The organism is Microcoleus sp. A003_D6, from assembly GCF_036702825.1.
Taxonomy (GTDB): domain Bacteria; phylum Cyanobacteriota; class Cyanobacteriia; order Cyanobacteriales; family Microcoleaceae; genus Microcoleus.
The window spans coordinates 1-57,246 of the sequence record NZ_JAUBWA010000022.1; the positions used below are offsets into that span (position 1 = coordinate 1).

Sequence of the window (57,246 nt, forward strand, 5' to 3'; positions counted from 1 at the left end):
TTTAGCCCTTTAACTCTTAATTTAAGCCACATCCCATCTCGGAAGTTGGCATCATTAAATTTCACCGTAGAGCGAGGATTGCGAATGCTTCGATATTTGGCATCACGACTAGCAGAATACGCTCGATGGGCATCAAAGATAGCGTTTTGCCTGATATGGCATGGTGTATCTTTTACCCATTTCGGTAAATCTGATTGCATAATTTTGTTACGCAATTTGACTTTACTTAGGCGGTCTTGCTTTTGTTGGGAGATTGCCTGATTGTAACAATATCGCGCCGCTGCCATCCACGTCTTCCAAATCTTTGCTAGTGCTGGCTCTGGATAAATCTGGATCTTCCTTGATTTTAGTTTTATACTTTCTAAGTCCGTAGAGTCTACAGGAAAAGACGTGAATAATGGCAAGTATGTCTTCGACCATTTCTCGCTCTGGAGAAAAGTTGTTTTGGTTGAGAACCACGATTTTTGTTCCATCGAGTTGACAAAGCCATTCAATAAGTTCAAAACCAAATCTGGCAAGTCGGTCTTTGTGGGCAACCACAACAGATGCGACATTGCCTGTACGGACGGTTTCCAGAATGGTTCTAAGTCCTTGCCTTTTGAAATTGAGCCCGGAGGCAATGTCGGTAATGAGTTCGGCTGATGGATAGAGTTCCAGTAGTTTTGCAACTTGTCTGTCAAGGTCAGATTTTTGACTTCGACTAGAGACTCTGGCATACAGAATAGTTCTAGTGTTAGTTGTATTGCGTCCGGCATAAGAGTTGATTAAGTATCGTCGTTGACCTGCGGGTGTGCGGATGGCTTTGATCGTGCCATCCTTCTCCCACCGCCTAAGCGTGTGTAGACAAACTCCAAAATGTTCGGCTGCTTGTCTTGGGGTTGAGTAGGTATCCAATGGTGAATAATGCTTACTACTTTTACAGCTTACAGCATAATTCAGGTATTTCAAGTAAAGTTCAATAAATTAGCCTACAGGACTATGCTCTCTGTTGTCTGTTTCTAGCTTATTGCTTTCGATCTCCATTGAATCTTTAACGCCTTCTAACCCAGTGACGGATTCGATCCAGTTCGTCTGGAGTGAAATTGCGATCGACGAAGAACTAAGAGAGCGATCGCCGATCGATTGACAAAACGTCCGCCATCTCTGATTTTAACCAAGGGGATGGTGGATTGCGATCGTAATCGATGAAATAATCGTATCCCAATTGCTCGTACAGTTCGTCAACCAGCGATTGCAAGTCCAATATCGGTTCTGAATCTTCCGATCGCAAAGGCAACAAAAATGCCGGAATGCGATCGCCTAAGTTAAAGGGATACAAATCGGAGATCGGACGAATTTGCGATCGACTAATCAAGATGCGATAGTGACTCTGAACGTTTCCAGTTTCTACAGGCAAGGGAATACCTTCGCGCAACAAATCTATTTCCACCAAATTAGTGAGGCTATCTAAAATTTTCTGTCGCTTTGCTATATATTTTTTACGGCCATCTCCCAACTTATTCGCAGGGGAAAGCACTTCGATCGCCGTCACCACTTCTTGAGTTGCAGCATCTTTTACTTCGATATAGGATTGCTGAATTTCTTGGAGCACTGGAACTGTTACTTTAACGGGTTCGGGCAGCGGGCAAACAGCAATAGATCCTTCAAAAGAATCTGTATTCGCTGGCGCATTTCTTCGGTTCTGCTGCACGCTGACATCTGGTCTACTAATTGCAATTGCTGTCGAACCTGCGATTTTATACACCCATTTATCCGTTACCACGCGATATTTTGGAACGAGTCTGGGGACGAGCGATCGAGCAATTGCCGCCACCAATTGATTGTGGAAATCAGACCAATACTCTGGTTGATCGAGGTAGGGATTCATTCCCGAAAATGGATTGGGCATGGGAAACTCTCCCGATTTCTGTTATCTTTTCATACTATTGTATCCATAACTGGGAAACCTATTCTCGGTTTTACTGCCCGCGTCCTGGTTTGCAATCTACAAAACCTAATGCTTCTGTGTCGAGAAAACTGGCGATCGAAATGGCGATCGCCACTGCGATCGGATATTCAATTAGGAATCATTGTGAGGTGGATGTAGAGCGATAGAATGCAGAACTCCTCGAAGATTGACTACTCCTTCTCGGTTGAGTTGCAGCCGATCGATGGTAGCGCGTCCAGTCGGTGTTAAGCCCAACATTTGAGTCGAATCGCTGCTCCAAGTGAACTGTTCTCTCCAGTTATCCCGTCGAGGATGATAAAGTGTGACAGAGCCACCTGTAATGGGGTCGATCGCCTCACTATGACTGTATTTGAAATTGTTGCACCCTTGACAAGCGATCGCCAGATTATCCAAATCACTGGTGCCACCTTTGGAGCGAGGGATAATGTGTTCAATGGAGAAGGGGTCTGGAGAGAATTTAGCTTGACTGAGACAATACTCGCAGCAACCATTGGCGCGTTGTTTAATGAATTGTCGTTGCTGCTGTGTGAGGCGGGATTCAGGCATAATCAACGATCTCGGGATGAGGATTGATGCCGAGGGTTTGCATGAGCTCCGTCAGAGGTTGGTTGCGAAAGGTTGCGAGTTGAATCAAGGCTTGAATGCGGGTAACGTTGACTTGTTCAAGACGATCGCTCATTTGGATCAGTTGCTTGTGTTCTTCGGGAGTCAGGGTTTCGGCATGACGCTTGGCGATGAGGGCATGGTATTCTTCCCAGGTTTGTGCACTAAAGCCGATGTTAATTTGTTGCAGCAAGTCGGCTTCATTAGGTTGGGTGGTTGGAAGTCTAGGCTGGAGGCGTTCTTGCAGGGCGTTGAGGATGTAGTGATCGGGTTCAACGCCCTGTCGAGATGCTTCAGTGCGGATCTGGTGTTCGAGTTCGGGAGAGAGGTTGAGGGTGATGGTGGTCATGGTTATCTTGGCAGCAACATCATATTCATCATTTTAGCGATCGGGCTTTCACCTTATCTCGAACTTCATCGCCTGGGACTTGTCGGTTTTACTGCCCGCATCCTGGTTTGCAATCTACAAAACCTAATGCTTCTGTGTCGAGAAAACTGGCGATCGAAATGGCGATCGGATATTCTATTTTCGCAGCACGCGCGATTAGAGCTGCTTTAATTCGTTCTGGCAAACGTCCCAAAATAACTTCTGCATCAGCAGGAGAAAGTTGTTCTTGAAGTTTGGCTTGCATGGCATTCACCTTTGGGTTGGAATTTGATAGATACATTCAAGCCACTACCCAACTCAGATTTAGCGGTCTAACGTTGCCAATCACCCGCCGCAAATTACCTCAGACTGCCACCGACAGGATCTCGACGGTCGGGTGCATTGGCGTTGTTCGAGTGCGCGCATCTCTTGCCGTATTTTGATGCTACCGCAAAAAAGCGCGTAACTTTTCAAGTTCATCACCCTGTAAACACTTAGCAAAAGAACGGTGGGTCCGAGCATTTGGATGGGGGAGAAAAGCAAAAAATCTTTCACGATTCCCTATCTCAACGAACTCGGATATTGAATTTGCTGTAGAGATATTGAATTGGCTTTGAATCACTTGCTTTGCGCGTGCCCCCAGTACCACTATCACTTTTGCTCTTGCTAGTTCTAAAACTCTCAACAAGTAGGCTTCCACACATTGCTCCTGTGCTTCTTCTACACCAGTTTCGGCACGAGACTTACAATGCACTATCTCGGTAAGCGCATAATCAATGCCTGGACTAACGTTCCGTTGAAGTAGCTCAATCGCACGTTGTCTAACCGCTGCCCAAAATCGAGTAGAGCGACTATATTTCCCGTCTTTTAGCAAGGATTTTGTACCATCAACGATCCAGTGCTTACGTCCTCCTCCAAAACGGTAATTGAAATAATCGTGTACTTCGCTACATGACCAATCCCAAGTTGGGTAATCTTCATCAGAGCCAATTGATGGATTTGAACTCAGGAAGAGAATGGGTGCTTGCTCTATCTGTCCACTCCAAGGTTCAGGCACTTGAAATTTTTCTAACCCAATTGCATTTTGAGAGTCAACAATTTTACGACATGGATTTTCAACAGAAATATCTTCTTGACACTCTCGTGCATGGGGACAATGAACAATTTCACTTAGCAGAGTTTTTTCAGACATTCCCGAAATATATCAACTGATTACGAGTTTACGAAAATCTAGCAGTCGAACTTATAATTGTATCGCAGTTGCGGTACAATACCCAATAGAAGAGAAAAATACCGCAGATCGCTGATGTATTTCACCAAAGGTAGCCAGTAATCCACACATCAATTGCTGGCGATCGATGAGAATTCAACCAAATTGTCATGCGGCTAAAACGGGATGGTCGAGTTTGCGGACTGCATACAACAGCGCAGCTTTAATATCCTCAAGTTCCAAGTCTGGCAATTCTTCGAGAAACTTAAAAATTTGCTCACCCGCAGCTAGCAACTCTAGGATATCGATGACTCGAATCCGCATTCCCCGGATGCAGGGACGATCGCCACATTACCTCGGGTTCACTGTAATTCTGTCAAACAGATAAGCAACGGATGCAGGCATGGGTTAAAATTGTTTAAAATCTTTGTCTTTAGCTTACTTCATTTATTGCCCCAAACTCACACCGCGATATAATTCTGCGATGCCACCTCGATCGAGTGCATCAACTACGTTGCGATCGTTAGCATGAGCTCTTGAGGATTCAACAGTTGACGTTTGGAAGCATTGAGAAATTCGATGCTAACTGGTTCGTCATTTTCGTCATAACTGACAATCACGCCTCCAGGTTCAGAGATAGCATTGGCTGGAAACGCATCACGGAAGATAAAAATCAGAATGTCTGCTTCTGTATCGTATTTAACTTTCATCGGTATTCTCCTGCCAATATCGCTTAACTTGATTTGTCCAGTAAAGAGTTAAAATTCGCCTGGTTTTACCAATTTCAACAAAGGGTACTCTCAGAAGACCATTGCCTCGTTTGATTTGAGCCACCAAGACATCATCTTCCACGATAATCTGTTGAGGATTGGTGAGAGCAGCTTCAACCTCTTCCCTGGTAATTTTCAATCGCTCCTCCCATTGTAGCTGACGTTCCTGGGCGTGTTTTGTCCAAACAATTTGCATATCTCCTCATACTCCCGATTCCTCTGTAGGTTCCATTTTGCATTTTGCATTTTGCATTTTGCATTTTTAATTATAATTCCTCGCACTCTGCTGCCAACGGAATGCCCAACTCCGTGAGTAGTGGGAAGTTTTCATTTGCCAGAAACCGCATTAACTTGCCTCAGCAAACAGTAAAGGCGTGTAAAATACGTCTTCTTTGAGGCACTCCGCCGCGAAAGCAAACACAGCTTGTAGAGATTCAGCATTAAGCGTTGGGTAGTTTTCTAGAATTTGTTGCTGCGTCCAACCTTCTGAAAATAGCCCTAGAACGAACTCCACTGATATTCGCGTCCCCTTAATTAGACCTCTTGCAAAAATAACGAGGACGGGCAAGATGCCCATCCCACAAAATTTTTTTTCTTGTGGAATGGGCATCTTGCCCGTTCCAGAATTTGATTAAAAGGATTTTTGCAAGAGGTCTAATACAGGCTTGCCAAGCAGAATTTTAGGATTTGAGTGAATATGTGCTTTCCAGTTCATAACCACTTTGCCTCTCTATGATTTTCATCTATTATGAGTATAGTTAAGATTTTAAAATTAACTGTCACTGTCTTTAAAGGTTCATCAAGGATAGTGTAAGTCATGTCGATTTATTTGCCCGCTGTGCCATATATCGATCGAAAGTTGTGTAATCTCCAGCTTTGTAGTCAGCACGGGCCGCTTCAATTTCGGCAATGTCTTCTGGAGAATCGTCCTCATTCGGGAATAATTCCGCTTCCAAAAATTCCCATATCTTGTATCTTTCAGCAATTCCCAGTGACGAAATAGCTTCCAGCAGTGATTGAAATGAGATGTCTACTTTCACAGTATTCTCAGCCATCAGAACTTTCCTCCACTTTAAATTTTACAATATACCCAGAGCCCCGAATTCTTAAAGAATTCGGGGCTCAAAAAGCAGACTACATCACAACTGCACTAATCAAAGTTTGCACATTTTGTACAACAGCAGCAGTAAAATTATGAGTCACAGGCAAACTGTCAACCACTATTCCAGCGCACAATAGCATCAGGTACAGAATAGAGTATTTGAAGAGCGATCGCGCAACAATCTTATCCTCTGGAGTCTGCAACAGCAACCAAGCTTTTTGGGCAAAAATAGCACCGAGGAAAATAGCTGTTCCCGCATACACCGCGCCCGCTAAATTCAGGGGATAAACTAGCAGCAAAGTTGCAGGAATCATCAATAAGGTGTAAATCCAAATTTGGCGGGCTGTGGCTTCGTCGCCTTCAATTACGGGTAACATCGGGACGCCTACTTCCTTGTATTCGTCGCGAATCATCATTGCTAATGCCCAAAAATGCGGCGGCGTCCACAGGAATATAATCCCAAACAGCAGCCACGCACCCCAACTCAAATCTCCCGTCACCGCAGCCCACCCAACTAGCGGGGGAATCGCCCCTGCTGCACCGCCGATGACGATGTTTTGCACGCTGTGACGCTTCAGCCAGTGGGTGTAAATTAGGACGTAGAAAAGGATGCCCGACATTGCTAGCAATGCGGCTAATAAGTTGGCAACAACTGTCAGCAATGTAAAGGATATTGTAGCTAGGGCGATCGCAAATATCAAAGCATCCCGCTTCTTGACACGCCCGGAAGGAATCGGCCGCCACCGGGTGCGCTCCATAATATAATCGATGTCGCTGTCGTAGACACAATTAATCGTATTCGCCGACGCAGAAGCTAAAGCGCCTCCGATAATAGTTGATACCAGCAATAGCGGGTCTACTTCTCCTTTGGCGGCCATCCACATACCTGCTGATGTGGTGATTAGTAGCAGTAAAATAATTCTGGGTTTTGTTAGTTGGTAGTAACTTTTCACGACTTGCGAAAAGTTTTCGTGGAGGCGGGGGCTATTGTTTGTAAGAACTTCTTGCATCGGTTATTAGTTGTTAGTTTTCAGTTGTTAGTTGTCAATTGTCCTTGGTCAATTGTCATTTTTGATTGGGCGGTAGGGGCGGGTTTTACGAGAGATATTGACTGTAGGTAAAAGGATTAATAAACCCGCCCCCACCGAGGGATAAATCTGCGTTCTATATCATGTCCGGTTGATTCGTGCTTGTATGGGCGGGGCGGGTTTATGAAACTGTTGGCTTTGATCGAGAATCATGGTGAACCCGCCCCTACAAGACCTTGGATTATAATAACAACGATGCTACCGGAGATGATATTACTCTCAAGCTGATAAAACTCGATCGCGCCAAGCTAAAACGCTAAAAGCAACCAAGGTTCCCAGCAAAGCAGCACCGACTGCTTGGTGGGCGACTGTCAGCGGTTCTACCTGAAGGTGCAGCCGGAAAGTTGCTAATCCGAGAACTAATTGAGCAATCAGACAAACACTCGCCCAATTTCCTAATTTTCGCAAGTTTGCACTGAGTGCTGGGTGTCGCCAAGCCATGATTGTTACTGCTAAAGTCGCTGCGGTAGCTGGTACGATGCCGGCGATGTGGCTGTTCATTACCGAGCACAATTGTGAGGAGTCCAAACATTGGTGAAGTGCCCATCTAGAGCCTACTAATGCTCCTAGCAAACTTTGCAGGTAAACTAACAATGCTGCGATCGTACTTACCCAAGCTAATTTGCCGACATTTCCTGTAGCTTCGTAGGGAGTCAGCATGAAACCGATGACTAGCAGGGCGCCAAAAAATAGTAAAGCGGTTCCCAAGTGAGCGGTAACGATGTCAAATCTGAGCAGTTGTGTTACTGTTAAGCCGCCCAATACGCCCTGAAAAACGATTAAAAATACTGCCCCAGCGCTCGCAATCGGCAGCCATTTCGGCAGGCGGCTGCGGTAAAACAAAGATAGTCCTAAAAGTGCGATCGCACTTAAGCCGATCGCCGCGGCGTCCAAACGGTGAAACCACTCCAGAAATACCTGCAAATTCATTTGCGCTGCGGGTATTAATTGACCGTAGCACAGCGGCCAGTCGGGGCAAGCGAGCCCCGCATTCATCACCCGCGTGGCGCTGCCTACAGCCATTAACAGCCAGGTTGCGATCGCAATTTTCCACACTAGGCTGCGGATAATATCTTTTGGCTGCCACTGCACTCCTGCTGCTGCGGTTGGCTGATTTACAACTGAGTTTGCCATGAACTTTACCTTAGCCTTTGTTATCGATCGAACTTAATTAAATAGCGAGCTTTTACTTTTACTGAGCTTAGCCGAGCTTAACACTCTTTTTCCGCGACAAACCGTCATATATACTACCTTAGCGACATCGCAATCCAATTAGTTTGTCTTTAGAGATTTTTCAACTTTCCTTTTTACATTACAAAGTATTGCAGCTATTTTTATAAATTTCAACAAACTTTAATTATTTTACCGAAGTCCTTGCTGTTACAGGCTCCTTTGCTGTTGAACTTCTAGCAAAACCTAAAGATATCATTAAGAAAAAACGGTTTTTTCATCTTTATGATATGAAAATTTAATAAAATCTAAAATTGCGATCTAGCTCGTTAGTCTAAAATAACTTAATAAAAATGTCAAAATATAAGTAGAGTAGCTTTTGTGACTTCTGACTTCAACATCAGAAGGAACGCTCGATAATTAATCCGTATATCCGTGTAAAAATCTCTGATAGTGCCTTCCTGATTGCTTCTGACCAAGAATTTCTAGATGGTACCCGCCCCCCAATTTATCCGTGGAATCAATCCAAAATCTAAAATCTAAAATCTTCAAGCCCCCGAATTTATCCGTGGGGTCGCCTCCAAAATCCAAAATCTAAAATCTAAAATCAATGACTTCGTTATTTCTAAATTTAAAATTGTACAGCCATGTCCCAAAAAAACGAAACCGCTGTTCTCGTCTTATCACTCCTAATTACGATCGGGCTAGCCGGTGCAGGTATTTGGTGGCTGACAAACCGCAGCGGCATCAATGTCGGAGGTTTATCACCCCAAAATCAGACGTTTTCCAAGTCCCCGACGGGGAATTCGCCGCAGTCAGAGCAAGCAATTGAGCAGCGTCTAAGTGCCGGAAACAAACTGTTAATTCCAGAGGGAGCAACAGCAAAAAAACAAGAAGCTGTAGGGGCGATCGCATCTGGCAACTACAGCGCAGCTATTGCCAACCTGGAAACTTCCCTGCAAGCTAATCGCAACGATCCCGAAGCCTTAATATACCTCAACAACGCCCGCATCGGCAACCAAAAATCCTATACTATTGCCGCCGCTGTTCCCATTGGTAGCGATATCAATGCGGCTCTCGAAATTCTGCGGGGCGTCGCCCAAGCTCAAAATGAACTAAATCAAAGTGGCGGCATTAGCGGTATTCCCTTAAAAGTGCTAATTGCTAACGATGACAACAACCCAGAAATTGCCTCGCAAATTGCCAGTGTTTTAGCAAATAACTCGGAAATCTTAGGAGTAATCGGGCATTTTGGTTCTGACACAACGCTAACAGCCAGCAAGATTTACCAGGCAAATCAATTAGTAGCAATTTCTCCGACAAGTACGTCTGTGCAACTCTCAGGAGTTGGCAGCAATATATTTAGGACTGTTCCGAGCGATAGATTTGCTGCGAATGCTCTTTCCCGCTATATGCTGACAAAATTGTCAAAGCAAAAAGCGGCTGTATTTTTCAATTCTGCCAGCAGTTACAGCAAATCTTTAAAAGATGAATTTACTACTGCTGTTTACGGAGATGGCGGACAAATAGTATCGGAATTTGACTTCGCTAAGGGCAATTTTAATGCTGCTGAGAGCGTCAAAAGTGCGATCGCCCAAGGAGCACAAGTGATTATGTTAGCATCCGATTCAGTCACCGTAGACCAAGCTTTGCAAGTAGTGCAAGTAAACGCCAAACGGCTGCCCTTATTAGCAGGAGACGGCGCTTATACTGCTAAAACACTGCAAATCGGTGGCGCAGGAGCAACAGATATGGTGCTGGCAGTTCCTTGGCACATTCTCGCAGATCCGCAGTCAAACTTTCCGCAAACATCCAAACAACTTTGGAATGCAGAAGTAAGTTGGCGCACAGCTTTAGCCTACGACGCGGCGATCGCGTTAATTGCCGGTTTAGAGCGCAATCCGACTCGTACAGGCATTCAACAAGCTTTATCGGCCTCAGATTTTTCAGCAAAAGGAGCATCCGGCGCGATTCGGTTTTTACCTTCGGGCGATCGCAATCGAGCAGTTCAGTTAGTAACTGTTAAACCGGGAAATCGCACCAGTTACGGTTACGAATTTTTGCCGATATCCGGTTTGTAAATTATTGGCGAGTGCAAAATGTAGGTTATAATATTCAGTAGTAAATTCTATCGCTGGTCAACCATAAATGCTTACAAAATGAGTATTTATCCCCAACTAAAAAACTTGCATGGCAAAAGATCGGTTTCATGATGTTGTCAAAATTGCTTTAGAAAAGGAAGATTGGCAAATTACGGATGACCCCTATGAAATCAATGTTGATGATGTAGATTTTGAGATTGATTTAGCGGCAGAACAACTGTTAGCGGCGGAGCGAGAACATCAGAAAATTGCTGTAGAAATTAAAAGTTTTATCAGCCCATCCAATGTTTCAGATTTTCATACTGCATTGGGACAATTCCTTAATTATCGCGATGCACTTGAAACTATTGAACCAGATCGTCTACTTTACCTAGCGGTGCGAGTGCCAATTTATGAAACTTTCTTTCAACGACGGTTTATTGTGGCTGCGGTTCAGCGATATCAAATACGATTGATAATTTATGATGTGCAACAGGAGGTTATTTCCCAATGGCTATAGAGCAATATCGGCAATACATTCGTCATCTACTTTCAGAACGGCGAGAGCGCGTTTCGATACAACGCAATGCCCAAGAATATGAAGTGCAAACTCTTTTCGATAGTGAGCAAGATCATTATCAATTGCTGTATGTTGGTTGGCGTGGAAATAAACGTGATTTTGGCTGTGTTCTGCATCTTGACATCAAGGGTGGAAAAATTTGGATTCAGCATGATGGTACTGAAGTCGGAATTGCGAACCAACTCGTCGAATTGGGAGTGCCTAAAGAAGATATTGTTTTAGCATTCCATGAACCAGAGGTGCGCCAGTTTACTGATTTTGGCACCGGGGAAGCGATCGCCCTCAGTTTCGGGTAGGTAAATTAGGTGTAAACGATGGGTCGAACAGATTATTTTTCTTAACATAGAAAGACAAATTGCGATGGGAGAATTGATTTAAACTTGCGAAACTGCGATCGCCCTAACTGGCCTGTTTCTCTCAAAAACAGCCCTCGGTTTCAAAGCAATTCTCAACAACAGCCACAGCGATCGCCATTCTCCGGGAGTTTCCTGGCGCTTCCACTGGCCCGGGCGACAGTACAGCATTTCGATCAAACAGCGGTGTTGACTAATGTTCAGGCGATCGAAGGCAATTCGCACAGTAGGAAATTCCGCCACACTGCACCCTGCTGCATCCCGAAAACTCGACTCCAACTGAGATTTATCGCTCACCAACTCAATCTTAGCCACAGGAAGAAAACATTTCTCTTCCATAATTTCCAGAGTCGCCGAGGCGCAATCAATCAAATCTTTAGCAAAACGACGCTTTGTTTCCAACTCAAGAAATGGCAATACTGGCGATCGGCTCGATTTGACTGTTGTACTGCGAGCGATCGCTTTTATTTTATCCTGAGATAAACTTGTCTCAACGGCATATTTTTGCAAAATCTCTGCTGCGGTAAAACTCTCTTTACTGCTTTTACCTTTCACCGCAAAACTCGGCCGCTCAGTCAGAGCAACTTCAGCGCCACTTTCCGAAATTACAGTAGTTATTCCCCAAAAACTTTGACCGCCCACATTCAACTGCACAACCCTGCGCAAATTGAACCATTCGTAAATGTCCGGCTTAGGAATATCCACCAAAATCAGCAGCGCAATCCCCAGCATCAGCAGGTTGTAAGCGCTCCAAATCCATCCCAAACTCATTCCTTTTAACAAATCTGCACTTTCTGATATTGACTGCAAGCTGCCAACATTTTTAACTAAATGAGTGTTTAAATTCTGGCAGAGACTAAATGCTGTAGCTGCGAACAAGACAATCAAAGGCCATCCCAAATTCCAGTTAAAACGAAAGCGATCGCTCGCAATTCCTTTCGGCGTCACCTGAAACCCTTTCTCAAAGGGATTCAGCATGGCACTCACCACCGTCACCGCTAAAGGTATACACTGGACAAATGAATAAACATCGGAAAGCAAAGCCGATCGCGATCTGCGGTTCAGCCAAGAAAACACAGTAACTTGCACCAAATAGTAAGGCAGGAAAAAGTACAGCAATTCCCGCGCACTTGCCCGCAAAGGAAGTACGCCGAGAAACGAATAAGCTAAAGGCATCAACAGAAACAAAACCCTGGTTAAACTGGTAAACCAGTGCAGCAATCCTTCCAAGTGAGACAGCCTTTGTATGAATCTAAGGCCGCGAATCGTTAAAGGATTGGAATCAATAAAAAATGCCTGAAGCGTGCCTCGCGCCCAGCGCAACCTTTGAGTTAGATGAGCCTCTATATTTTCAGCGGCCAAACCAGCACTCAATTTTTCATCTAAATAAACTAAGCGATACCCGGTGGCTGACAGCCGAATTCCGGTAAAATAATCTTCGCAGACTGAATCTGTGACAAAGCCTCCCACTGTTTGTAGGGCGCAGCGCCTCACGACAAAAGATGTACCGCAACAAATCACGCTGTCGGCGCTGTCTTTGATGATTTCAATTTGCCTGTAAAATACTTCTTCTTCCGGCGCGAGTACATTTTCTAAACCTAAATTGCGGGCGATGGGATCGTGGTTGTAAAAGCTTTGCGGTGTTTGAACGAGGGCGATTTCGGGATGTTGAAAAAAGCCAACTGTTCTAGTTAAAAAGTTTTTAGTAGGAATAAAATCGGCATCGAAAACTACAATTAATTCTCCATTAGTTAAGGCTGTGGCGTGATTGATGTTTCCAGCTTTGGCGTGAATATTATCGGGTCTGGTTATATACTCGCATCCCAGTTCTTTTGCCAGCAATTTGATTTCAGGGCGCTTGGTATCGTCCAGCAAATATACTTTTTTGTTGGCATAATCTAAAGCTTGACAGCCGATGACTGTGCGCCGTAAAATAAACGCGGGTTCGTTGTAAGTTGGGATGAAAATATCTACGGGCGGGGCAAAGTTTCCCTCTGCAACTGCAACTGCCATGCGATCGGCTTCTCGATGCCTGTCTTTCATTCTCAGCATTAAATACAGTTGAATGCTGCTGGTGAACACCATTAACATTTCTAGGAAAAACAGCCCCAAACTAAAGATACCGTTGAGGGGATCGCTTAAATTTAGGGTAACGAGCGATCGCCACAAAACGTAGCGAATGGTTAAAGCCAGAACTATTGCAACTACCACAGCACGCGACCATTTCTGCGGCTGAGGCGAAATTTTAATTGCAGCTAAAGCGGCCGATACCAGCACAAAAGTCGGCACTAACAAATACATCTTCCTCGCAGCAGGCACTTGCAGCCATATAGGCGGGTTTTGCTGCCAAGTGTTGATTGTGGCAAAAATGCCGCTGACTGTACCTTCACCTGCAAACCATGCCCCGGCGATCGCACCTGCGAAAGCAACCGCCCCCAACACCACTAGCGTTGCCGCTGGCACCCGCGAAATCCGCCAAAAGCGGCGTTTCAAGTCTTGAATGTCAAATCTTGAAGTTGTCATAAAATGTGAAATTCCCGATCGTGCCTGCAAAAGTCAGGGTTTTCTGCTGTCCACTTCTTAATCGCGTTGAAAATTCCCACACACCCACTTACTGTATTTACATTTTTTAATATTATGACAATTTTATGATAGTTTACTTGCTGGCTGGTGGCAAACTGCTCAGCAAGTTCAATCCTGGCAAAGTATAGCAGAAGGAAAAAGAAAGTTCGGCAACGGATGCAAGAAACGGATGTAACGGATTTCAGGAAGAAGGAAGAAGGATATAAGAACTCATATTTATATTTCAGCAATTAATACCAATTTTAAAAAAGAATGCAAGAGTATTCTTGTTCCCCCCCTTAGCAAGGGGGGGCTAGGGGGGGTCGAAGAGTGTTGCACTATTTTATAAAAATGGTATAAGAACGTCTATAGCGTCGGGCGCGGTTGCTATCGTTCCCCAAAAATATCAGGTCTACAAATCAAATAGGATTGCTATATCAAACTATAGCAATCCCCAGGGTTTAACAATTAGACGAATTCCACATCTAACTAAAGGTAGATTAATTTTATATTAATTTCAAAAAATTACCGAGATCGCAGCACAAAAACTCAGCCATCAAACAATTAATCAGAAATTGCTAATTCCGAGATTGCATAGCGGGCGACAGCCAAACCAACTCTCGCCTGTTCTATTTCCGACAATTCGGCCCAATGTCTTCTAGTCGCCATGACCAATTCTACCCCAGACGGATCGGCATCTCGCATGGCATAAGCCAAAGGACGCGCCAACACCTGCAAATCTTCCTCAGCCCACTGAGGCAAAATATCTAACACGCACTCAACCATTTGGTCAGCTAAAGATTGATACTTAACAGTTGCGTTTTGCACGCTTTGAGCGATGCTGGCAAGAAAATCTTGAGGAACGCGAGCAAATTTCTCGCGCAAAGACTTTTGCAGAGCATTCGCCTGCCAAACTTGTTCTAATTGCGAGAATAAAACTTGCGACTTCTCGGAAAGATCGCTGTCGCTAAAGGAATCAAATAGCGCAAATTCCTGCTCTAGGGCAGCCAAATAAGATTCGGATTCAAGCTGTGCAGGATTCCAGGGATAAGCAACATCAGTCTGAACAATTGTGGCGAGCAGTTCCATTTGGGCCTGAGTTTGCGAGTCGCGAAAATATTGAGAATCAGGAGATTGGGTAGCCATGATGTAATACCTAAGTGGGAAAAATAAAATACAGAAGCGGGACGAAAACAAAACGCGAGTGGCGAGTTGTGAATAACTTTTTGAACTTCAGACTTTCGACTCAACGCCCAGAACTTTGCTGTCTCGATCGCCGATCGCCTTCATTAACTACACCCGCACCTTAATTCGTTCCGCAATCAGTCTCACTGTAGCCCGAAGTTTTTGGAACCTCAATAGTGAAGTCAAAAATCTGACCTTGAGAACTGCCAAATTTTAGCTGAGTGCCGCTGCGCAGCAGCAATTCTTGGTGGTGAACTCTCTGCCATCCTTCTGGCCCCAAAACTAAAGTCCCGTAGCGAGAAAAATCGCGCAGGAAGTAGCTAGGTTCGCCCCGGTTATCTCCGATACTGTTGCGGCAGAAAATCTCGGCGTGTTTTTGAGAAACCCACTGTTCTCGAATCACTACGTCGTTTTCTTCCCAGCGTCCGACTCGAACCATACCGGCGCGAATCGACCAAACCTGATTCGCCGATTCGGTGGATTTGGCATTTGGTCGATCGCGCCCCCGCAAATAAGCACAAGACGGCAAGCGTCCCAGCCAAGTAGAAGAATTTAAAGGCAATTCAGTTTTCAGGTCATCTACCGGCTCAGTCAGTTGACCGTCAAACTCCGGGTGCATATACAGCACAGGCAGCGTCCAAGCCGGTTGATTGAACTTGTAGAGCGTTAGTAACTGCTGTCTGGCGACGGCTACTGCCCGATCGACCGACATCCGCCCGGCCAAAGCTCGGGCAAAAGTTTGGATAAAACTCAGGGCCTCGCGATCGGCGATCGAGTCCCGCATCCCCAACACCGCCGGCACCCCGTGATGGATCAGTACCTCAGCCAAACTGCTGCGGGCGATCGCCTGTTGCTGGCCGTTAGTTGAGTGCAGCCTCTCCACCGCCGGCTGAGCACCCCAGCAGGCATTAAACACCGCCAGAGTCACGCGGCACCGAACTAACACCTGAGCCAGTTCAGTACCGTTAATCGCGGTGTCCGGCCCCAAAAACAGCAAGCCGCCGTCGGGGCCCGGTATCCCGTGGCCCGCGTAAAACAGAATATTGTAAGCTTGCGTTTCCAGCCGAGAAATTAGTTCCGCCGGAGTAGGTTCGATCAGAGTATCAACGCGAGTCGGAACGCTGATGTCAAAATATTTGCCGCTGTCGTCGGTTTGAAAAGCACTTTCGAGAACGGCAGCTAGGGCGAGTGATTCTGCTTCCAACTGCAAATGACCGTTATTGCCCTTGGAAGATTGAGAATTAGCACCGCCGCCGGGTTCTGCTTGTCCCAAAACTAGCAAAATATTGAGCGACTCCGCAGGACGCAGGGGCGGCAAAGGCTCAACATTGCTGGTAGTACGGCTGAAAAGCAGTTGCTGCGACAGAGAAATTGCCGGTTGACCGGCTTGAGGCTGCATAATTTCCCAAGGCAAAGCAATTAAATACGGTTCGCGCAAGTCTACACGCACTCGCAGCGGTAGATTTTGCCCGATCGCGATACCTTTACTTTCCTGGAGACTACCCTGAATCGGCCCTTCAAACAGCCACTGCCAAAGATTAATCCCCAACTGCTGCATCAGGCGGCTGCTGTAGCTGGCTGGTGGCGGTGGCGGATTCTGCTCCTCCCTCCCCCTGTCCACCCACCCCCCTTGACCGAGGTGGAGCGGCACAGAGGGCGTCGGTGGAGCGAGGTGGAGCGAGTGAGGGCTTCGTTTTTCAATTTCTGCCAGTATATTCTGGCTGTTTTCCGGCGAGACGAAACTGCCATCAGGATTTAGGGGCAATTCGTGAATTGTCCCGGAGGGCGAAAACATTTCCTGCCAAGCTTTCCAGGATTGGGATAGGGTATGTGGCCACATACAGTCGTGGTGAACGTACCCGCTGGGATAGGGAGCTTGTAGAACCCAAGTGGCAAAATGGTTTGCCCCAGCGGTTCTCAGGCGAGCGATCGCTATACTGAGGCAAGGACTTTCAGGGCGCGCCATCTTACGACTCTGGATATAAGGTTGATCGATTTTAACTATTCGTAGTTTATCGGGTTTGGGGTGCGATCGAGTGCGTGAGATTGCTTTGGGAGTTGTTACTTTTACTTAGTGCCCAAAAACTTATCTAAATTCGGTAAATCTACCCAAGTTCCCGTAGCATTCGACTCCTGGGTCAAATCCATCAACAACTGCGAGTAAACCCCTTCTCTTAGGGACGGTATCAACGATTTACCCGCATCAATTGCTTCTACCCACCTATCTACTACTCGAATAAACGGTGCAATTCTCCCGTCTGGATAAACTTGAGGAAACTCCAATCTTTGAGGAATTTTGATTTCAGCTAAAGGTTCTCCACCTTGGGAACCCCACAAGCGAAATCCGTGGACGTAATCTTGCTGGTTGTCGCTTCCTAACACCAACGTACCCTTACTCCCGTATATTTCCACCCAGTGTCCCCGCCCTTGATAAGTAACAGAACTCAAACAAACTTGACAAGGCGTTCCTCCGGCTAATTCCAACATCAACGTGCAAGAATCATCCGCATCAACTAATTTTAAATTTCCCGAATCATGCGGATCTGGCCGCGCCGAAATTCCTGTAATCAATTGCCCAGAAAGCCTCTGCGGCGGGCCGAACAGCCAGCTAATATAATCAAAAACGTGAGAACCCGTCGCGCCCAAAACTCCGCCGCCTCGCTCTTTCTGGGCGTACCAATTCCAAGGGCGACTCGCATCAGCGCGGCCAGACACCAGCCAATCAATCTTAATTAAACGCTTTTCTCCCACATATCCTGCTGCCAATAATTCTGCTAGCATTTGCCATGCAGGGATGAAGCGAAACTCAAAGTCCATTGTGGCAATTGCTCTCGAACTACCCTTTTTCAAATCGGTTTGAGATTCGCTGTTTGCCAATCGGTAAAGTTCCCTGGCTTCATTTGCTGTCAGGGCTGTGGGTTTTTCTAATAATAAATGCTTGCCTGCTTCCAAGACGGTTTTTGCCATTTCATAATGCAAAAATGGCGGTGTGGAAATGCTGACGCCTGCTACTTCTGGGATGGCTACTATATCGGCGATCGAGTCGCAAGCGTAGGGGATATTGTGGGTAGAGGCGATCGCCTTTGCTTTGTCTAAATTCCGGTGGTAAACAGCCACAACCTCTGTCCGGTGATGTGCCTGGAAGCCGGGAAGGTGGACTTTTTGACCGAAACCTGTACCGACTACTGCAACGCCAATTTTTGACATAATTTAATAATTGGTAATTGGGAATTGGGAATTGGAAATTGGGAATTGGGCATCGGGCATTGGGCATCGGGCATTGGGCATCGGGAATTGGGCATCGGGCATTGGTAGCAACTAACCAATAACTAATGACTGCAATATCTGCCTGAAGGTCGATAATTAATCCGTGTATCCGTGTCCTAATCCGTGTCGTGCTTTCATTCTTCCTTCTTCCTTCTCCACCCATTCAATTACTTGTTTGCCCAAATTAACGCCGTCAAACAAGTCAATTTCTCTGATCCCTGTAGGGCTGGTGACATTAACTTCTGTGAGATAACCGCCAATGATATCAATGCCAACAAAGTAAAGTCCGTCCCGTTGCAGCACTGGTTCTAACTGAGTGCAAATTTCTAGTTCGCGATCGGTAATTTCTGTTTTTGCGACTCGGCCGCCGACGGCCATGTTGCCGCGAAATTCATTGCCGGTGGGAATGCGGTTGAGTGCACCGATGGGCTTGCCGTCCAACAATATAATCCGTTTATCTCCCTCTTTGGCTTCCGGCAGATAAGTCTGAACCATCACTGGAATTAGACCTTGTTGAGTGCTAATTTCGACCAGGGAGTTGAGATTGCGATCGCCCGCTTCCAAAAACAAAATCCCCTCGCCAGCTTTGCCGCCCAAGGGTTTAAGAACTGCCGCGCCTTTTTTCTCAACAAATTGCCGAATTACCTGCTTGTTTTGAGAAACAATTGTCTCGGGGATCGCTTCCTCAAATTGCAAAGCATACATTTTTTCATTCGCCGCCCGCAATCCTTTGGGACTGTTAACTACCAAAGTTTTAGCGGGATCGATGCCGTCTAGAAGGTAAGTAGCGTAGAGGTAAGGAACGTTGACTGGGGGGTCTGTCCGCATAAATACTGCGTCCATTGCTTCGAGAGGCTGCAAAGTAGGCTGTTCCACCTCGTACCAAGCCTCAGCAGCCTCCCAGCGTCCGTCTACCAGTTTTACTGGGGTGAGGGCTACCCGACTGAGCATTGCCCAGGTTTTGCCGCCGATGACGCTTAATTCGTTGGCTTGAGTCGCCCAGATTTCGTGACCCAACTCTTGAGCTGCTTCCATCAGCGCTACGCTGGTATCGTGTCCTGGAATTAGTCGCGCGAGGGGATCGATGATGAATGCAAATTTCATTTTCAGTTAAAATTAAGAATTGGTCGCAGGAAAATTTTGGCAAACTCAAAAAAATTCAAAAGGAATGCCTCATTTTGCTAGCAGCGGGTCTAGCTGACCTAGAGCATCGAGTTCGTGGATTTCGTCGCAGCCGCCTACGTGTTGGTCGTTAATGAATATTTGGGGCAGGGTGCGGCCTCCGTTGGCTCGATCGCTCATTTGAGCCCGTGCTGCTTCATCTCCGTCGATCGCGTACTCTGTAAAATCAACTCCTTTTCGCTTCAGCAGTGCTTTGGCACGAATGCAAAACGGGCAGGTTCTCCAAGTGTAAATTTCTACTTTAGGGGTCATCGGACGCTCAAAGAATCACAATATTTTTTTATTGTAATCTTAACTAATCTTATTTTAATTTTTATATAGTTGGAGCCAGCAAGCTGTAGACTTATTATTTATACAATTTTCTTTAATCTATCCTTAGACATAAAAAAACAGACATAAAAAAACACCCGCGCTTTAAGAAACGGAGAGATTTTGAAAACAAGCAGCAGCTTGGGCCTGCCTACCGTTGCTGAGGGGCCTGCTTGTTTCGTTTTCTGCCGGAACAGATGATTCCTGCGCCTGTCAGCAGGAGTGCTACCACAGTACCCGGTTCTGGGATAGCTGTTCTACTAGGGGTGGGGGGGTTTTGGTAGATGTCTGGAAAGGTCGGCGTTGGCGCCACTATGGGTGAAGGCGACACTATCGGGTTTCCGATCGCAGGCATTTGGGCATCAGGCAATTGCTCTGTAGGCTCTGGCGCGGTCAGTGGCGATTCAACCGGCGGCGTCGGCGCTACTGGCTCTGGTGTCAGTGCTGGTGATTGGAGGACTACCGGCGATTCTTGCGGTACGGGTTCTGGCGATGCCAGTGGGGGTTCGACGACTACCGACGATTCCGGTATCGGGTCTGGTGTTGCCAGTTGCGGTTCGACTATTGGCGGTTCTGTTACCGGGTCTGGCGTTGCCAGTTGCGGTTCCGGTACAGAGTCTCGCAGGGATCTTGATGACGATCCCGATGTTGATTGCTGGCCCTTCACGCACTCATCTGAAAAGTTTCCGGGCCCGCACACATCGATTGCTGCTGAAGCCGGAGGGGCGGCAGCTAGATAGTAGAACCCTGTTGCCATTGTGGCAGAGAGTCCAATTGCTAGTTTTGCCAGTAGCGTACACATAACTATTTAGTTAAACAGTGGTAAAATTGGAAGATAGAAAGAGTGCTACAGATTAGCGTTGCAGGACGGGCAAGGATTTTAGAGTGCTTACAATAAATGGATGTTGTCTGTCGCGGGCCCCTGTAAAAGATAGTATAGCGCTTGAGGCGATCGCCCAAACACTTTAATCATCTTATTCTCTTTTACCTTAGCTCCGCCGAGCGCGGTTTGTACTGCCTCAAGCAACATCTTTTTGCAACCTCTCAACCAACAACCGTTACAGCCATTAACAAAGAGTGTTTTTACCTTGACCGCCGCCTCCTGAATTTAATAATTCTACTGAGCGCAAACGAAATCTGCTGTATTGTACTTGGCAATTCACAATCTGACTACTCTTTTATAGTCTCATGCTTTGACGATATCTGTCCTCAGTATATGTACGTATATTCCTGAATGTCAACTACTTAAAAGCAATATTTAAGTATTTACCGAGGGTAGAGGGCGTATTGAATGAGCTGAGCTAGTCTGTCGCGGAGTGTTTCCATCCCCAGACCTTTTGCTGCCGAAATAAATACGGCTTGAGGAAACTCTTCTCGGGCGAGGGCGAGAGTATCTCCATCTACGGCATCGATTTTGTTAAAAGCTACAAGGGCTGGCCCGGGAGTTACGGGCATATCTGTCAAAATATTCATGACCGATCGAATTTGGCTCTGCCATGCGGGATGGGAGAGATCGACCAGGTGCAGCAAAGCATCGGCGTCTGTGACTTCTTCGAGGGTAGCCCGAAAAGCGTCGATCAAGGACGGGGGCAGTTCGCGAATAAAGCCCACTGTGTCTGTGAGGACGATCGACAAAGGTTCCCCAGAAAGAGCGCCCGGAATGGTCAACCGTCGGGTTGTGGGGTCGAGGGTGGCAAATAACTGGTCGGCGGCATAGACCTCGGAATTCGTGAGCAGGTTGAGCAGCGTGGATTTACCGGCGTTAGTGTAGCCGACGATCGCCACTGAGGGTACGTCGTGATGATGCCGGTTCTGCCGCAGCCGGAAGCGGTGGGCCAGCAGTTGATTTACTTCTTGCTGCAATCGAGAAATGCGTTTGGCGATCGTCCGCCGTTCGGTTTCAAGTTTGGTTTCCCCTGGGCCTCTGGTACCGATGCCGCCGCCCTGTCTCGACATGGCCTGACCGCGACCTGTCAGGCGGGGCAGGTTGTACTCTAGCTGAGCGAGTTCGACTTGCAATTTACCCTCGCTCGATCGAGCTCTTTGGGCAAAGATGTCGAGAATTACCTCTGTTCGATCGACGACGCGGATACCTATCTGAGTTTCCAAGTTCCGTATTTGTGCGGGGGTCAGGTCGCGATCGAATACCACGAGGTTAGCGCTAACGGTCTGAGCGGTGAGGGAAATTTCCTGAACTTTGCCTTCGCCGACGACTGTTTGCGGATGGGGGCGCGATCGTTTTTGGCGCACTGTTTGCAGTACCTGACCCCCGGCGCTTTCAACCAGCCGCGTGATTTCTGCGAGTCCGTCCTCAAAATCCAGCAGAGTCATGTGCTGAGTCATTACACCCACCAGCAGCACTTTGTCTTGGTCTGCATCGACCTCCCCCGCGACAAACTCTGCTTCAAACTCTGCTTCGAGTCCTTCCACCAAATCCAGAAAATCTTGGTTGGCGAGCTCGTCCAAACTTAGAGGTTCTGATATTTTCCAGGGAAAGTTTTGAGTTTTGATGGATGAGTTTTCAATAGAAGACTCTTGAATAGAAGACTCTTCTATTTCATCAGTTGAAGCTTGTTCTAACTTAGCGCTCAAAACAGAGAACTCAAAATTTGGCTGGTCTCCCTGGGGTATCAGGTGAGCGAGATAAGTTTCTTTGATGTAACCAGTCGCACCACCGCCGCGGCGCTGAAATCCGCCGCCGGTCAGCGTCAGCCAAACGAGGGCATCCAGGCGCTGAATTGCCATTGCGGTGAGGGCTGCTTCGCTTGGGATTTCTGGCTTGAGGTGGGTGGCGATGCAGCGAATGCCGCTGAGGCGACCTCCCCCGTAGCGGGGCAATTCTAGGGGCGCAATCTGGGTTTGGCGGGGACTACCTACGCCGACGCGAATTACTTGTCCGCGGCGGTTGATGTAGGTGCAGATTGGTTTGTCTATTTCGGTGCTGATGGCGGCGACGCGCTGGGCGAATTCTGCCGTGGTGATGCGATCGCCCGGTAGTCGCTGGTGGTACAGCTTTTCGAGTTGCTTGAGCTGGCTGGACTTTAAACCTTGAAGATTGCCGTAGATGGTTTCGATAACTGTTTCTCCCGATCGATCTGTTTATCTCCTATTTTAGTTAACTCAAGGGCGATCGTGTTCGGGTTTTAAGCTGAAACTTACTAAATTTTCTTGCCTCTAGTAGAGCGCGGATTCAGTATTGTCGAGTCACCAGCGCCGTTGTTTGTCGCTACGGGGCGATTTAGCATTTCACAGCAGCCCTCTCAACTGGCGGTTGTATTCAGTATCTACAGATACAAGCGATGCTTCAAAAACTCGCTCAACAAAACTTAACACATTATTTTTGGTTTCAAAATCCTCCTTTAGACTTGGGTGTATCTTGAGCCTACAGGCAGATAGCAAAGTAGAAATTACGTCGCTACCATGAAAAGCGAAACATTGTTAAGGAATGTAAAAACATGGAAACTCGTCCTACTAACTTACCTCCTACCGCTAATGCCTACAATGGCAAAGATCGGAATGCCTTTCTGTTTGGATTCAACCCGCAAGCAGAACTTTGGAACGGTCGCTTAGCGATGATCGGTTTCTTAGCTTATTTGCTCTGGGACGCCGCTGGATATAGCGTTCTGCGCGACATCCTTCACTTTCTGCCTACCTACATTGCTCACTAATGACGAGCAGTCTTTCCTGTCTGGCAGCGTGAGTAAATGCCGCCCTTGCCAGACAGGCTAAAAGTTACAAATGGCAGCGAGTATGGTTTTGTCCCTTTGTATCTTTCGTTACTTTTGAATGGCATTAAAAGAATTCTTGCTGTGATTCGATGATTACGGGTGGGGGCGGTGCCGCCGACGCGATGAATATTGATACCAACAGATATTTATTGCGTAAAGGCGATCGCCTCTGCTGTATTTTTGGCAAGAAATCTCATCGAGCATTTCTGATAATTTATGAAAAATAGGAGCATCAACGATGATTAATTCAAATTTACTGGCAGTAGTACAATCGACTCTGACTGACACAGCATCAGGAAATTGGCAAAAGCCTCTGGTGATGTTTGTTTGTAATATCTTAGCGTTGCTAGTTCTCAGCCGCCGAATTTGGTATCCCCACGTCGGGCCGAAAATGCCTTTGCCCTTCCCCTCTCTGTTCAACAATGTTAGCGTACCCGCCTTTTTGGCTTGCATGAGCGCCGGTCATTTGCTCGGAGTATTCAGCATTTTGGCGCTGAGTATCGACAAGGCTATTTAGTAGTAATTGCGCGATCGTTTTGGCGATTTCTTGCTGCAACTGGTTGGTTAAACGGCTGACAAAAAATGGCAGGGGGTAAGTGAAAAGCACTAACCCCTAATTTTAATTTTCTCTAGAGACTGACGCAGAAATCGGTTTTTTACCATGCACTGACAACTAACGGGGCTTAAACAAATTTCAAGCCCAAACTAGCTTGATCCACAGCCAATACATCGCTGTTGGTTTATAGCGCACCCACAAATTTTTTGCACAGCGCTCTCCAGCGTCCACTCTCATAGATTTTTCGATATTGCTGGTACAGAATATTAGCTTGAGCAATTCCGAAAGATGTTGTCTCTAATGAACAAGCGAGGGGTGGATGATAACTGTATCTAAACTACCAATTGACAAGTTGGTAAAAGAAGCAATCTCACTCACAAATTCTCCTTACTTAATGAGGCTTTCTAGTCCTCGGAGATAAGCATCCCCTACTTGCTCATAGGTTGTCTGAGAAAACACGAACATTGCACAGACGTTTTCGCGATCGCGAATCAGTTGGTAATCCAGCTTCGCTCAAAATTATCGAGCCAAACAGATTGTCCCCGTCGCCGCAGCGCCACAAATTCATATCATTTTAGGGAATGGGATAGAGCCATTTGCGAAATAATTGTGTTAAGCGCGGCATGACCAAATAGGTGAGCAATATAACAGTGAGACCTGTGATCGTCAGAGATGTGAGCAACGCAGGAAGCCCTGATAGTAGCGGTACCAGCAAACGATTGAGAATAGAAATGGTAAAAAACACTCCCAACCATGTAACTAACGCCATTTTGTAGCGAGGGGGTGGAGCCTTCATCGATTTATTGGGCAGCGTAAACCAGGTTTCCAATCCGGTCAGGGTTTGAATATCTTCTGGCTTTTCAATCAAGGGCTGCAATCGCTCAATCCACTCTCGCCGAACATCAGATTCCAGCCAGGCCTTAAGATTGTCGTAGCAATCGAACTTGAGAATGACCACGTACTCAGGATGAGCGTGATCGTGGGGTCGAATAGTGCTGACACCCAGATGTCCCTTGAATTTTCGTGCATCTGCGGCGATGCCATGAAACCAGGCTTCGTAACCTTGGTCACGCCCCGGTTTCAGGACATGAGAGATCACAGCGGTGACTAGATAGTTGTCTTCACTGCTATTGCTCGCCAACGGTTCTTCCAACATAGAATTTAGAGAATTAACTGAGAGAAAAGTTTTATTCTGAACAACCGCCCTAGACACACCAAATTGCTCGACAATTTTCGGCAGCACGTCTGGAAACAGAAGGGAGATTAACGAATGCGATCGAGAAGGTTTGGCATGAGATGAAATGACTAGAAGAAGACTTGCAATCACTGACAAGAGCTATTAAAAACACCCTCTACGTGACTTACAACGAAGTAGTTGTCACCGCTACGTTCCACGTAAAATTGATAACCTAGCGATGACAATATTAACTCAGTTAAACACGAGCTAAATAAACTAGGCGCTTTCTCACTACTTATTGGGAGATCCAGCATTTGCCGTTGCTGCATAGCTGGTCATCAGGTTTTTGTAGTCAGGAATAAACCCTGCTAAGAGACTACCCAATCCTTCAATATCGTTGCGCCAGTCACGGTGCAATTCACACACAACGCTAAACCAATTGACCAATTGAACTCCAGCACGAGACATTCGATCCCAAGCTGCATAGCGACAGGCTTCATCGAAAGTTCCAGAGGCATCGGTGACAACAAAAACCTCATAACCTGCCTCCAATGCCGAAAGCGCACAAAAAGTAACACATACATCAGTGACTATTCCGGCCACGATCAATTGCTTCTTGCCTGTTGCTTCTACTGCTTTAACAAAGTCCTCGTTGTCCCAAGCGTTGATTTGTCCGGGACGGGGAATAAAGGGAGCATCTGGAAACTTCTCCTTCAGTTCAGGGATGATGACTCCATTGGGGCCTTGCTCAAAGCTAGTTGTCAAAATTGTAGGCAGGTTGAAAAACTTAGCTGCACTTGCCAGCGCCAGCACATTATTTTTGAAGTCGGCGGCACCAATATCACGCACAAGTGAGAACAGTCCAGTTTGGTGATCGACCAGCAGAACCGCAGCATTATTCTTGTCTAGACGGTTGTATTTGAATGTAGACATCAGGTATTTCTCCTATTTGGGTTATGGGTGAATCAATAGTCCGGACAGTTTTCAATCACCAACGGTAGAATAAGGGTTCCAGCTTCCTCAGCAGGTGAAATCTTAACGGTAGAATGCGGGTTTCAGTCGCTGCCCAAAAAACTGTCCGGAGTATTGGTGAATGAGGAATTGCAGAATAGAGTCAAGAATCAGAAAGCCTTGACTTGTACCAATTAAATGTGCTTTTTTATTAAAAGCGAAACGTCTATTTCCTCTAAATGGCTTATGGCGTAAGCTGTTGCGCCATGAACTCTGTTTGCAAAATCTTACCAAATTTCACCACTCAATAGCCGCAAGTTAAGCGCTGAGTTAGGACTATGTTGTAGCAGGGCAAGACAGGCTCTTGTTTCATATAATTGAGTTTGCATCCCGTCAGGTGTATACTCTATCTGGAACTCTGTATGGCTATCGCCGAGCAGATTTACGAACTCGTCACATCTTTTCCTCAAGACCCAGCCAGAGAGATTCTCACTTTTGCTGAATCTATTCGAGCTAAATATATAAATGGCAATCAACCCAGCAGTAAAGTCGCTCCAGTGCTTTGGGCAGAACTGGTTTATTCCTTAGCTGCAAGTTGGGGAGAGGGCTTTCCTACCTTGGAGGACATTCGTGCTAATTCGGGGCAAGATATCCTAAAATAGAGGCTTTAGATGTACGTTTTGGATACCCACACCTTGTTGGGCTGCTTGAATTATCGGTGAGGATAGTAGTTCGCAGTTTGTGTGTTGGTATTAAGTGCCACGTTTCCTCAATAGCATTTGTTAAGTGCTACTTTGAGGTTGTTAATATCTCTTAAGGCTTATGAAGATTAACCTTGAAACTTTTGACCTCACACAGCTCCCAAGTGTAGAAGACGATCATTTTGAATTCAAATCAAGTAGCACTCCACCCAATGAGCTCAAGAAGAAACTAAACTGTGCAGTATCAGGCTTTGCCAATGCTGGAGGTGGATGTTTCGTTGTTGGTGTTGATCGTAATGGCAATGCTGACAATGGCTTGTCCTTAAAGATTGAGAGACAAGATTTACGTGACTGGGTCGATCAGATTGTCAATCAAGTGGAACCAGTTCCTAAATATGACATCAAACTAATATTAGACCCGATGGGACGGGGTGTTATTCAGCCAGATGCAGCCGTTTTGCTCGTTGCCATTCATGAAAGTTATGCTGGACCACACATGGCTCTTCTAGATAAACGCTATTACATTCGAGCAGGTGCTCATACACTTAAAGCCACACATTTCATTATTGATGCAATTTGGGCTAAAAGACATTTCTTTAAACCGCGCTTGACGCATTTATTTAGGCTCAAACCAGAGCAAGAGCAAACTATCCAACTTGGAATTCTTGCACTTACAGACGGTCCAGCAGTTGATGTTAAGATTAACATTTCACCTCTGCCCCAGATGATAAGAGATAGAGATTGCGACAGTCTGTTTCCTCTCCAGATATCCGTTATCGATCGCAATAATCCATTCTTTTTTGATGTATCAACTTATTACCAAGCAGAAGAGCTTTTTGGAAAAGACGTGTATCTTGAAGTAGAGTATTACGATCTAGCCGGAAACTCTTATGTTTATAAAACTAAGATTGAAGTTTCTGGGTCTGTTTCACCAATTACCATTGGAAACGATAACCCTGCAAAAATGGTAAAAGCACTTGAATCAATCAACGCAGTTCTTTTGAAACTCACTATTTCCCGTGAAAAAGCAGCTAAACCAAGCTTGGTGTTATCTAAACCATCGGAAAGTATCTTTACAGATATCGAGAATCTGATTCCTGAACTTTTAGCAGAGATGAAAAAAGATTTACGGGAGTATCCAGTTGCCCGTGAGTTCATTCTTATGTCCAAAGATACAGTTTACAACGGAGACAAAAACAACTTAATTCTTCATTATTTTTTTGAAGATCATTCTTGGCTGAGGAGTAAACTAAGAATTTTAGAAAATCATGGACTAATTTATGAAATCACTTACAACAATACACTTCGTTTCGTGATTTCTGAGGAATTGGCTGCTTACTTAACGAACTGTTAACCGGAGTGGTCTATTCATTTCCTCCTCTTGCCAGCAGTCCAATACTGCGTTGGTACGGACGGAATCAAGGTTTTTGGCGAGGGTTCGAGGCTACTGGCCTCCGCACCACTTCACGGATCTACTACTTCAAAGGTCAAGGACAGGTTGCTCAAAATCTTGCCAGTGTCTCCCCCCAAGGAATGGAGTTGCGATCGCGAAGCGCTGCTGCCAAGCGCCGATCGCAGATTGGTATTGATGATTATGGTAATGCCCCTAACGCTTTCAATGTCGATTTTTGAGCATTCGTCAATCCCGTTGCCCCTTGAATATTCATGCCTTCATACAGCCGATCGCCCATCAACGTCCTAATACAGCCACCAGGGGCGACATCCCACACTTTAATGGTGCGAATCATAGATTAGGTCTTTTGGGCAATTATATAAACATGATTTTCAGGATACTGGTCATATTCCAGATGGCGGCAGGTGCAATGATGCTCAACCAGAATTTGCAGGAAAGTATCTACACCCAAAGTGCTGTAATCAAAGTCTTGACCTTGAAATGCTCCCGAAACCTCGCGGATTGTATGTCCGCCGCCACAAGTGAACAGGATCACTCCATTGGGTTCAAGCGCATCGCATAGCTTTTGTATCACAGGCGCTTGCTTGTTGATTGGCAGATGAAACGTGCTATCCCACGCTGCAATGAGGCTGTAAAGTTTCGGCGGCAGCCAATCACAAATGTCTTCCCGGTAAAACGTGATTTCTGGATGTAGCCGCTGGGCTAAATCGATCATTTCCCTAGAAATATCAAGTCCTTCAGGCCCAAATCCATGCTTGGATAAGCTGTTAATAAAACGTCCGCTGCTTCCACACCCGACATCAAGTGCTGCGTGCTGCTTAGAAGTAAATTCGATCGCCCGTTCTAATTGGGCAATCCCGTAGATTGAACCTTGATGCTCAGTTTGCCACCATTGGGCAATTCGGTCGTAACGGGTCGATGTATCATTTGGCTCCATAGAGTGACCTCATTATTATATATAACGAGTAGTTGAACCCGACTAAACTAAATTATGGTAAAGTAGCGGCCGAGTTAGCACCGTCTATCTTAGGTCATAAGCAGTTCGATTAGAACAGCTACTGCAAACCCCATTTTACTCCAGGGATGAAAGGCTCTACAGCAGGCGATCATTACTTTAGGCAGACGCAGGAGCCGCGCCAGTGGAGATACATTTTAAAGAATCTGTGGTTTTCATTACAAAACCCTTTATAAAAGGAGTTTCAGCGGTGAACTTAATATCTGTAGAGGAACTCAAAGCGCTGGTACAACAATCTGCTGGGTGGTGCGTCTCTATTTATATGCCAGTCGCTCAATGAACAGAAATTCAACAAAATCCGATTCGGTTCAAAAAATTAATCAGAGAGGTTGAAGACAAAATAGTAGAGTACGGATTTGATAAAAATAAGCAGGCGAATTGCTCGATCCAGATTAATTTACCAGGTTTAAACCAATGGAATCTAATTCAATGACAAATTCCGACAAACAAAATCAAACTAACAGCGGCGATACCGAACGCTGGGCATCTTTAATTGGTGGCGGCGCGCTGGTGCTTTTTGGTTTGTCGCAGCGTTCTTTGCGAGGTGCTTTGCTGGCGGTTGCGGGCGGCGGTTTAGCGGCGCGCGGTATGGGGGTTGTCGAGGGTTTGCAGTCGGCCGCAGATCCGAATCAAAGCATTAAAGTTGAAAAGACGGTGACGATCGACAAACCGGCTGATGAATTGTACCGTTTATGGCGCAATTTTGAAAATTTGCCTCGGTTTATGAAGCATCTCAAACACGTTACGGTAATAGATGAAAAACGTTCTCACTGGATTGCCAGCGCGCCGATCGGCAACAGTGTAGAATGGGATGCAGAGATTGTCCGCGAAGAAGAAAATCGCTTAATTGCTTGGGCGTCTGTTGAAGGATCTGATGTTGACAATTCGGGTTTTGTGCGCTTTCAACCGGCACCTGCGGGACGCGGTACTGAGGTAAAAGTTGTCATCGAATACAATCCTCCGGGCGGTGCAATTGCTGCTGGCGCTGCTAAACTATTTGGGGAAGCTCCCGAACAGCAAATTGCAGATGATTTGCGCCGCTTTAAGCAGTTGATGGAAGCTGGGGAAATAGCGACTACGGAAGGTCAACCTTCGGGCCGCAAGTAAAAGACCTCTTGCAAAAATCCTTTTAATCAAATTCTGGAACGGGCAAGATGCCCATTCCACAAGAAAAAAAATTTTGTGGGATGGGCATCTTGCCCGTCCTAGTTATTTTTGCAAGAGGTCTAATAAGTTAGATAGTTAGATGGTATCCCCCGATCTAACTCACCGAAGATCGCCATTCTCAAAAACAGGCATCTTGCCTGTGGAGCGAAGAGTGAATTTCTTGTGGGGTGGGCATCCTGCCCGCCCATAAAAAGCTTATTGAAAATGGTGCAAGATGTCAGATATAACCATCTTTGTTGTTTACCTGATTAACTGATGTCATCTCAAGTGGTTTTCGGAAATGCGGGCGCTGAAAGTGCAAGTCGGGGCGGTTGGTTTGCGGGTCACTTTATGACGCCGGGCGATGACCCGCGATCGACTTCTGTTTTAGAGGTAAAATGGGGCACTCACCCCGCCGGAGATTGCAGGACTCAGTGGGCGGTAAATGCGGCAGCCACGACGCTTTCTATCTTGGTAAAAGGGCGGTTTCGCCTGCAATTTCCAGAGCAAGAAATCTTGCTTTCTCGCGAAGGAGATTATGCTCTGTGGCAGCCGGGAGTGCCTCATTATTGGTCTGCGGAGGAAGATTCGGTAATCGTGACTGTGCGGTGGCCTTCCCTGTCGGGAGATAGTTCTGGAGTTAAGAATTAACTTTAACTTCGGGAACCAAAACACGGCCAGTATAACCCGCGCGCTGGTAGCGATCGATCGCCTCTGATGCGATAACACCGGCTTTGCCACTCTCCACCAGCGCTACGCAAGCACCGCCAAAACCTCCGCCCGTCAGCCTTGCGCCGAAGACTCCGGGGATTGACTGCAAGATGGCTGCCAGGGCGTCTACTGCCGGTGTCGAAACTTCGTAGTCGTCGCGCTGACTGGCATGGGAAGCATTCATTAACTCGCCGAAACGTTTTGCTGGCAAAGATTTTACCGCTTCGAGTACGCGGTTGTTTTCGGTAACGACGTGGCGGGCGCGCCTTTTGAGAGGTTCGGGCAATACTTCCACAGCTTGGGGATCGGCGATATCCCTGAGAGCTTTAACTCCCAATATCCGCGCGGATTCCTCGCACTCGGCGCGCCGCTGGTTGTAGCCGCTTCCTGCTGCTAGTTGGTGGCTTTCGCCACTGTCAATTATTAAAATTTCTGTGCTTGCGGGAAAAGGTATCGGGCGGCATTCGAGGCTGCGGGTGTCGATAAATAGCATGGTGTTGGTGTCTGCTAAACTCGATGCCATTTGATCCATGATGCCGCAGTTCACGCCGGCATATCGGATTTCGACTTGCTGTCCGATTTGAGCTAGCCGCACGTCGTCTATGGGGAGGTTGAGCAGCGCGCGCATTCCTCTGAGGGTTGCTATTTCTAAAGCGGCGCTGCTGGACAAACCGGCTCCGATCGGCACAGTCGAGGTAATGTAGAGATTTATTGGCGGTATTTTGTATCCTTCTTTTTCTAAAAGTCTGAGGCAGCCACAGATATAAGTGACAAATTTTTGCGGTATGGTATCGTCGTCTGAAAAATTTATGAGTTCGTCATATTCTGCTGAATAAAAATGGTGTCGATCGTCGCTGCTGAAGCCGATTTGTACTGTTGTGCGCTGGGGAATCGCAGTTGGAAGTACAAATCCATCGTTGTAATCTGTGTGTTCGCCCAGCAGGTTTACTCTGCCGGGGGCGCTGGCTGTGGTTTTGGGTAATGTACCAAATACTCGTTGGAATTTCATTTTTGGGGAATTGGTTATTGGTTATTTGTTATTGGTTATTTGTGATTTGGAAAAACACCTATCCGTGTATCCGTGACTTCCGTGTCGTGCTGTTGGGGATTGGGGATAAACAAATTTATTTTCGATCGTTGCTCCTTGTATGATGACCAATTTTTTTCTGTGATTCAACCCCTGTTAACAAAAATAAACATCACCGTAGGTTGGGAAAAGCTATTGAGCTGTGATAGAATGACAGGCTAAGATTTCTCCAACAATTCAAAAAATGCGATCGACCAGACCCCGAAAACAGTTTGCTCAACATTGGCTCAAAAGCGAGAAAGCCTTAGATAAGATTGTGAAAGCGGCTTCTTTGGATGGCGATCGCGTCCTAGAAATCGGGCCGGGTACGGGGATTCTGACTCGGCGTTTGCTGCCTGCGGCTGAGTCTGTTGTTGCTGTGGAGATCGATCGAGATTTGTGTCTCAAGCTAGCCAAACAACTCGGCAAAACCGACAATTTTTTACTGCTGCAAGGCGACTTCTTGGAAATGGACTTAGAGGCTGAATTAACAGCTTTTCCCAAATTCCAAAATCCCAATAAAGTTGTTGCCAATATTCCTTATAATATTACTGGCCCGATCCTGCAAAAACTGCTGGGAACGATATCTGTTCCTGCTGCTAAACCCTTCGACGCGATCGTGCTGTTAGTGCAGAAAGAAGTCGCCCAAAGGCTTTACGCTAAACCGGGTTCGACAGCTTTTGGCGCTTTGTCGGTGCGGGTGCAGTATTTAGCAGAATGCGAGTTAATTTGCGATGTGCCCTCTAAAGACTTTTATCCGCCGCCAAAAGTCGATTCTGCCGTGGTGCGGCTGCTTCCCAGACAGATAGAAACTGCGGCGGTTAATCCGCGCTATTTGGAGAATTTAGTTAAGTTGGGATTTGGTAGCAAGCGCAAGATGCTGCGAAATAATTTGAAAGGGGCTGTGGATTTAGATAAACTGGTTCAATTGCTAGAAGAGTTACAGATAAATCCTCAATCTCGCGCTGAAGATTTAAGCGTGGCGCAATGGGTAAATTTGAGTAACAATATGATGTGCGAGGTTTGAAGTTCAGGATTTTGCGATCGACCCGAATTCTTAAAGTCCTGCGGGTATCTGGGTATTCTGTTTTTTGAGATGGGCTTACTTATTTCAGCCTCATGGGAATTTTAATAATAAATTCCGCACCTTTCCCCGGTGCAGAAATACACTGCAATTCGCCTTTATGTCTTGCTGTGATAATTTGATAGCCGATCGATAAACCCAACCCCATGCCTTTGCCTACTGGTTTAGTGGTAAAAAATGGATTAAATAACTGCGTCATCACCGATTCTGTTATTTCTGGCCCGTTATTGCCAATTCGGATTTCTACTTCTTCACTGTCTAAAAGTTTGGTAGAAATTTTGATGAGGCGGGGATTAGCTTCATTAGCTGCAATTGACTCGCTGTGGCTGTCCTCTTCTAAAGCGTCAATAGCATTAGCCATGATATTCATAAATACTTGATTTAGCTGTCCGGGATAGCACTCTATTTGGGGTAAATTGCCATATTCTTTGATAACTTGAATGCTCGCAAAACCCGGATTAGCATTCAATCTGCTTTGCAAAATCATCAGTGTGCTGTCAATTCCTTCGTGAATGTCGGCTAATTTCATTTCTGCTTCGTCATGGCGAGAAAAAATTCGCAGCGACTTGACAATACCAAAAATTCGATCGGCGCCGTTTTTCATAGAAGTTAATATTTTTGGCAGGTCAGATTTGATAAAATCTAAATCTACAGACTTGATTTTTTCTTGAACTCTGGGTAGGGGATTCGGATACTGCTGTTGATAGATATTCACCAGTTCTAGCAAAGTATCGGCATACTCGCGAGCGGGAGTAACATTGCCGTAAATAAAGTTAATCGGATTGTTGATTTCATGAGCAACTCCAGCGACTAATTGGCCCAAAGATGACATTTTTTCGCTCTGAATTAGTTTGGATTGAGCCACCTTAAGTTCAGACAAAGTTTGTTCGAGCTGTTGAGTTTGAGACTTTAACTCTGCGGTGCGTTCTTCAACTCGAATTTCTAATTCTTCTTTAGCTTTTTTTAGTGCAGCTTCGGCTAATTGGCGATCGACAATTTCCGATGCTAGGAGTCGGTTGGCCAATTCTAAATGTTGAGTTTGAGACTTTAATTCTGCGGTGCGTTCCTCAACTCGAATTTCTAATTCTTCTTTAGCTTTTTGTAGGGCAACTTCGGCTAATTGGCGCTCGACAATTTCAGCTTCTAGGAGTCGGTTGGCGGATTCTAACTGTGCGGGACTGGGAAGTGCTAGGGCTTGAGGCATTAAGTCTACCAAAAGTATGGCTGTAGCAAATGAAATAAGGGCAGTAATTGCTTTCATTGTTCCTGAAAGCCAATAGGTAGGATGCCAAAGCGTCCAAACTTCAAATATGTGAGTGATCCCGCAGGCGACGATAAAGCCTCCAAACATCGCAAAGATCCAATCAAAGGGTAAATCTTCGCGTTTGGAAATAAAATAAACCAATGTAATCGGGATGGAAAAATAGGCCAGTGCAATTATAGAATCTGAGGCAACGTGAAGCCAGACTAACGGGGTATGCCAGAGATAGCAGTGGCCGTGAGGAATAAATGGCCCGGAAGTAAAAAAAGTTTTCCACATTTCCTGCATAATATTTCCTTTGAGTTGTGAGAAAATGGACTCTGACTGGTGTCAATTAATTTCAACCAGGGGTTTCTTTCACCTGCGGCTTAATCACCTATGCGTTCATATTCTCTGTTAGCTTCAGCAAAAATCAATCTGTATTTGGAAATCATAGGCGATCGCCCCGACGGATATCACGAACTGGCGATGGTACTTCAAAGCATAGATTTAGCCGATCGAATTGACTTGCGCGCGATCGGTACGGACACGATTCGAGTGCGCTGCGATCACCCGCAAGTCCCTCCTGATAAGAATAACCTGGCCTACCGGGCGGCGGATTTGTTGGCGAAGCAATTCCCCGATGCTTTGGCGAAATTCGGCGGAGTCGAGATTGTCATTCACAAGCACATTCCGGTAGCTGCGGGGCTCGCCGGCGGTTCGGCAAATGCTGCTGCGGTTTTAGTCGGGATGGATTTGCTGTGGCAATTGGGACTTACTCAGTCGGAGTTGCAAGAGTTGGGGGGAACTTTGGGTTCGGATGTGCCTTTTTGCATTGGTGGAGGTACGGCTTTGGCAACCGGCCGCGGGGATAAACTGTCGCCGCTGCCGGATTTAGGAGGTTTTTTTGTGGTGCTGGCGAAGTACCGCAATCTCAGTATTTCTACGGCATGGTCGTATCAAACTTATCGCCAGCAGTTCAGTAGTTCCTATTGTGCAGCGGAAGATTTGGAGTGCCGCCGGGAACGGCTGCATTCGGGGCCGATGGTGGGGGCGATCGCCCAAAAAGATCGATCGAAAATTGGTCAATTGCTGCACAACGATTTAGAAAAAGTTGCTTTGCCCGTGTACCCGCAGGTGTTGCAGTTGCGGGAGGCTTTTGAGTCGGCGGGGGTTTTGGGCACGATGATGTCGGGTTCCGGGCCGACGGTGTTTGCGCTGGCGGAGTCTCCTGAGCAGGCTCAGCAGGTTTTGGAACGGGTTAAAAGTGCGATCGCTTCTCCTGATTTGGATTTTTGGGTAGCAAAGTTTAGCAATACTGGAATTCGGATTTTTTCGGAGGGAAATGATGTAAAAGCGCCGATTCCGAGGGTGTAACTCGAAGATCGTGCGATCGCGATCGCCCGTTAAATGCGTCTAACAGGCAATTGTCAAGATGAATCTAACTTTGCACAGAGTCTATTGAGATCGAAGAACTGATAAAATGCCATGAAACACGGATTTTAGTTTTGGTGAATTAACCAGAAATCTAAAATCTAAAATCTAAAATCTAAAATCGCAATGGCTGATTTAACTAATCCTAATTCTAGTTCTCAACCTCCAACTTCTGCTGGGGATGCTTTGCCGCCCAAGTCGCCGACGGTATTGCGGTGCGTGACTGGTTCGCTGATGGCGGGCTGCTTTGCGGTACCTCTGTACGCGCTAACTATGTCGATCGCTCAAAGTTTTGCAAGTAAGCCAGTTCATTCGGACAATATTACTGCGATTAAAATTTCGGTAGCCGTGCGAACTTTGGTAGTAGGAATGGCTGCTTTGGGGACTGGTGTTTTTGCTATGGCGGCGGTGGGTTTGATGCTGCTGGCCGTGCAAATTTTGATTCAAAATTTGGTAAAAAAAACCACAGCTTGAAGTCTAGAGGTTAAAACAATCGGGCTACATAAACTCTCGTCCGCAAGGCAAAGAGTGAATAGTAAGATCGAAGCAAGGGAATTATTTACGATCGGACACTGCAATCTGAGTATTGAAGCGTTTCTTTTGCTGCTGCAACAACACGGCATTACGGCCGTTGCGGACGTGCGATCGCATCCTTTCAGCCGCTATTTACCTCATTTTAATAAATCCCAAATAAAAGCTTCTCTGTCAAGTGCCGGCATTCAATATGTTTTTTTAGGCAAAGAGTTGGGCGCGAGACCGGAGGATTTAAGCTGTTACGATTCTAGCGGTAAAGCGTTGTACGATCGCATAGCAGCAACTCCTTTATTTTCCGCAGGAATTCAGCGCTTGCTCAAAGGCGCAGCCAATTATAAAATCAGTTTAATGTGTGCGGAAAAAGACCCGATTACTTGTCATCGGACTATTTTAGTTTGCCACAAAGTCAGAGAATTTAATTTACAAATTAATCACATTCTGTCAGATGGCAATTTAGAATCGCACCCGCATTTAGAAGCAAGACTTTTGAGCAAGTTTAACAAACCCCCAAAAAAACATGAGCCAATTCAGTTGAGTTTGTTTGAATTAGAGCCTCAAGTTAAACAGGAAATAGTTGATTTAGAAACAGCTTATTATCGTCACGGATTGGCAATCGCTTATGTCACCAAAGAAAGCAATTAATTTATAAAATAGACCTCTTGCAAAAGTCCTTTTAATCAAATTTTGGAACGGGCAAGATGCCCGTTCCACAAGGAAAAATGTTTTTTGTGGGATGGGCATCTTGCCCGTCCTAGTTATTTTTGCAAGAGGTCTAATCTGTCGCTATTGGCGTATTTGTCTAAGCGAAAATATTTACATTTCTGCACGCCAAACCTAATTATGTAGGGTACGCAATGTGTACCTTATTGCTATAAGTAGCGCCTCAAACGTTTTTTTGCCTGAGTTTTGAGCAACTCTTGACATCGCATACATTTAGAAATTACGGTACAGCCCTCCATGCCCACCCTAGTTTTATAAAATTTGTTCGAGTTTTAACGTTGTTCGTGCTATAATGCTGCGGGACTGTAGCAGAAAGGGGTGCTTTTTATGAAAGCAGAATTTTATTTTGACTGTCACAAATATATTTGCAGTTTAGTTCAAGTTGATTTCGTCAAAGAATTAAAAATAAAAAATCATCAAGGTTTTGTCTTGGCTGTTAAGCAAGGAGAAAAAATTGGACTTTTGGGGAAAAGTCGCCATAATGCTAAACAAGTTGACGTATCTAAGCCGCATTTTTATAACGTGATTAAAGCGGCAATGAGCGCTTTGGAATTAGAAACTAAAAATGAGGTGATATTAGAGAGAAATCGAACTCTTGCTGATGCCGAAGCAATGATTCAGCAGCAAAACCGAGAAATTCGCGTTTTGAATGAACAGCTTAGAATTAAAGCGACTAAGGTTGAGGAATTGTCCAGGGAAAACCAGCAGTTATCTATGCAGCTAGTAGAGAAGGAAATAATAAAAACTGAAATTAGTCAAGAAATTGAGGATTTTTGTGCTTCCGAGGAAGATTTTACGGCGGCGGGAATTGAGCTGGGAATTGGAGAAGGTGAAATTAGTAAAGAAATCGTACAATTGCCGGTTCAACCTTCTCGGTTAGCAGTGCAGTTAACTGAAAATCTACCGGATTCTGAGGGAAGTGATGAAGAGGAAGAAACTACCGAAAGCGATGTTAAAAGTGTAGATATAGAAATTGCCGAAGAAGTAGAATTTCAAGGAGGCGAAAGTGAAATTAAGCGGCTGCCTAAAAGAGCTTCCAACAAAAGGATGAGAAAGAAATCTTAATGCTTTAGTTACAGAAGCGCTTTTCATCCATAAGAGCGACAGCTAAGCGGAAAAACCCCTCGCAGCCGACAATCACCCGCTTCTCCCCCAAATCTCCACGCACAACAGCATTCTCGAAATTATCTGACATTTCCCGCACACTTACAGGTACGATCGAACTATTGTCATCGGATTTGAGATTGGGGATTGTCCCCATCAGTCGCCTGCGCGTGGGAATGAATCCGGGGGCTGGTTTTTTCTTAATCCAAAATCCCACATCCTAAATCTCAAATCGGCACAGTCATTAGTCGTTTGCCAACAGTCACATAATTGTTGACAATATTGCACAATAGATAAAATTGTAAATATATAGCACCTGCGTTTTTTTACCGCTTATGAATAGCAGATTCCTCGATCGCCTCCACCACCCCTCGCGCCCCGTCATCGTCTTCGACGGCGCAATGGGAACCAACCTGCAAGTCCAAAACCTCACCGCAGAAGACTTCGGCGGCAAAGAATACGAAGGCTGCAACGAATATCTCGTCCACACCAAACCCGAAGCCGTCGCCAACGTCCACCGGGGATTCCTCGAAGCAGGGGCCGATGTCATCGAAACAGACACCTTTGGCGCTGCTTCCATCGTACTCGCCGAATACGATTTAGCAGACAAAGCATATTATCTCAACAAAACTGCCGCCGAACTCGCTAAGGGTATCGCCGCCGAATTTGACACGCCAGAAAAACCGAGATTTGTCGCAGGATCGATCGGGCCAGGCACCAAATTGCCAACATTAGGACACATCGATTTCGACACACTCACCGCCGCTTTTACCGAACAAGCAGAAGGACTGTATGACGGCGGCGTTGACTTATTTATTGTCGAAACTTGTCAAGATGTGCTGCAAATTAAATCAGCATTAAATGCCATTGAAGAAGTATTTAAGAAAAAAGGTGCGCGAATTCCGTTAATGGTATCAGTCACAATGGAAGCCACCGGCACAATGTTAGTCGGTTCCGATATCAGCGCCGCCCTCGCAATTTTGCAGCCGTATCCCATAGATATCTTAGGCCTCAACTGCGCCACCGGGCCCGATCGCATGGCAGAACACGTCAAATACCTTTCCGAACATTCGCCCTTCGTCGTTTCCTGCGTTCCCAACGCCGGTTTACCCGAAAACATCGGCGGCCACGCGCACTACAAACTCACGCCAATAGAATTAAAAATGGCCTTGATGCGCTTTGTCGAAGACTTAGGCGTGCAAGTCATCGGCGGCTGCTGCGGAACCCGCTACGATCACATCCGCGAACTATCAGAAATTGGCAAAACTCTTAAACCCAAAATCCGCGAAATTACTTGGGAACCTTCCGCCGCTTCAATTTACACCGCCCAACCCTACGAACAAGAGAATTCCTTCTTAATTGTCGGCGAAAGACTCAACGCCAGCGGTTCCAAAAAATGCCGCGATTTGCTAAACGCTGAAGACTGGGATGGTTTAGTAGCAATGGCCAGGGAACAAGTGCGAGAAGGCGCGCACATTCTCGATGTCAACGTTGATTATGTCGGCCGCGACGGCGTGCGAGACATGAAAGAATTAGTTTCCCGCGTTGTGACTAATGCAACTCTCCCTTTAATGCTGGATTCCACCGAATGGGAAAAGATGGAAGCCGGCTTAAAAGTTGCGGGCGGCAAATGTTTGCTGAATTCCACTAACTACGAAGACGGAGAACCGCGTTTTTATCAAGTTTTGGAGTTGGCGAAAAAATACGGCGCGGGCATAGTTATCGGGACGATTGACGAAGACGGGATGGCGAGAACTGCCGACCAAAAATTTGCGATCGCCCAACGCGCCTATAACGCCGCCGTCGCCTGCGGAATTCCAGCCGAGGAAATCTTTTTTGACACCCTAGCATTGCCCATTTCTACCGGGATTGAAGAAGACAGAAAAAACGGCAAAGCTACCATCGAATCCATCCGCCGCATCCGCCAAGAATTGCCAGGTTGTCACGTAATTTTAGGAGTTTCTAACATTTCCTTTGGCTTGAATCCGGCGGCGCGGCAAGTTTTGAATTCCATGTTTTTGCACGAAGCGATGCAGGCGGGTATGGACTCGGCAATTGTCAGCCCGAATAAGATTTTGCCGATCGCCAAAATCGACCCCAAACACCAAGAAATCTGCCGTAAACTGATTTACGACGAACGGGAGTTTGACGGCGATATTTGCATTTACGACCCCTTGGGCGACCTGACAACGGTGTTTGCGGGCAAAACTACCAAGCGCGATCGGACAGAAGACGCAAGCCTTCCGGTAGAAGAACGCCTCAAGCAGCACATCATCGACGGCGAACGCATTGGGCTCGATATCCAACTCGCCAAAGCATTAGAAACCTATCCGCCCCTCCACATTATCAATACTTTCCTATTAGACGGCATGAAAGTAGTCGGAGAATTGTTCGGTTCGGGACAAATGCAGCTACCATTTGTATTGCAGTCAGCAGAAACCATGAAAGCGGCAGTTGCTTATTTAGAACCCTACATGGAAAAGTCCGAATCCGGGGACAACGCCAAAGGAACATTCCTGATTGCTACTGTCAAAGGCGACGTTCACGACATCGGTAAAAATTTGGTTGATATTATCCTATCAAACAACGGCTACCGAGTGATTAACTTGGGAATTAAACAGCCAGTTGACAATATCATCGAAGCCTACGAAAAACACAAAGCCGACTGTATAGCGATGAGTGGCTTGCTGGTAAAATCCACTGCCTTTATGAAAGAAAATCTGGAAGTGTTCAACCAGAAAGGAATCACCGTCCCTGTAATTTTGGGCGGCGCGGCTTTGACTCCCAAGTTTGTGCATGAAGACTGTCAAAATACTTACAAAGGTAAAGTTGTTTACGGCAAAGATGCGTTTTCTGACTTGCACTTTATGGACAAACTCATGCCAGCCAAATCTGCTGGTAATTGGGAAGATTTGCAAGGATTCTTGGATGAAGTCGGGAATGAGAATGGGGCGGTTAAAGCAGCTAAAACTTCGGCGGAGACTGCGGTTGAGGATGCCAAAAAAGCCGATATCCCGGTGATTGTTGATACCAAGCGATCGGAAGCAGTTGACGCAAATATCGATCGCCCGAATCCTCCTTTCTGGGGTACAAAGCTATTGTCGCCCGAAGAAATTCCCTTTGAAGAGCTTTTCTGGCACTTGGATTTGCAAGCATTAGTTGCGGGACAGTGGCAGTTTCGCAAGCCAAAAGACCAATCGCGGGAAGAATACGATGCTTTCTTAGCTGAGAAAGTTTATCCCATCTTGGAAGAGTGGAAACACAAGATTATTGCCGAAAAGTTACTGCATCCGCAAGCAATTTACGGGTATTTTCCCTGTCAAGCTGAAGGCAATTCTTTGTATTTGTACCACCCAGAAATTATGAAGGGCGGGCAAACAATAATCAGTGGCGGGCAAACAATAATCAGTGGCGGGCAAGATGCCCGCCCCACAAAAGAAAGTGGCACAGGCATCTTGCCTGTGGCTGCAAAAGAGAGTGGCACAGGCATCTTGCCTGTGGCTGCAAAAGAGAGTGGCACAGGCATCTTGCCTGTGGCTGCAACATTCACATTTCCCCGGCAAAAATCGGCGCGACGGCTGTGCATTGCCGACTTCTTCGCCCCCAAAGAATCGGGTAAAATCGATGTATTTCCGATGCAAGTAGCGACAGTGGGAGAAATTGCTACAGAGTACGCGCAAAAGCTATTTGCTAACAATCAATATACCGACTATCTCTACTTTCACGGATTAGCGGTACAGACAGCGGAAGCAATAGCAGAATGGACTCACGCGCGAATTCGCCGGGAATTGGGATTTGGTAGCGAGGAACCGGACAACATTCGCGATATGCTAGCGCAGAGATATCGCGGTTCGCGGTACAGTTTCGGCTACCCTGCTTGTCCGAATATGGCGGATCAGTACAAGCAACTGGAATTGTTAAAGTGCGATCGTATTAACCTCTATATGGATGAAAGCGAACAACTTTATCCCGAACAATCCACAACTGCAATTATCACCTATCACCCAGCGGCCAAATACTTTACTGCCTAATTTGTAGGGTGCGCATTGCGCACCCTACATTGAGAGCTAGAAACCTAGTTTATTATGCTCGAATTAAACCAACAAAAAAGCACCTTAAAAATAGTGCTTTCACGAACATAAACTTTCCATGTCCGATCGAACTTTTACGAGTGATGGCGAGGGGTGCGCGCGCCCGCAGATGCTCCGATCATCGAAGCAACCAAACCCAATAGGGAGCCGAACAAAAATGACCAGCCAGCTTTGGCGGCATTTTCAGCAATATTGCGAGTATCTTGAGCAGATATGTTAGGCGCTTGGTTCGGCAGATTGACCGCGCCTTGCTGGGCTTGATTAATCACTTCTCCCGCATTTGCAGCTACTACGCCAAAAGTACCGGCTACGCCGTTTGCTAACAGCCAAGAGCCAATTGTTAAGGTAGTTGCCCATAAAATTGCACCGTTCAAAAGTGCCGTGCTCCGGTTCATTGGCCCGCAAGCGCGAGCAGTTACCCAACCGCCAACGCCCAAGCTAATTAGCAAACTGATGATTGACCAAATTCCTACCCCAGTACCCACGCTGCCAGCAATAGTGCGCGGTGCTCCTGAATTAGCAATGTTGCTCAACCCGATCGCAGCGCCCAATGCACTTAAAACTAATTGCGTGGCGATCGCAATTACCAAACCTGAAAAAATCGGCCCCCAGCGTACTCGATCGTGGTATTCCATGACTGAATTCACCACCACGGGTTCGGTAACAACGTTATCTACAGGTCTATTTACGTATGACATAGCTTTTCTTTCCTTTGAGACTTGCTTTAATTTTTAAGAATCTTTCACCTAAGCATCGATCGTGGCTGAGATTGATAGAAACTATATCTGCCTGGGGAAATAACCACTCTCTATGTCTGAAGAAAGAAACGAAAAAGTCATCAGCCCTCAGCAAGCAGCGATTAGCTAATGACTGATGACTGATGACTGATAACCCAATACGGTTCACTTAACACTATTTATGCCCCGGAGATCCCCCTAAATCCCCCTTAAGAAGGGGGACTTTGAGAGCTTTCTTGTTCCCCCCTTTTTAAGGGGGGTTAGGGGGGATCTCTCTTAAGTGAACCGTATTGGCTGATAACCAATAACTATTTTATCCAGTTATAAAAGTTCCCGGATGTATACAGGAAATGCGGACGTATACAGAAAATACAGCTTAACGCAATCTTACAGCCGTCCCAACGGCAGTAATCAGCAGCAAAGCCCCAGAAGTGTCTACATTAATCGTGCCTGTGTCAACTTCCACCCCGATTACGGCATTAGCACCCAGGCGCTGGGCCCGTTTTTCCAGTTCTGCGAGGGCATCTCGCTGTCCTTTGAGAAACACTTCCTCGTAACTGCCGGTGCGCCCGCCGATGATGTCGCGAATGCCCGCGAAGAAATCTCGCAGGGCGTTGGTGCCGTAGACCACCTCAGCAGTTACAATTCCCAAGTAAGATTGAATTTCTGCTCCTTGGATGATATCAGTTGTTGTTACAATCATCAGTTGCCCTCAAATGCGAAAATTTTGAGTTGGTCGAGTTCTGTAGGTTTACTACATCTCGCCGTTCAAAAATTCCAGGCAAGCCCTAAGCTCTCAGTTTGGCAAGCTGACAGCAGTTCGCTCTTTTATTCCACACACTCTTTGAAACAAATGGCCGTCCACAAACAAAGTCTCTTGGTATTCAGTACGCTGTTAGTAGCAGGATTCGCTGTCGCAGCGCCGCTTCGGGCGCTCTCAGCAGAAATCTCAGTTCAAGCTAAGCCTAAAAGTGATTCAAATTTAGATGCTCTGCTGCGACAAGGACGCGAGTTGGTAGATTTAGGAGACTACAGTAAGGCGATCGCCATTTATCAGGAAGCGGCGCGTTTAGATACAGAAAACCCGCGCATTTTTTCCGGTATTGGCTATTTAGAAGCGCGTCAGGGCAACTATCAAGCCTCAGTGCAATTTTACCAACAAGCGATCGGTCTCGAGCCCAATAATGCTGACTTCCAATACGCCTTGGGATATGCTATGGCGAATTTGAAAAACTATCCCGCAGCAGCCACAGCTTACCGCCGCGCCGCTGTGCTCGATCGCAAAAATGTCAATGCCCGGATCGGTCTCGGAGTGGTACTCTTTCAGCAAAAAGATTACAGCAATGCTTTTAAAGCATACCAAGAGGCGATCGCCCTCGATCCGAAAAATTGGCAAGCTTATTCTTCAATGGGCTTAATATTGATCCAGCAGGGAAATTTTGCCAGTGCTGTCACCGTGCTCCAACAAGCAGCCGAACTCGCTCCCAAACAAGCCGGTGTCCAGTTAAAATTAGGTACTGCTTTGCTGCGGGGCGGCAACACTTCCGAAGGTCTAGCAGCTTTTGAAGAAGCGGCAAAGCTAGAGCCTCGGAATCCAGAAGTGCAGTTACAAATTGGCGAACTTCTCAAAGCTCAAAACGACTTCGACGGAGCAATTGTAGCTTATCAGCGGGCTATTGCGGTGCGACCTAATTTAGTGGAAGCACACTCCGCGATCGGGGAAATTCAACTAGAAAGACAAGATTTTTTAGGAGCTATTACCACTTTTCGGCGAGTGATCGGGCTCGATCCAGACCGGGCGGAAGCTTATTACAATATGGGTAAGGCACTCAAAGCGCGCGATCGCAAATCCGAAGCAATTGAAGCTTTTCAACGAGCCCTGGACACTTACCGCCAGCAAGGAAACAATGATGGTGCCCAAAAAGCTGAGGCGGCGCTCCAGGAACTAAAGCAATGAGTAATTGGTAATGGGTAATTGGCAATGGGTAATTGATAATTACATCGTTCCCATAAAATAGATCCCGGAGGGCGGGTTTATGTGTTTCTTCAATTACCTCAAAAATGGCTGGTAAAACCCGCCCCTACATCTCTTACAAACTGTCAAATGCCAATTCACAACTGACAACTGACTTATGAATTCAAGTGATTCTAGACCGCCGCTTTACGAAATGAATCCGCTAGGTCGATTTGACGATCGCGCCGCCGATTATGTCAAGTACCGACCGAGTTATCCAGCCGCTGCGATTGATGCGATTTTAGAAGGACTTGGGGAAGCTTCACAGTTAACAGCAGCAGATATCGGTGCTGGAACGGGCATTTCTTCGCGTTTGTTAGCAGAAAGAGGCCTTCGAGTATTAGCAATCGAACCCAATGCCGAGATGAGACAAGCGGCTGAAGTTCACCCTTTGATAGAGTTTAGAGAAGCAACTTCCGAAGCAACTAATTTGTCTGAATCATCAATCGATTTAGTAACTTGCTTCCAGTCTTTCCACTGGTTCAATCCTGTTTTAACTTTACCAGAATTTCGGCGAATTCTCAAGCCGTCGGGAAGGTTGGCTGTAGTTTGGAATTTGCGCGATCGCACGGATGAATTGACACTATGCTACACCCAAATAGTCAAGACAGCTTCCAACAACCATCCTGCTGAAAGACGAGAGAGAGCGATAGAACCTCTGCTAACAAGTTCGGATTTTATTAATATCCAAAGCAGGGATTTTGTGAACAAACAAGATTTAGATTTACAAGGACTTATTGGACGGGCTCAGAGTTCATCGTACATTCCGAACTCGGGGCCGCAATTGCAGCAACTTATCTCGGATTTGACCGAACTTTATGAAGCTCACTGCGGCGATCGGGGCTTTGTTTCATTGGTTTACAAAAGTAGGGTTTATCTTGCAGCTAGTTATGATTTTTAATATTTTTTACCGCAGATGAAGGCGGATTGACGCGGATTTATGTGATATAATCTCGGGGCGAGTTGACATGGGCGATCGCTCTGTAAATTCAAGAGGAAATAAGCGCGATCGCACAGTAGCATTTGGTAAAAACTCCATCTTTTGTAAGATGCTAAAACAGCTTTCTGAAGGTGAATCTATTTCTATTGATAGAGACTGCCAACTTGTTAACATTTGTAAAATAAGCAAAATATCCTATCCCCAGAGCTTCATCTATGCAAACGTATGACGTGATTATTATAGGAGCAGGTCACAACGGACTGGTCTGCGCCTCTTATCTCCTGAAAGCGGGATATACCGTCCTGTTGTTAGAAAAACGTTCGGTTCCCGGCGGTGCGGCCACTACCGAAGCTGCGATCCCCGAATTGCCGGATTTTAAATTCAACCTTTGCGCGATCGACCACGAATTTATCCATTTAGGGCCAGTTGTAGAAGAATTAGAACTCGAAAAATACGGTTTAGAATATCTTTTCTGCGATCCCGTCGCCTTTTGTCCCCATCCAGACGGCAAATATTTCTTAGCGCACAAATCTGTTGAAAAAACTTGTGCAGAAATCGCTCGCTATAACGAGCGCGACGCTAAAAAATATGCCGAATATACAGACTTTTGGCAGCGGGCTTTAGGTGCAATGGTTCCGATGTTTAATGCGCCACCAAAATCCCTCATAGATATTGCAGGCAACTACGATATTGCCAAACTCAAAGATTTATTTTCAGTCATCGGTTCCCCCGACAAAACGCTAGACTTTATTCGCACGATGCTCACCAGCGCTGAAGACCTTCTCAACGAGTGGTTTGACGAGGAATTTATCAAAGCACCCCTAGCAAGATTAGCCGCAGAACTCGGCGCGCCTCCTTCGCAAAAAACCCTTGCTGTAGGCGCAATTATGTTGGCAATGAGGCACAATCCCGGCATGGCAAGACCGCGCGGAGGGACGGGTGCATTAGTGCAAGCGCTGCTCAATTTAGTGAAAACCTATTCTGGTGTGGTACTTACCGACCAGCACGTCGAAAAAATATTAATTGATGACGGTCGCGCTGTGGGAGTTCGAGTTGCCGGCGGCACGGAATATCGCGCTACAAAAGGTATCATTTCTAATATTGATGCGAAGCGCTTGTTTCTGCATTTAATGGATGACAGCGATGTCGATGCTGCTGACCCGAATTTGCGGGAAAGATTGGAGCGCAAAATTGTTAACAACAACGAGACTATTCTTAAAATAGACTTAGCTCTCAATGAAATGCCCAAGTTCGATCGCTGGAATCATCGGGACGAATATTTAATGGGTTCTGTTTTAATTGCCGACTCGGTGAAACACGTTGAAATTGCTCACAGCGAACCTGCGATCGGCAAAATTCCCGACTCTGACCCATCAATGTATGTGGTGTTTCCGACGGTAAGAGACCCGTCAATGGCTCCCCCAGGACACCATACGGCTTGGATTGAATTTTTTGCTCCTTACCAGATCGAAAATGCTGAAGGAACAGGCCAGCACGGTACGGGTTGGACGGATGAGCTGAAAAACAAGGTTGCCGATCGCTGCATCGATAAATTAGCAGAATATGCGCCCAATATCAAGAATTCAATTATCGGTCGCCGCGTCGAAAGCCCGGCAGAATTAGGAGAGCGTTTGGGGGCGCTGAAGGGGAATTATTACCACGTTGACATGACCCTGGATCAGATGATATTTTTCCGTCCTTTGCCGGAGTTGGCGAATTACAAAACGCCGATCGACGGTTTGTTTCTGACGGGGGCGGGAACCCATCCGGGCGGCTCGATTTCGGGGATGCCCGGACGCAATACGGCTCGCGTTTTCCTGCACTCGCAGCAGCCTTTCGCGCAGACTTTGGCAGATGCGGCTAATACTCTGAAAGCGAAGGGTAAGTCGGTATTTCGGAGTAATGAGAAGTAAGATTTTTAGCAACCGCAGATGAACGCAGATAAACGCAGATGAATGGGAGCGTTATCTGTGTTTATTTGTATTGATTTATCAGTGTGCGAGTGCGATAATTTTTTCTGGTTGACTCCCTGTGAAGGGAAAACGACGCGCGATCGCCCTCAATACCCTTTCTAAATCGGGAGCATCTTTCGCCAATGTTGGCTGCTCCTCCCGTTCGGTCAAATCTGTTAAAATATTCAGGACGATCGTTGCTAAATGTTCATCAGCATTATCCAACAAACTCAATAGCTTTTCAATATCTTCTTTCGCGCCCAACCAGTACCTCGCTCCCAGTAATTCAGCTTTTACTGATAAAGGAAGCTCTAATTTTAGATACTCTTCCAGTTTTGGCAATAGCTGCGGCGTACCTAAAAGCCCGATCGAATTAGCAGCATACCCTCTAACTGCTGTATCTTCATCAACATCAAGCAGTGAAAGCTCCAGAGTTTCTATAGCTGATGCTTCTTCTAAATACCCAAGAGTTTCTGCTGCTGATGCGCGAACCAGTGCCGAAGGGTCATTTCTGAGTATATATTCTATTGGTGCAACCGCAGGAGTATAATCAAGTTCTCCCAGTGCCTCCACTGCTTCAGACCTAACCAGTTCTTCTGGATCGTTTAGCAAAGGCATTAATGCAAGGCCAACTGTCTCTACTTCCTCTGAACCGAGATAACCTAATGCCTCGGCTGCATGGGCTCTAATGGATTCATCGGCGGATTTTAGCAATCTTAATATCTTCGGTACAGCCTCATAAACTTCTGCATCTACAAGCTGTATCAATGCTTCTGTTTGCAGGGTATAATCATCTGAATCGCAATAATCTAGCAGTGTTTCAGTTGTCAGCTTATCCATAATTTTTGCACCTACCTAAATTTTAGTGCTTCCAGCCTAGGTTATTTTCACACTCATCAGTTAGATTGAATGGCATTACGCAAGTATCAAAATGACTAAGTGTGAGTAATTCGACCTCCCCCAGAACTCTCTGAATTTCGTGGTACTACACTAATTGCAGACTAATTTTGGGAGATGTTTCTTTGAGCAGCTTACCTTTTCATTTTCTTCTTTTTGCCGCTGGAGCGGCTCTGTCTGTCACCAAAGGCTTTCTGGGTTCTTTTAATTTTTTCCATTTTTTCTTTATCTTTATCGCGTTTAGCTTGCTGTTTCAATATTTCGAGTGCTTCAGACTTATCTGATGCTTTTTTTTCTGCGATTAGTTGGTTAACTTCTTCTACAATACCAGTATCAGCTACATTACCTTCTGCTGTCATAGTGTTTTATATTTGGTTTATTATATAGCGTTTTCTTTTTGGTTTATTATAAGGGAGTATTAAAAATATTAGGCACTTTCATATTCTCATAGTCTAACTCAGACATCCCAACCTTGTCAATACTTGGGTGGGGGTTTATTCAACTTGTCTGCAATTAGTTTGATTTATTGATTTTCCCCGCCCCTCTGGGGTTAGGGACATTGGTGCAAGATATGAGTTATCACAAATTCATCCTTTGTGCAGATGCAAGTTATGCGCGAAAATATAGAAACTCAGATTAGCGTTACCCTTTTTTGAGCGATGGCAAACCGAGTTTTGATTGTCGGGGGCCGAGGACGAATTGGCAGCAGCGTTGCCCAAGACCTTGTTACCCATACCGATGCAGAAATTACCGTTACCGGACGCAACTCTGAAGCCTCTATTGGGCCGGGATTGCCGCCGGATCGGGTGCAGTACCAAACTTTTGATTTAGCGGACAGTGCAGCCCTGCAAAAAGCTGTTTCAGAGTCTAATCTTGTCGTTCACTGTGCGGGGCCTTTTCACTACCGAGACGCCGGCGTGCTGAAAACTTGCATCGAAGCAGGTGTTAATTATACTGATGTCAGCGACAGTCGCAGTTTTACTCGCAGAGCTTTAGAATTGCGCGAAGCCGCTAAAAAGGCTGGGATTACTGCTATTATTAATACGGGCATTTTTCCCGGTGTGTCTAACAGCATGGTGCGCCGAGATGTGGAACAATTAGATGAAGCAGAACACATCCATTTGAGTTATGTCGTCGGAGGTTCTGGCGGTGCTGGTGTTACAGTAATGAGAACCACTTTTTTAGGATTGCAAACCCCTTTTGACGTTTGGGCCGATCGCAAGTGGCAGCAAGTAAAACCCTACAGCAATCGCGAAACAATTGAATTTCCCGCACCCTACGGCAAAACAGGGGTTTACTGGTTCGATATGCCGGAAGCCATCACTTTGGCCGAAACTTTCCCCGTCAAATCAGTTGTAACTAAATTCGGCACGTCTCCCGACCTTTACAATCACCTTACCTGGTTTGTTGCTAAGTATTGGCCCGCTAGCTGGCTCAAAAATAACTCCGTGATTGAATTTCTCTCCTACGTCAGTTACGGGATGACCAGTGTTAGTAATAGTTTTAGTGGGGTTGGTGTGGCAGTGCGATCGCAAGTGACCGGTCTCAAAAACGGTCAACCCGCTAAAGTTTGCTCGACAGCGGTACACCCAAATGCTGCCGCCGCTACCGGCATCGGTACTGGTAGCATCGCTCAATTAATGTTAGGAGGAGAACTGGAAAAACCTGGCGTTTGGTCGGTAGAGCAAGCTCTTTCTACCGAACTATTTGAACAAGCGATGCAGAGTCGCCACCTCAAGATCGATCGAGAATCTTTGTAACTTTTGGATTGAAAGGCGTTGGCATATTTGTCGAGTTGCGAATAACTGAAATGGCGTAGCAACCTCAATCAGGCTTTCAGAATTACAGGCTTTGGGATCTGCGATCCCAGAAAGTTTATTTGTTGTGGAACGGCACTCCTAGCCTGTTACTGAGCATGGTAGCTGATGTAAGGAATCTTCTATTTAGGAGCGGAGCGAACTAATCTATCTTTTGGTAGAAGTAAACTTAACGAGCAGGCGTTTAATATATTTCACAACACGGTAAATATCCCTTTTCGCTGTCTCAGGGCGCAGCACTTGCAACCAAAGTTGCCCCGATCGCTAAATTTTGAAATGTGCGATCGCAGTGAAGGGGTGACAAACACCATAATTTTTGCGGAAAAATACGAGGAGAAGTTGATATGAAGCGGGTTTTAAAAGCTCTCGGACAAACATTGAGCCAAAGCATTTTGCTGTTCTGTACGCTGGCTTTCATTGGTCTGCTAGGTCTAGCGGTAGTACCCAGTCAGGCTGCTTACGCAGGTCAAGACAAGAGTCACGCGCCACAAGAAGCTAAAATTACTGACCCCGCAGAAAGTTTCGAGGATCTCAATCCCCAAGCAGCTTACGAAGATATAGTCAAAACCGCTCAAAATCCTGCAAAGGTCGAGAAAGTTTACGACGAAAGCTTAAAGGAGTACAAGGGAGAACACCCGCAAGAAAGCTTAGTTCAAAAAGCTGAAGGTTTGATCGAAAAGGTCACGGGCAACGAATAAATCAACAGATTTATATCTAACCCAAGTGGCTGGTAAATACTGACCTTCGGTGAGTATACAATTATGTAGGGTGCGCATAGCGCACCTTACTGCGTTAGAGGATCGTGTCAAACCACTTTTTGCATTCAAAAGGGTTTTGTCGTTCTCCTTTTTTTGAAGCTAGCAGATTCATCCTTAAGGAAGATGAATAAATAGGAATTTAAACGGTAAAGTTAATAAAAGTTACAGTTAGATAAAAGGTAAAAAATATCATGAGCGATGACAAAAAAACGGTAAAGGAACCTGATGCTAACCTCGACCCGCTTTCGGGGGAAACGGGGGCTCATCCAGTGGCAACGGGTATCGGTGCGGCGAGTGCGGGTGCTGCGGGTGCTGCGATCGGCGGTGCGATCGGCGGGCCTGTGGGAGCTGTTGTGGGCGCTGTTGTGGGCGCGTTTAGCGGCGGTTTGGCGGGCAAAGGTGTGGGCGAGGCGATCGACCCTACGGTAGAAGATGCTTACTGGCAAAGCAACTACAGCTCCCGTCCTTACGCGGACACGAGCGCGACTTACGACGACTATCAGCCTGCATACCGCACGGGCTATGAGGGATACAGCCGCTATGGCGGTACTGGTAAGAGCTTCAACGAGATCGAAAACGATTTGCAGCGCGACTACGAAACAAATCGCGGTAAGTCGAACGTGACTTGGGAAAAAGCTAAGCACGCCACGCGCGACGCTTGGGATCGGGTGGAACGCGCTGTTCCTGGCGACATTGACAAAGACGGCCGCTAACACCGTCAGCAAGTATTTCTCAGTCTTGGACGCACATAAACTCGATCGTTCCGGCTTTTTTACCGGGACTGCGGAATGCAGCGAAGTGTTTCGGTAAAAAAAACCAGTTTATGCATCTTGGACTGTTGTTGGTATCTAGGACTATTTTCAACGCGAGTTGAGCAAAGTTATGGGGAATTTTCAGCCCCTCTCTACATCAGGGAGGGGTATTTTTAGGCTCCGTTGAAATCGCGTTTTTCGGCAATATTTTGCCAGGGCTGGTTTTCCGGCGATCGCCAAAAAAATTTATTAACCAGAGAGTTTGAGATTAACACTCTTTTTTGACTGTTAGCCTTAAAATTAAACTTAATTCAGGACTCAGGCATCGATCGCATATTTTTGTGATTGTTCGCGATGCGCTTTCTTCAATCGCAGCCGGATCGTAAAGCGCCGGTGGCCTCAAGTCCGATAATTGTTAATCTAAATCCTCTCATTCAAAATCGGTATTACTTGTGGATGCAATGTTGGAAATAGCTTGGACACTCAAGCAAAATTTAATTGACTTTGTGCTGGATGCTGAGGGAGAGTTGGCTGTAGCTTTGGAAGCTTTTGCAGCAGCTCGATCGACCGGCGATCGCTATGACATTGCTCAGCAAAATCAAGTGATTGACAGTTTTACCGTCGAAGGTAAAGTAGGAGAGAAAACGCCGATCGATCTATTTATCGAGAGTCAGCCAGATTTAACCGAGATCGAGATCGGTTTGCTAGAAAGTTGGCAGAACAAAAGCTTCACCGGCTTATTTGAAATCACTCAAATTTCCCCCGACGGCTTCGATGCGATGAACTGGCTGACAGCTAAGCACTACGCTGTCAAGCCTAACAGCGCGAATTTTCAGCAAGAAATGTCTCGCTTTAAGTTAGGAGAAATCTTGCGGGCTCGGATTGCTCCTCTCACCGATGACTGGTGGATACTCTCGGGCCCTCCGATACCGATGGGGAAATTGGGCAAGCCGAAGTTGGCGGTGGCGATCGGCAATTTCAAGCAAAATCACAAAAAGAACCTGTACAGCGATGCCCCGGAATTGTTAGAGCAAGCTTGGCAGTCGGTAGAACAGTACCACGAAGATTTTACCGAATTTTTTGGCAGCGATGAAGTGACGCTATCGGGATATCACCTCAATAAACAGTTGGCTGAATTTCAGGAAGTAATCACTAAAAAACGCCTCGCTGATATCGGCATCGATCAAACTAAATCTCTCGCGGAAATAGTTGAAGATGCGGGAGTCGATGCAGAAGAAATTAAAGCAGCAGCTATAGCAGCAGCCGGTGCAGATCCCTCTTCAGTTGAGGTAGCGATCGACAGCAATCCTAACTCAAAAATGGTAATGCCTAAAGCTGAGTTGCCCGATCGCTTCAAGAAAGCCGAACAGGTGACAGCACTTTCTCATCCCCGCTGGGGGCAAACCTTTTTGTCTACCTACAGCCAGTTTACCGCAATGCTAGCAGCCCCAGACTTTTCCAGCATTCCCGGTTACGAGAAGCTGGTTCGCAGCTATCTAGAAGATCCGGCAATTAATGTGTGGATCTGGCGGCGGTTAGCTAAATTTGAGCCGGCAAAGTTAGAACAAATTTTGCAAACAGTATTGGAACGGCCTGATTTTCAGATCGATCGCGATTTAGATGCCCTGCTGCAAGAGTTTAAAAAACCCTTAGAACCCGAACTCCCCGAAATTGCAAGCGTTCCCCTGCACCTGCACAACTTATTTCAGGAAGCTTTAGGCGAAGTGAACAAGTCAAAATCCAAGCCACAGGAGAAAAAGAAAAGCTCTAAGGGCTTTAAATCCTGATTTTAGGAACAGGCCGAAAAGCCTGTTCCTAATTTGCCTACTGGCATCAAAATCTCTGCACTTCACCGTAAAATTACTTACTCTATCCCATCTAAAATTTCAACTCTAAAATCGATTGACCGAAGTTGAAAAACCCGGAATATTAGTGCGGGCGTCCCGCTCGCGATCCGCGCCGCGAGCGAAGGCGCTGGCACTGCAAGTCGAAAAATTATGATTCCGATGAAGCGCGGAAACGATATCAGTCCAGTTTAATTCACACCTTAAAAATCACAACTATTTTCAGTAATATAACTGAACTCAATATTTTTTTTGCTCGCTCAAACTTGGTGGAATTATCCATCTGTGTCAGCGCCGAGGGATTGGCATCGAAATTATACCAATTTTAAAAAAGAATGCAACAGTATTCTTGTTCCCCCCGCAATGCAGCGGGGGGCTAGGAGTGTCGAAGAGTGTTGCACAATTTTAGAGAAATGGTATTAAAACTCTACCGCTCAAGTTCAAGATTTATTTCTTTTGACACTTGACTCAAAATAAGGTGTTATGATTTGAGATATAAAAAAATTGTCTTCATAAGTTTGAGCGCCGACTACAATGATGCAAAATGTATTAAAACACGTGCGGGAATTGCAGGGACATATCGAGCAACTACCTGTAGATAAACAGGCGATTTTAACAAGCAGTGTCGAGCAGTTGTCTGTATCTTTACAAGAATTGGCTGCGGAGTTTCAGTCGCTTTTGTTGTCTAAACAAGCCCAAGCCAAGTTAGAAAGAATTAACAGCAATTTAGACATTAAAGTTTCCCAGCAAGCTGCTAGCATCAGACATTTAGAGCAGCAGTTAGAGCAAAGCCATATCCTGTACAGAAAGGTGACTCAGGCACTGACCAAAGGGGAATCCCGACTGCAAAGTCTCCTGCAAAATTCTTCCGATTTGATGACAATTATCGAAGCAAACGGACGCATCCGAGACCAAAATTCGATCGCAGCAGAGCGGATGTTAGGCTACAATCTCGAACAAAGAATTGGCGAATTCCAAGACGATTTTATCCACCCAGACGATCTACCTGTTTGGCAAGCATATTTTGCAAAATTACTCAAACAGCCAGGGATTGCACCGCCTGTAGAATATCGGAAACGCCACGCTAACGGTTCTTGGGTGTATTTAGAAGTCATTGGTAACAATTTACTACACGATTCCAGCATCAACGGCATAGTCATCAATTCCCGCGATATCACAGAGCGCAAGTTCTCAGCAGCAGCTTTGGAAAAATCGCAAAAGCAAATCGTTAATATCTTAGAAAAAATCACAGACGGCTTTTATGTACTCAACCGCCAGTGGCAGTTTACCTACCTCAACGCGAAAGCAGAGCAGTCCTGGCAAAGAGGGCGTCAAGAACTTATAGGTAAAAATATTTGGGATGAGTTTCCTGATACAGCCGACACGATTTTTTCCAAGCAGTTTTACAGAGCGGTATCTGAGAACGTTAATGTTAAATTTGAAGGATATTACCCGCAGCTAAATATTTGGTTTGAAGTCGAGGCTTATCCCTCGGAAGAAGGTTTGTCGGTGTTTTTTCAAAATATAACCGATCGCAAAAATACAGAAGACGCACTGCGAGCATCAGAATCGCGCTACCGTATTCTCTCGCAAATGACTTCAGATTTTGCCTATTCTTTTAAAGTATTGCCTGACAATACCTGGGCCTGCGAATGGATGACTGAAGCTTTTACTAAAATTACGGGTTATACTCCCCAAGAAATCGCAACTTCCGGCGGTTTACAATTCGACTGCATTCATCCCGACGACCTAGAAATGCTGGTAGAACAAATGCAGCTTCGTTCATCTAGCCGCAAGGAAGTAAGCGAATATCGAATTGTCACCAAATCCGGTGAAATCCGGTGGCTGTGGGATTGTCGGCAAGTTGTGTGGGATGAAGTCGAGAACCGCGCTGTCGGCCTTTATGGTGCTTGTCAGGACATCACACAACACAAGTTGGTACAGGCTAAATTGTGCGAAACCAATCAAGTTTTACAAGGCTTAATTAAAGCTTTGCCGCTGGCAGTTGTCGGGGTTGATAGTAATGCTTTGGTGACGGTGTGGAATTCTGCGGCGGAGCGAGTTTTTGGCTGGAAGGAGTCTGAGGTTGTGGGGGAGCTTTTGCCGATCGTCCCTAGCGATGAAAACGTAGATTTTTATGCTATGTTTCAGTCAGAATTGGCAGGGGAAACGCAAGTTGCTAGGGAATCTCGGCGGCGGCGGAAAGACGGTTCATCAATTGATGTCTGTATTTGGACTGCACCGATGCGAGATGCTGAGGGCTTGACTTCTGGCAGTATCAAGATAGTTTCTGAGATTTCAGAAGTAAACGGAATGGAGGAAAATACGGGCTGGTTGCAATCCCGCAGAGATCGACTAGAACCATTTTGGGCGCGTTATGTCAAGCTTCCTGCGGGAATGAAAAATTTACAAACAACCTGAAACCAAACTCTTGTGGGGTGGGCACTCTTAGCCCGCCCCAAAAATACAATTTAGATGCGGGACACCTTAGCTTCACGTTTTTAATCTTCGACTCGCCGAACAGCCATGCGTTGCAGCGGCAGACTGAGTATGCTGGAAACTGTCAACAAGTAAGATAGAACCGTGGTCAGCTTCAGACTTGCCAACAACCAGTTGTCCTCCGGCAGAGGTATCTTTAGGCCCAAGACAGACATGGAGTAGACTATTGAGTAAACAAAACTCATCTTAATGAGGATTTCTTCGCTTAAAGTGCGATCGTCCCTTGGCTGCGATTTGCGATCGCCCAGCAGGATTAGACCCGCAATAGAAGCCACACAAGAAACCATCACGAGATAGTCATGCCAGTTAAGCTCAACCATTTTAAACTTCCTTTTTATCTTAATTTTTAGAATCTGACATCAGTCTAAAGGATAAGTTTTCCCAGTCAAAGCAATAGTTACAAATTGACACAGCGGTAGTTACAAATCTCAATGAAAAATAATCGCGATCGGCAGCCACAGCGTTTAGTCAGCAGAAAAGGATCTTTCACCCTGAATGTTGTCAGACTAGGCCTACCTCGCCTGCATTTTGCCGACCTTTACCACTGGCTGCTAACTCTTTCTTGGCCGCGATTTTTCATTTTAATC

At 46.1% G+C, this 57,246-nt stretch carries 58 protein-coding genes and 1 pseudogene (1 of these 59 only partly in view); 25 read left to right on the top strand and 34 right to left on the bottom strand.

The features are described from left to right. From QUB70_RS32660 to QUB70_RS08830, 14 genes and pseudogenes are all read right to left on the bottom strand, one after another. The coding region (locus QUB70_RS32660; protein WP_442927745.1) for a helix-turn-helix domain-containing protein at nt 1-335 on the bottom strand (335 nt) is incomplete at its 3' end. Next, on the bottom strand, nt 223-894 hold the full coding sequence (locus tag QUB70_RS08770) for an IS607 family transposase (protein ID WP_442927741.1): 672 nt from the start codon (nt 892-894) through the stop codon (nt 223-225). The genes QUB70_RS08770 and QUB70_RS32660, both read right to left, overlap by 113 nt. Before the next feature lie 205 nt (nt 895-1,099). Continuing rightward, nucleotides 1,100-1,888: a DUF4058 family protein gene (locus QUB70_RS08775; RefSeq protein ID WP_332979685.1), complete on the bottom strand. Its 789-nt coding sequence runs from the start codon at nt 1,886-1,888 to the stop codon at nt 1,100-1,102. Between the two features lie 171 nt (nt 1,889-2,059). Then, nucleotides 2,060-2,494 carry an HNH endonuclease gene (locus QUB70_RS08780; protein WP_332979687.1) on the bottom strand — a complete coding sequence of 145 codons (435 nt, stop codon included), beginning with the start codon at nt 2,492-2,494 and terminating at the stop codon, nt 2,060-2,062. Beyond that, nucleotides 2,487-2,900 carry a hypothetical protein gene (locus tag QUB70_RS08785; RefSeq protein WP_332979688.1) on the bottom strand — a complete coding sequence of 138 codons (414 nt, stop codon included), beginning with the start codon at nt 2,898-2,900 and terminating at the stop codon, nt 2,487-2,489. Before QUB70_RS08785 ends, QUB70_RS08780 begins: the two co-directional genes overlap by 8 nt. A gap of 88 nt (nt 2,901-2,988) precedes the next feature. Next, nucleotides 2,989-3,219, bottom strand: a complete 231-nt coding sequence (locus QUB70_RS08790; RefSeq protein WP_332979689.1) for a hypothetical protein — start codon at nt 3,217-3,219, stop codon at nt 2,989-2,991. 144 nt (nt 3,220-3,363) lie between these two features. Beyond that, on the bottom strand, nt 3,364-4,110 hold the full coding sequence (locus QUB70_RS08795; protein ID WP_332979691.1) for a uracil-DNA glycosylase family protein: 747 nt from the start codon (nt 4,108-4,110) through the stop codon (nt 3,364-3,366). Between the two features lie 186 nt (nt 4,111-4,296). Further along, nucleotides 4,297-4,533, bottom strand: a pseudogene (locus tag QUB70_RS08800) (DUF433 domain-containing protein). A 104-nt stretch (nt 4,534-4,637) separates the two neighbouring features. Beyond that, nucleotides 4,638-4,838, bottom strand: coding sequence for a DUF2283 domain-containing protein (locus tag QUB70_RS08805; RefSeq protein ID WP_332979692.1), 201 nt, complete (start codon nt 4,836-4,838; stop codon nt 4,638-4,640). Further along, complete coding sequence (locus tag QUB70_RS08810) at nt 4,828-5,094, bottom strand: DUF4258 domain-containing protein (RefSeq protein WP_265235442.1); 267 nt, start codon at nt 5,092-5,094, stop codon at nt 4,828-4,830. Before QUB70_RS08810 ends, QUB70_RS08805 begins: the two co-directional genes overlap by 11 nt. 150 nt (nt 5,095-5,244) lie before the next feature. Then, nucleotides 5,245-5,508: a DUF433 domain-containing protein gene (locus QUB70_RS08815; protein WP_332979694.1), complete on the bottom strand. Its 264-nt coding sequence runs from the start codon at nt 5,506-5,508 to the stop codon at nt 5,245-5,247. A 205-nt stretch (nt 5,509-5,713) separates the two neighbouring features. Then, nucleotides 5,714-5,953, bottom strand: a complete 240-nt coding sequence (locus QUB70_RS08820) for a hypothetical protein (protein WP_332979695.1) — start codon at nt 5,951-5,953, stop codon at nt 5,714-5,716. 79 nt (nt 5,954-6,032) lie between these two features. Then, nucleotides 6,033-7,010, bottom strand: coding sequence for a heme o synthase (locus QUB70_RS08825; RefSeq protein ID WP_332979697.1), 978 nt, complete (start codon nt 7,008-7,010; stop codon nt 6,033-6,035). Nucleotides 7,011-7,307: 297 nt separating this feature from the next. After that, nucleotides 7,308-8,222 carry a COX15/CtaA family protein gene (locus tag QUB70_RS08830; protein WP_332979698.1) on the bottom strand — a complete coding sequence of 305 codons (915 nt, stop codon included), beginning with the start codon at nt 8,220-8,222 and terminating at the stop codon, nt 7,308-7,310. A gap of 683 nt (nt 8,223-8,905) precedes the next feature. Here QUB70_RS08830 and QUB70_RS08835 point away from each other — a divergent pair. From QUB70_RS08835 to QUB70_RS08845, 3 genes are all read left to right on the top strand, one after another. After that, complete coding sequence (locus QUB70_RS08835; protein WP_332979699.1) at nt 8,906-10,339, top strand: ABC transporter substrate-binding protein; 1,434 nt, start codon at nt 8,906-8,908, stop codon at nt 10,337-10,339. Nucleotides 10,340-10,448: 109 nt separating this feature from the next. Further along, the gene (locus tag QUB70_RS08840; protein ID WP_332979700.1) at nt 10,449-10,859 is read left to right on the top strand and encodes a XisH family protein; all 411 of its coding nucleotides are present in this window, start codon (nt 10,449-10,451) and stop codon (nt 10,857-10,859) included. Next, entirely contained in the window at nt 10,850-11,215 is a 366-nt protein-coding gene (locus QUB70_RS08845; protein ID WP_332979701.1) for a XisI protein, read from the top strand. Before QUB70_RS08840 ends, QUB70_RS08845 begins: the two co-directional genes overlap by 10 nt. 78 nt (nt 11,216-11,293) lie before the next feature. Here the strand turns inward: QUB70_RS08845 and QUB70_RS08850 are convergent, their stop codons facing one another. The 8 genes from QUB70_RS08850 to hflX all read right to left on the bottom strand — a co-directional run bounded on the left by QUB70_RS08850 (nt 11,294) and on the right by hflX (nt 22,699). Further along, nucleotides 11,294-13,795 (bottom strand): glycosyltransferase family 2 protein, encoded by a 2,502-nt coding sequence (locus QUB70_RS08850; protein WP_332979702.1) that lies wholly within the window; start codon nt 13,793-13,795, stop codon nt 11,294-11,296. 603 nt (nt 13,796-14,398) lie between these two features. Further along, complete coding sequence (locus tag QUB70_RS08855; protein ID WP_332979704.1) at nt 14,399-14,980, bottom strand: hypothetical protein; 582 nt, start codon at nt 14,978-14,980, stop codon at nt 14,399-14,401. A gap of 160 nt (nt 14,981-15,140) precedes the next feature. Continuing rightward, entirely contained in the window at nt 15,141-16,985 is a 1,845-nt protein-coding gene (locus QUB70_RS08860) for a CHAT domain-containing protein (RefSeq protein ID WP_332979706.1), read from the bottom strand. Nucleotides 16,986-17,086: 101 nt separating this feature from the next. After that, nucleotides 17,087-18,226, bottom strand: a complete 1,140-nt coding sequence (locus QUB70_RS08865; protein ID WP_332979707.1) for a Gfo/Idh/MocA family protein — start codon at nt 18,224-18,226, stop codon at nt 17,087-17,089. Between the two features lie 156 nt (nt 18,227-18,382). After that, a complete protein-coding gene (gene gshB, locus QUB70_RS08870; protein ID WP_332979708.1) occupies nt 18,383-19,390 on the bottom strand; it encodes a glutathione synthase in 1,008 nt (335 codons plus the stop codon). 69 nt (nt 19,391-19,459) lie between these two features. Then, nucleotides 19,460-19,720: a glutaredoxin 3 gene (grxC, locus tag QUB70_RS08875; protein WP_332979710.1), complete on the bottom strand. Its 261-nt coding sequence runs from the start codon at nt 19,718-19,720 to the stop codon at nt 19,460-19,462. 208 nt (nt 19,721-19,928) lie between these two features. Beyond that, nucleotides 19,929-20,579, bottom strand: coding sequence for a PEP-CTERM sorting domain-containing protein (locus tag QUB70_RS08880; RefSeq protein ID WP_332979712.1), 651 nt, complete (start codon nt 20,577-20,579; stop codon nt 19,929-19,931). A 464-nt stretch (nt 20,580-21,043) separates the two neighbouring features. Then, the gene (gene hflX / locus QUB70_RS08885) at nt 21,044-22,699 is read right to left on the bottom strand and encodes a GTPase HflX (RefSeq protein WP_332979770.1); all 1,656 of its coding nucleotides are present in this window, start codon (nt 22,697-22,699) and stop codon (nt 21,044-21,046) included. On the opposite strand from hflX, the gene QUB70_RS08890 reads away from it, so the two are divergent. The 3 genes from QUB70_RS08890 to QUB70_RS08900 all read left to right on the top strand — a co-directional run bounded on the left by QUB70_RS08890 (nt 22,692) and on the right by QUB70_RS08900 (nt 24,022). Further along, on the top strand, nt 22,692-22,829 hold the full coding sequence (locus tag QUB70_RS08890) for a hypothetical protein (protein ID WP_293297880.1): 138 nt from the start codon (nt 22,692-22,694) through the stop codon (nt 22,827-22,829). The genes hflX and QUB70_RS08890 overlap by 8 nt on opposite strands. A gap of 403 nt (nt 22,830-23,232) precedes the next feature. Continuing rightward, nucleotides 23,233-23,445: a chlorophyll a/b-binding protein gene (locus QUB70_RS08895; RefSeq protein WP_006634547.1), complete on the top strand. Its 213-nt coding sequence runs from the start codon at nt 23,233-23,235 to the stop codon at nt 23,443-23,445. A 298-nt stretch (nt 23,446-23,743) separates the two neighbouring features. Continuing rightward, nucleotides 23,744-24,022, top strand: a complete 279-nt coding sequence (locus tag QUB70_RS08900; RefSeq protein WP_332979714.1) for a photosystem I reaction center subunit PsaK — start codon at nt 23,744-23,746, stop codon at nt 24,020-24,022. A gap of 613 nt (nt 24,023-24,635) precedes the next feature. Here QUB70_RS08900 and QUB70_RS08905 read toward each other — a convergent pair. Together QUB70_RS08905 and ycaC are read right to left on the bottom strand one after the other, a co-directional pair. Continuing rightward, entirely contained in the window at nt 24,636-25,217 is a 582-nt protein-coding gene (locus tag QUB70_RS08905; RefSeq protein ID WP_332979716.1) for an antibiotic biosynthesis monooxygenase, read from the bottom strand. A 312-nt stretch (nt 25,218-25,529) separates the two neighbouring features. Next, a complete protein-coding gene (gene ycaC / locus QUB70_RS08910) occupies nt 25,530-26,171 on the bottom strand; it encodes an isochorismate family cysteine hydrolase YcaC (protein WP_332979718.1) in 642 nt (213 codons plus the stop codon). A 440-nt stretch (nt 26,172-26,611) separates the two neighbouring features. On the opposite strand from ycaC, the gene QUB70_RS08915 reads away from it, so the two are divergent. Together QUB70_RS08915 and QUB70_RS08920 are read left to right on the top strand one after the other, a co-directional pair. Next, nucleotides 26,612-26,851, top strand: coding sequence for a DUF2281 domain-containing protein (locus tag QUB70_RS08915; RefSeq protein WP_332979719.1), 240 nt, complete (start codon nt 26,612-26,614; stop codon nt 26,849-26,851). A gap of 160 nt (nt 26,852-27,011) precedes the next feature. After that, entirely contained in the window at nt 27,012-28,244 is a 1,233-nt protein-coding gene (locus tag QUB70_RS08920) for an AlbA family DNA-binding domain-containing protein (protein WP_332979721.1), read from the top strand. A gap of 238 nt (nt 28,245-28,482) precedes the next feature. Here QUB70_RS08920 and QUB70_RS08925 read toward each other — a convergent pair whose 3' ends face one another. Together QUB70_RS08925 and QUB70_RS08930 are read right to left on the bottom strand one after the other, a co-directional pair. After that, complete coding sequence (locus QUB70_RS08925) at nt 28,483-28,638, bottom strand: hypothetical protein (RefSeq protein ID WP_332979723.1); 156 nt, start codon at nt 28,636-28,638, stop codon at nt 28,483-28,485. Between the two features lie 3 nt (nt 28,639-28,641). Then, complete coding sequence (locus tag QUB70_RS08930) at nt 28,642-29,241, bottom strand: class I SAM-dependent methyltransferase (RefSeq protein WP_332979724.1); 600 nt, start codon at nt 29,239-29,241, stop codon at nt 28,642-28,644. 507 nt (nt 29,242-29,748) lie between these two features. Here QUB70_RS08930 and QUB70_RS08935 point away from each other — a divergent pair. Next, entirely contained in the window at nt 29,749-30,426 is a 678-nt protein-coding gene (locus QUB70_RS08935) for an SRPBCC family protein (RefSeq protein WP_332979725.1), read from the top strand. A gap of 315 nt (nt 30,427-30,741) precedes the next feature. Further along, nucleotides 30,742-31,116, top strand: a complete 375-nt coding sequence (locus QUB70_RS08940) for a signal peptidase I (RefSeq protein WP_332979727.1) — start codon at nt 30,742-30,744, stop codon at nt 31,114-31,116. Here the strand turns inward: QUB70_RS08940 and galK are convergent. Beyond that, complete coding sequence (gene galK, locus QUB70_RS08945) at nt 31,106-32,185, bottom strand: galactokinase (RefSeq protein WP_332979728.1); 1,080 nt, start codon at nt 32,183-32,185, stop codon at nt 31,106-31,108. The two genes, QUB70_RS08940 and galK, sit on opposite strands and share 11 nt — an antisense overlap. Before the next feature lie 262 nt (nt 32,186-32,447). On the opposite strand from galK, the gene rsmA reads away from it, so the two are divergent. Beyond that, nucleotides 32,448-33,269, top strand: coding sequence for a 16S rRNA (adenine(1518)-N(6)/adenine(1519)-N(6))-dimethyltransferase RsmA (rsmA, locus tag QUB70_RS08950; RefSeq protein ID WP_332979729.1), 822 nt, complete (start codon nt 32,448-32,450; stop codon nt 33,267-33,269). Nucleotides 33,270-33,348: 79 nt separating this feature from the next. On the opposite strand, the gene QUB70_RS08955 is transcribed toward rsmA, so the two are convergent. Further along, nucleotides 33,349-34,866, bottom strand: coding sequence for a sensor histidine kinase (locus tag QUB70_RS08955; RefSeq protein ID WP_332979731.1), 1,518 nt, complete (start codon nt 34,864-34,866; stop codon nt 33,349-33,351). Nucleotides 34,867-34,965: 99 nt separating this feature from the next. Between QUB70_RS08955 and ispE the strand changes: the two genes are divergently transcribed. From ispE to QUB70_RS08975, 4 genes are all read left to right on the top strand, one after another. Beyond that, nucleotides 34,966-35,943, top strand: coding sequence for a 4-(cytidine 5'-diphospho)-2-C-methyl-D-erythritol kinase (ispE, locus tag QUB70_RS08960; protein ID WP_332979732.1), 978 nt, complete (start codon nt 34,966-34,968; stop codon nt 35,941-35,943). 183 nt (nt 35,944-36,126) lie between these two features. After that, a complete protein-coding gene (locus tag QUB70_RS08965; protein WP_332979734.1) occupies nt 36,127-36,474 on the top strand; it encodes a DUF3082 domain-containing protein in 348 nt (115 codons plus the stop codon). Nucleotides 36,475-36,528: 54 nt separating this feature from the next. After that, complete coding sequence (locus QUB70_RS08970) at nt 36,529-37,176, top strand: DUF488 domain-containing protein (protein WP_332979735.1); 648 nt, start codon at nt 36,529-36,531, stop codon at nt 37,174-37,176. A gap of 405 nt (nt 37,177-37,581) precedes the next feature. Then, nucleotides 37,582-38,319 carry a hypothetical protein gene (locus QUB70_RS08975; RefSeq protein WP_332979736.1) on the top strand — a complete coding sequence of 246 codons (738 nt, stop codon included), beginning with the start codon at nt 37,582-37,584 and terminating at the stop codon, nt 38,317-38,319. Between the two features lie 4 nt (nt 38,320-38,323). On the opposite strand, the gene QUB70_RS08980 is transcribed toward QUB70_RS08975, so the two are convergent. After that, entirely contained in the window at nt 38,324-38,575 is a 252-nt protein-coding gene (locus tag QUB70_RS08980) for a hypothetical protein (RefSeq protein WP_332979738.1), read from the bottom strand. Between the two features lie 118 nt (nt 38,576-38,693). Here QUB70_RS08980 and metH point away from each other — a divergent pair, with 118 nt between their 5' ends. After that, the gene (gene metH / locus QUB70_RS08985; RefSeq protein WP_332979740.1) at nt 38,694-42,389 is read left to right on the top strand and encodes a methionine synthase; all 3,696 of its coding nucleotides are present in this window, start codon (nt 38,694-38,696) and stop codon (nt 42,387-42,389) included. Nucleotides 42,390-42,523: 134 nt separating this feature from the next. On the opposite strand, the gene QUB70_RS08990 is transcribed toward metH, so the two are convergent. Next, a complete protein-coding gene (locus tag QUB70_RS08990; RefSeq protein ID WP_332979742.1) occupies nt 42,524-43,147 on the bottom strand; it encodes a hypothetical protein in 624 nt (207 codons plus the stop codon). A gap of 415 nt (nt 43,148-43,562) precedes the next feature. Next, on the bottom strand, nt 43,563-43,889 hold the full coding sequence (locus QUB70_RS08995; protein ID WP_332979744.1) for a YbjQ family protein: 327 nt from the start codon (nt 43,887-43,889) through the stop codon (nt 43,563-43,565). A gap of 150 nt (nt 43,890-44,039) precedes the next feature. On the opposite strand from QUB70_RS08995, the gene QUB70_RS09000 reads away from it, so the two are divergent. From QUB70_RS09000 to crtO, 3 genes are all read left to right on the top strand, one after another. After that, nucleotides 44,040-45,143 carry a tetratricopeptide repeat protein gene (locus QUB70_RS09000; protein WP_332979745.1) on the top strand — a complete coding sequence of 368 codons (1,104 nt, stop codon included), beginning with the start codon at nt 44,040-44,042 and terminating at the stop codon, nt 45,141-45,143. A gap of 175 nt (nt 45,144-45,318) precedes the next feature. Then, the gene (locus QUB70_RS09005; protein WP_332979746.1) at nt 45,319-46,101 is read left to right on the top strand and encodes a class I SAM-dependent methyltransferase; all 783 of its coding nucleotides are present in this window, start codon (nt 45,319-45,321) and stop codon (nt 46,099-46,101) included. A 254-nt stretch (nt 46,102-46,355) separates the two neighbouring features. Continuing rightward, entirely contained in the window at nt 46,356-48,053 is a 1,698-nt protein-coding gene (gene crtO / locus QUB70_RS09010; RefSeq protein WP_332979748.1) for a beta-carotene ketolase CrtO, read from the top strand. 78 nt (nt 48,054-48,131) lie between these two features. Here the strand turns inward: crtO and QUB70_RS09015 are convergent, their stop codons facing one another. Both QUB70_RS09015 and QUB70_RS09020 read right to left on the bottom strand, forming a co-directional pair. Beyond that, on the bottom strand, nt 48,132-48,932 hold the full coding sequence (locus QUB70_RS09015; protein WP_332979750.1) for a HEAT repeat domain-containing protein: 801 nt from the start codon (nt 48,930-48,932) through the stop codon (nt 48,132-48,134). Between the two features lie 191 nt (nt 48,933-49,123). Continuing rightward, complete coding sequence (locus QUB70_RS09020) at nt 49,124-49,348, bottom strand: polymorphic toxin type 34 domain-containing protein (protein WP_332979752.1); 225 nt, start codon at nt 49,346-49,348, stop codon at nt 49,124-49,126. A 300-nt stretch (nt 49,349-49,648) separates the two neighbouring features. Here QUB70_RS09020 and QUB70_RS09025 point away from each other — a divergent pair, with 300 nt between their 5' ends. The 5 genes from QUB70_RS09025 (at nt 49,649) to QUB70_RS09045 (ending at nt 56,581) form a co-directional block, all read left to right on the top strand. Further along, nucleotides 49,649-50,749: a saccharopine dehydrogenase family protein gene (locus QUB70_RS09025; protein ID WP_332979753.1), complete on the top strand. Its 1,101-nt coding sequence runs from the start codon at nt 49,649-49,651 to the stop codon at nt 50,747-50,749. A gap of 401 nt (nt 50,750-51,150) precedes the next feature. After that, nucleotides 51,151-51,504 (top strand): hypothetical protein, encoded by a 354-nt coding sequence (locus QUB70_RS09030; protein WP_332979755.1) that lies wholly within the window; start codon nt 51,151-51,153, stop codon nt 51,502-51,504. Between the two features lie 251 nt (nt 51,505-51,755). Continuing rightward, nucleotides 51,756-52,277 carry a hypothetical protein gene (locus tag QUB70_RS09035; protein ID WP_332979756.1) on the top strand — a complete coding sequence of 174 codons (522 nt, stop codon included), beginning with the start codon at nt 51,756-51,758 and terminating at the stop codon, nt 52,275-52,277. Between the two features lie 500 nt (nt 52,278-52,777). Next, on the top strand, nt 52,778-54,103 hold the full coding sequence (locus tag QUB70_RS09040; RefSeq protein ID WP_332979771.1) for a hypothetical protein: 1,326 nt from the start codon (nt 52,778-52,780) through the stop codon (nt 54,101-54,103). A 591-nt stretch (nt 54,104-54,694) separates the two neighbouring features. After that, nucleotides 54,695-56,581: a PAS domain-containing protein gene (locus tag QUB70_RS09045; protein ID WP_332979758.1), complete on the top strand. Its 1,887-nt coding sequence runs from the start codon at nt 54,695-54,697 to the stop codon at nt 56,579-56,581. Between the two features lie 80 nt (nt 56,582-56,661). Here the strand turns inward: QUB70_RS09045 and QUB70_RS09050 are convergent, their stop codons facing one another. Next, the gene (locus QUB70_RS09050) at nt 56,662-56,979 is read right to left on the bottom strand and encodes a hypothetical protein (protein ID WP_332979760.1); all 318 of its coding nucleotides are present in this window, start codon (nt 56,977-56,979) and stop codon (nt 56,662-56,664) included. Between the two features lie 111 nt (nt 56,980-57,090). On the opposite strand from QUB70_RS09050, the gene QUB70_RS09055 reads away from it, so the two are divergent. Then, a protein-coding gene (locus tag QUB70_RS09055) for an ion channel (protein ID WP_332979762.1) crosses the window boundary here: on the top strand, nt 57,091-57,246 show its 5' end (the start). 744 nt of this gene lie beyond the right edge of the window; the window shows 156 of its 900 coding nt (coding positions 1-156); it begins with the start codon at nt 57,091-57,093; the stop codon falls past the right edge of the window.

Bases quoted from the DNA above. Each gene is read 5' to 3' on its own strand.
- QUB70_RS08775 (WP_332979685.1), bottom strand. From the start codon at position 1,888: ATGCCCAATCCATTTTCGGGAATGAATCCCTACCTCGATCAACCAGAG.
- QUB70_RS08780 (WP_332979687.1), bottom strand. From the start codon at position 2,494: ATGCCTGAATCCCGCCTCACACAGCAGCAACGACAATTCATTAAACAA.
- QUB70_RS08785 (WP_332979688.1), bottom strand. From the start codon at position 2,900: ATGACCACCATCACCCTCAACCTCTCTCCCGAACTCGAACACCAGATC.
- QUB70_RS08790 (WP_332979689.1), bottom strand. From the start codon at position 3,219: ATGTATCTATCAAATTCCAACCCAAAGGTGAATGCCATGCAAGCCAAA.
- QUB70_RS08795 (WP_332979691.1), bottom strand. From the start codon at position 4,110: ATGTCTGAAAAAACTCTGCTAAGTGAAATTGTTCATTGTCCCCATGCA.
- QUB70_RS08805 (WP_332979692.1), bottom strand. From the start codon at position 4,838: ATGAAAGTTAAATACGATACAGAAGCAGACATTCTGATTTTTATCTTC.
- QUB70_RS08810 (WP_265235442.1), bottom strand. From the start codon at position 5,094: ATGCAAATTGTTTGGACAAAACACGCCCAGGAACGTCAGCTACAATGG.
- QUB70_RS08815 (WP_332979694.1), bottom strand. From the start codon at position 5,508: ATGCCCATTCCACAAGAAAAAAAATTTTGTGGGATGGGCATCTTGCCC.
- QUB70_RS08820 (WP_332979695.1), bottom strand. From the start codon at position 5,953: ATGGCTGAGAATACTGTGAAAGTAGACATCTCATTTCAATCACTGCTG.
- QUB70_RS08825 (WP_332979697.1), bottom strand. From the start codon at position 7,010: ATGCAAGAAGTTCTTACAAACAATAGCCCCCGCCTCCACGAAAACTTT.
- QUB70_RS08830 (WP_332979698.1), bottom strand. From the start codon at position 8,222: ATGGCAAACTCAGTTGTAAATCAGCCAACCGCAGCAGCAGGAGTGCAG.
- QUB70_RS08835 (WP_332979699.1), top strand. From the start codon at position 8,906: ATGTCCCAAAAAAACGAAACCGCTGTTCTCGTCTTATCACTCCTAATT.
- QUB70_RS08840 (WP_332979700.1), top strand. From the start codon at position 10,449: ATGGCAAAAGATCGGTTTCATGATGTTGTCAAAATTGCTTTAGAAAAG.
- QUB70_RS08845 (WP_332979701.1), top strand. From the start codon at position 10,850: ATGGCTATAGAGCAATATCGGCAATACATTCGTCATCTACTTTCAGAA.
- QUB70_RS08850 (WP_332979702.1), bottom strand. From the start codon at position 13,795: ATGACAACTTCAAGATTTGACATTCAAGACTTGAAACGCCGCTTTTGG.
- QUB70_RS08855 (WP_332979704.1), bottom strand. From the start codon at position 14,980: ATGGCTACCCAATCTCCTGATTCTCAATATTTTCGCGACTCGCAAACT.
- QUB70_RS08860 (WP_332979706.1), bottom strand. From the start codon at position 16,985: ATGGCGCGCCCTGAAAGTCCTTGCCTCAGTATAGCGATCGCTCGCCTG.
- QUB70_RS08865 (WP_332979707.1), bottom strand. From the start codon at position 18,226: ATGTCAAAAATTGGCGTTGCAGTAGTCGGTACAGGTTTCGGTCAAAAA.
- gshB (WP_332979708.1), bottom strand. From the start codon at position 19,390: ATGAAATTTGCATTCATCATCGATCCCCTCGCGCGACTAATTCCAGGA.
- grxC (WP_332979710.1), bottom strand. From the start codon at position 19,720: ATGACCCCTAAAGTAGAAATTTACACTTGGAGAACCTGCCCGTTTTGC.
- QUB70_RS08880 (WP_332979712.1), bottom strand. From the start codon at position 20,579: ATGTGTACGCTACTGGCAAAACTAGCAATTGGACTCTCTGCCACAATG.
- QUB70_RS08895 (WP_006634547.1), top strand. From the start codon at position 23,233: ATGGAAACTCGTCCTACTAACTTACCTCCTACCGCTAATGCCTACAAT.
- QUB70_RS08900 (WP_332979714.1), top strand. From the start codon at position 23,744: ATGATTAATTCAAATTTACTGGCAGTAGTACAATCGACTCTGACTGAC.
- QUB70_RS08905 (WP_332979716.1), bottom strand. From the start codon at position 25,217: ATGTTGGAAGAACCGTTGGCGAGCAATAGCAGTGAAGACAACTATCTA.
- ycaC (WP_332979718.1), bottom strand. From the start codon at position 26,171: ATGTCTACATTCAAATACAACCGTCTAGACAAGAATAATGCTGCGGTT.
- QUB70_RS08915 (WP_332979719.1), top strand. From the start codon at position 26,612: ATGGCTATCGCCGAGCAGATTTACGAACTCGTCACATCTTTTCCTCAA.
- QUB70_RS08920 (WP_332979721.1), top strand. From the start codon at position 27,012: ATGAAGATTAACCTTGAAACTTTTGACCTCACACAGCTCCCAAGTGTA.
- QUB70_RS08925 (WP_332979723.1), bottom strand. From the start codon at position 28,638: ATGATTCGCACCATTAAAGTGTGGGATGTCGCCCCTGGTGGCTGTATT.
- QUB70_RS08930 (WP_332979724.1), bottom strand. From the start codon at position 29,241: ATGGAGCCAAATGATACATCGACCCGTTACGACCGAATTGCCCAATGG.
- QUB70_RS08935 (WP_332979725.1), top strand. From the start codon at position 29,749: ATGACAAATTCCGACAAACAAAATCAAACTAACAGCGGCGATACCGAA.
- QUB70_RS08940 (WP_332979727.1), top strand. From the start codon at position 30,742: ATGTCATCTCAAGTGGTTTTCGGAAATGCGGGCGCTGAAAGTGCAAGT.
- galK (WP_332979728.1), bottom strand. From the start codon at position 32,185: ATGAAATTCCAACGAGTATTTGGTACATTACCCAAAACCACAGCCAGC.
- rsmA (WP_332979729.1), top strand. From the start codon at position 32,448: ATGCGATCGACCAGACCCCGAAAACAGTTTGCTCAACATTGGCTCAAA.
- QUB70_RS08955 (WP_332979731.1), bottom strand. From the start codon at position 34,866: ATGTGGAAAACTTTTTTTACTTCCGGGCCATTTATTCCTCACGGCCAC.
- ispE (WP_332979732.1), top strand. From the start codon at position 34,966: ATGCGTTCATATTCTCTGTTAGCTTCAGCAAAAATCAATCTGTATTTG.
- QUB70_RS08965 (WP_332979734.1), top strand. From the start codon at position 36,127: ATGGCTGATTTAACTAATCCTAATTCTAGTTCTCAACCTCCAACTTCT.
- QUB70_RS08975 (WP_332979736.1), top strand. From the start codon at position 37,582: ATGAAAGCAGAATTTTATTTTGACTGTCACAAATATATTTGCAGTTTA.
- metH (WP_332979740.1), top strand. From the start codon at position 38,694: ATGAATAGCAGATTCCTCGATCGCCTCCACCACCCCTCGCGCCCCGTC.
- QUB70_RS08990 (WP_332979742.1), bottom strand. From the start codon at position 43,147: ATGTCATACGTAAATAGACCTGTAGATAACGTTGTTACCGAACCCGTG.
- QUB70_RS08995 (WP_332979744.1), bottom strand. From the start codon at position 43,889: ATGATTGTAACAACAACTGATATCATCCAAGGAGCAGAAATTCAATCT.
- QUB70_RS09000 (WP_332979745.1), top strand. From the start codon at position 44,040: ATGGCCGTCCACAAACAAAGTCTCTTGGTATTCAGTACGCTGTTAGTA.
- QUB70_RS09005 (WP_332979746.1), top strand. From the start codon at position 45,319: ATGAATTCAAGTGATTCTAGACCGCCGCTTTACGAAATGAATCCGCTA.
- crtO (WP_332979748.1), top strand. From the start codon at position 46,356: ATGCAAACGTATGACGTGATTATTATAGGAGCAGGTCACAACGGACTG.
- QUB70_RS09015 (WP_332979750.1), bottom strand. From the start codon at position 48,932: ATGGATAAGCTGACAACTGAAACACTGCTAGATTATTGCGATTCAGAT.
- QUB70_RS09020 (WP_332979752.1), bottom strand. From the start codon at position 49,348: ATGACAGCAGAAGGTAATGTAGCTGATACTGGTATTGTAGAAGAAGTT.
- QUB70_RS09025 (WP_332979753.1), top strand. From the start codon at position 49,649: ATGGCAAACCGAGTTTTGATTGTCGGGGGCCGAGGACGAATTGGCAGC.
- QUB70_RS09030 (WP_332979755.1), top strand. From the start codon at position 51,151: ATGAAGCGGGTTTTAAAAGCTCTCGGACAAACATTGAGCCAAAGCATT.
- QUB70_RS09035 (WP_332979756.1), top strand. From the start codon at position 51,756: ATGAGCGATGACAAAAAAACGGTAAAGGAACCTGATGCTAACCTCGAC.
- QUB70_RS09040 (WP_332979771.1), top strand. From the start codon at position 52,778: ATGTTGGAAATAGCTTGGACACTCAAGCAAAATTTAATTGACTTTGTG.
- QUB70_RS09045 (WP_332979758.1), top strand. From the start codon at position 54,695: ATGATGCAAAATGTATTAAAACACGTGCGGGAATTGCAGGGACATATC.
- QUB70_RS09050 (WP_332979760.1), bottom strand. From the start codon at position 56,979: ATGGTTGAGCTTAACTGGCATGACTATCTCGTGATGGTTTCTTGTGTG.